This window comes from Lentzea aerocolonigenes (assembly GCF_000955955.1).
In the GTDB taxonomy this organism is placed as follows: Bacteria; Actinomycetota; Actinomycetes; order Mycobacteriales; family Pseudonocardiaceae; genus Lentzea; species Lentzea aerocolonigenes_A.
The window spans coordinates 112,725-169,294 of sequence record NZ_JYJG01000003.1; the positions used below are offsets into that span (position 1 = coordinate 112,725).

Annotated in this window: 58 protein-coding genes and 1 pseudogene (2 of these 59 cut by a window edge); 37 read left to right on the top strand and 22 right to left on the bottom strand. The window is 68.6% G+C overall.

Annotated elements, in window-relative coordinates:
- Window positions 1-433, bottom strand: partial view of an amino acid ABC transporter ATP-binding protein gene (locus UK23_RS00985; protein WP_196777569.1) — the 5' portion only. The gene continues 296 nt to the left of window position 1, outside the view; only the first 433 of its 729 coding nucleotides appear in the window; the start codon lies at window positions 431-433; its stop codon lies off the left edge, out of view.
- A 159-nt stretch (window positions 434-592) separates the two neighbouring features.
- Here UK23_RS00985 and UK23_RS00990 point away from each other — a divergent pair, with 159 nt between their 5' ends.
- Window positions 593-1,270, top strand: coding sequence for a response regulator transcription factor (locus tag UK23_RS00990; RefSeq protein WP_045309391.1), 678 nt, complete (start codon window positions 593-595; stop codon window positions 1,268-1,270).
- Between the two features lie 31 nt (window positions 1,271-1,301).
- A complete protein-coding gene (locus UK23_RS00995; protein WP_045309392.1) occupies window positions 1,302-2,687 on the top strand; it encodes a sensor histidine kinase in 1,386 nt (461 codons plus the stop codon).
- Window positions 2,688-2,715: 28 nt separating this feature from the next.
- Here the strand turns inward: UK23_RS00995 and UK23_RS01000 are convergent, their stop codons facing one another.
- Entirely contained in the window at window positions 2,716-3,633 is a 918-nt protein-coding gene (locus UK23_RS01000) for a TAXI family TRAP transporter solute-binding subunit (protein ID WP_231114328.1), read from the bottom strand.
- Window positions 3,634-3,690: 57 nt separating this feature from the next.
- Here UK23_RS01000 and miaB point away from each other — a divergent pair, with 57 nt between their 5' ends.
- From miaB to UK23_RS01015, 3 genes are read left to right on the top strand one after another with little or no spacing between them, the layout of a single operon-like run.
- Entirely contained in the window at window positions 3,691-5,157 is a 1,467-nt protein-coding gene (gene miaB, locus UK23_RS01005; RefSeq protein ID WP_269112238.1) for a tRNA (N6-isopentenyl adenosine(37)-C2)-methylthiotransferase MiaB, read from the top strand.
- Window positions 5,154-5,621, top strand: coding sequence for a hypothetical protein (locus tag UK23_RS01010; protein WP_045309394.1), 468 nt, complete (start codon window positions 5,154-5,156; stop codon window positions 5,619-5,621). Before miaB ends, UK23_RS01010 begins: the two co-directional genes overlap by 4 nt.
- 54 nt (window positions 5,622-5,675) lie before the next feature.
- Window positions 5,676-6,326 (top strand): RICIN domain-containing protein, encoded by a 651-nt coding sequence (locus UK23_RS01015; protein ID WP_045309395.1) that lies wholly within the window; start codon window positions 5,676-5,678, stop codon window positions 6,324-6,326.
- Between the two features lie 45 nt (window positions 6,327-6,371).
- Here the strand turns inward: UK23_RS01015 and UK23_RS01020 are convergent, their stop codons facing one another.
- Window positions 6,372-7,748 carry a DUF349 domain-containing protein gene (locus UK23_RS01020; protein WP_045309396.1) on the bottom strand — a complete coding sequence of 459 codons (1,377 nt, stop codon included), beginning with the start codon at window positions 7,746-7,748 and terminating at the stop codon, window positions 6,372-6,374.
- Window positions 7,749-8,317: 569 nt separating this feature from the next.
- Between UK23_RS01020 and UK23_RS54765 the strand changes: the two genes are divergently transcribed.
- From UK23_RS54765 to dapF, 3 genes are read left to right on the top strand one after another with little or no spacing between them, the layout of a single operon-like run.
- Window positions 8,318-8,599: a hypothetical protein gene (locus UK23_RS54765; protein WP_330769773.1), complete on the top strand. Its 282-nt coding sequence runs from the start codon at window positions 8,318-8,320 to the stop codon at window positions 8,597-8,599.
- A complete protein-coding gene (gene miaA / locus UK23_RS01030; protein ID WP_196777563.1) occupies window positions 8,596-9,504 on the top strand; it encodes a tRNA (adenosine(37)-N6)-dimethylallyltransferase MiaA in 909 nt (302 codons plus the stop codon). Before UK23_RS54765 ends, miaA begins: the two co-directional genes overlap by 4 nt.
- Window positions 9,492-10,286 (top strand): diaminopimelate epimerase, encoded by a 795-nt coding sequence (gene dapF, locus UK23_RS01035; protein ID WP_045309398.1) that lies wholly within the window; start codon window positions 9,492-9,494, stop codon window positions 10,284-10,286. Before miaA ends, dapF begins: the two co-directional genes overlap by 13 nt.
- Before the next feature lie 24 nt (window positions 10,287-10,310).
- Here the strand turns inward: dapF and UK23_RS01040 are convergent, their stop codons facing one another.
- Both UK23_RS01040 and UK23_RS01045 read right to left on the bottom strand, forming a co-directional pair.
- The gene (locus UK23_RS01040; RefSeq protein ID WP_045309399.1) at window positions 10,311-11,201 is read right to left on the bottom strand and encodes an SMP-30/gluconolactonase/LRE family protein; all 891 of its coding nucleotides are present in this window, start codon (window positions 11,199-11,201) and stop codon (window positions 10,311-10,313) included.
- The gene (locus UK23_RS01045; RefSeq protein WP_045309400.1) at window positions 11,194-12,435 is read right to left on the bottom strand and encodes an MFS transporter; all 1,242 of its coding nucleotides are present in this window, start codon (window positions 12,433-12,435) and stop codon (window positions 11,194-11,196) included. The genes UK23_RS01040 and UK23_RS01045 overlap by 8 nt, the downstream gene beginning before the upstream one ends.
- A gap of 55 nt (window positions 12,436-12,490) precedes the next feature.
- Here UK23_RS01045 and UK23_RS01050 point away from each other — a divergent pair, with 55 nt between their 5' ends.
- From UK23_RS01050 to UK23_RS01060, 3 genes are read left to right on the top strand one after another with little or no spacing between them, the layout of a single operon-like run.
- Window positions 12,491-12,991: an ArsR/SmtB family transcription factor gene (locus tag UK23_RS01050; protein WP_045309401.1), complete on the top strand. Its 501-nt coding sequence runs from the start codon at window positions 12,491-12,493 to the stop codon at window positions 12,989-12,991.
- A 25-nt stretch (window positions 12,992-13,016) separates the two neighbouring features.
- Window positions 13,017-14,477 (top strand): GTPase HflX, encoded by a 1,461-nt coding sequence (gene hflX, locus UK23_RS01055; protein ID WP_045309402.1) that lies wholly within the window; start codon window positions 13,017-13,019, stop codon window positions 14,475-14,477.
- A gap of 35 nt (window positions 14,478-14,512) precedes the next feature.
- Window positions 14,513-15,427: a hypothetical protein gene (locus tag UK23_RS01060; protein WP_330769784.1), complete on the top strand. Its 915-nt coding sequence runs from the start codon at window positions 14,513-14,515 to the stop codon at window positions 15,425-15,427.
- A 231-nt stretch (window positions 15,428-15,658) separates the two neighbouring features.
- On the opposite strand, the gene UK23_RS01065 is transcribed toward UK23_RS01060, so the two are convergent.
- Window positions 15,659-16,795, bottom strand: a complete 1,137-nt coding sequence (locus tag UK23_RS01065; RefSeq protein WP_231114329.1) for a cytochrome P450 — start codon at window positions 16,793-16,795, stop codon at window positions 15,659-15,661.
- A 109-nt stretch (window positions 16,796-16,904) separates the two neighbouring features.
- Between UK23_RS01065 and UK23_RS51160 the strand changes: the two genes are divergently transcribed.
- On the top strand, window positions 16,905-17,645 hold the full coding sequence (locus tag UK23_RS51160; protein ID WP_045309405.1) for a GbsR/MarR family transcriptional regulator: 741 nt from the start codon (window positions 16,905-16,907) through the stop codon (window positions 17,643-17,645).
- Here UK23_RS51160 and lexA read toward each other — a convergent pair.
- The gene (gene lexA / locus UK23_RS01075) at window positions 17,629-18,306 is read right to left on the bottom strand and encodes a transcriptional repressor LexA (protein WP_045309474.1); all 678 of its coding nucleotides are present in this window, start codon (window positions 18,304-18,306) and stop codon (window positions 17,629-17,631) included. The genes UK23_RS51160 and lexA overlap by 17 nt on opposite strands.
- A 235-nt stretch (window positions 18,307-18,541) precedes the next feature.
- On the opposite strand from lexA, the gene UK23_RS01080 reads away from it, so the two are divergent.
- From UK23_RS01080 to UK23_RS01090, 3 genes are all read left to right on the top strand, one after another.
- Entirely contained in the window at window positions 18,542-18,814 is a 273-nt protein-coding gene (locus UK23_RS01080; RefSeq protein WP_156212630.1) for a hypothetical protein, read from the top strand.
- Window positions 18,815-18,939: 125 nt separating this feature from the next.
- A complete protein-coding gene (locus UK23_RS01085; protein ID WP_045309407.1) occupies window positions 18,940-20,295 on the top strand; it encodes a hypothetical protein in 1,356 nt (451 codons plus the stop codon).
- 23 nt (window positions 20,296-20,318) lie between these two features.
- Window positions 20,319-20,732 carry a hypothetical protein gene (locus UK23_RS01090; RefSeq protein WP_045309408.1) on the top strand — a complete coding sequence of 138 codons (414 nt, stop codon included), beginning with the start codon at window positions 20,319-20,321 and terminating at the stop codon, window positions 20,730-20,732.
- Between the two features lie 35 nt (window positions 20,733-20,767).
- On the opposite strand, the gene UK23_RS01095 is transcribed toward UK23_RS01090, so the two are convergent.
- Both UK23_RS01095 and UK23_RS01100 read right to left on the bottom strand, forming a co-directional pair.
- On the bottom strand, window positions 20,768-23,812 hold the full coding sequence (locus tag UK23_RS01095) for an AfsR/SARP family transcriptional regulator (protein WP_231114330.1): 3,045 nt from the start codon (window positions 23,810-23,812) through the stop codon (window positions 20,768-20,770).
- Complete coding sequence (locus tag UK23_RS01100; protein ID WP_156212631.1) at window positions 23,785-24,204, bottom strand: hypothetical protein; 420 nt, start codon at window positions 24,202-24,204, stop codon at window positions 23,785-23,787. Before UK23_RS01100 ends, UK23_RS01095 begins: the two co-directional genes overlap by 28 nt.
- A 308-nt stretch (window positions 24,205-24,512) precedes the next feature.
- On the opposite strand from UK23_RS01100, the gene nrdR reads away from it, so the two are divergent.
- From nrdR to UK23_RS52450, 3 genes are all read left to right on the top strand, one after another.
- A complete protein-coding gene (gene nrdR / locus UK23_RS01105; RefSeq protein WP_030464916.1) occupies window positions 24,513-24,983 on the top strand; it encodes a transcriptional regulator NrdR in 471 nt (156 codons plus the stop codon).
- Between the two features lie 64 nt (window positions 24,984-25,047).
- Entirely contained in the window at window positions 25,048-27,870 is a 2,823-nt protein-coding gene (locus tag UK23_RS01110) for a vitamin B12-dependent ribonucleotide reductase (protein WP_045309409.1), read from the top strand.
- A gap of 65 nt (window positions 27,871-27,935) precedes the next feature.
- Window positions 27,936-28,403 carry a hypothetical protein gene (locus tag UK23_RS52450; RefSeq protein WP_045309410.1) on the top strand — a complete coding sequence of 156 codons (468 nt, stop codon included), beginning with the start codon at window positions 27,936-27,938 and terminating at the stop codon, window positions 28,401-28,403.
- Here UK23_RS52450 and UK23_RS01120 read toward each other — a convergent pair.
- The gene (locus UK23_RS01120) at window positions 28,381-28,863 is read right to left on the bottom strand and encodes an HNH endonuclease (protein ID WP_045309411.1); all 483 of its coding nucleotides are present in this window, start codon (window positions 28,861-28,863) and stop codon (window positions 28,381-28,383) included. The two genes, UK23_RS52450 and UK23_RS01120, sit on opposite strands and share 23 nt — an antisense overlap.
- An 81-nt stretch (window positions 28,864-28,944) precedes the next feature.
- Here UK23_RS01120 and UK23_RS01125 point away from each other — a divergent pair, with 81 nt between their 5' ends.
- Window positions 28,945-29,496 (top strand): hypothetical protein, encoded by a 552-nt coding sequence (locus UK23_RS01125; protein ID WP_045309412.1) that lies wholly within the window; start codon window positions 28,945-28,947, stop codon window positions 29,494-29,496.
- Here UK23_RS01125 and UK23_RS01130 read toward each other — a convergent pair.
- On the bottom strand, window positions 29,471-30,271 hold the full coding sequence (locus UK23_RS01130; protein WP_045309413.1) for a LysR family transcriptional regulator: 801 nt from the start codon (window positions 30,269-30,271) through the stop codon (window positions 29,471-29,473). The two genes, UK23_RS01125 and UK23_RS01130, sit on opposite strands and share 26 nt — an antisense overlap.
- 70 nt (window positions 30,272-30,341) lie before the next feature.
- Here UK23_RS01130 and UK23_RS01135 point away from each other — a divergent pair, with 70 nt between their 5' ends.
- From UK23_RS01135 to UK23_RS01160, 6 genes are read left to right on the top strand one after another with little or no spacing between them, the layout of a single operon-like run.
- Window positions 30,342-31,013, top strand: coding sequence for an SDR family oxidoreductase (locus UK23_RS01135; RefSeq protein ID WP_045309414.1), 672 nt, complete (start codon window positions 30,342-30,344; stop codon window positions 31,011-31,013).
- Window positions 31,014-31,052: 39 nt separating this feature from the next.
- Window positions 31,053-31,931, top strand: a complete 879-nt coding sequence (locus UK23_RS01140) for an ADP-ribosylglycohydrolase family protein (RefSeq protein WP_196777564.1) — start codon at window positions 31,053-31,055, stop codon at window positions 31,929-31,931.
- Between the two features lie 52 nt (window positions 31,932-31,983).
- The gene (locus UK23_RS01145) at window positions 31,984-32,811 is read left to right on the top strand and encodes an alpha/beta fold hydrolase (RefSeq protein WP_231114331.1); all 828 of its coding nucleotides are present in this window, start codon (window positions 31,984-31,986) and stop codon (window positions 32,809-32,811) included.
- Between the two features lie 51 nt (window positions 32,812-32,862).
- Complete coding sequence (locus UK23_RS01150; protein ID WP_045309417.1) at window positions 32,863-35,349, top strand: PEP/pyruvate-binding domain-containing protein; 2,487 nt, start codon at window positions 32,863-32,865, stop codon at window positions 35,347-35,349.
- A complete protein-coding gene (locus UK23_RS01155) occupies window positions 35,349-36,185 on the top strand; it encodes a bifunctional 5,10-methylenetetrahydrofolate dehydrogenase/5,10-methenyltetrahydrofolate cyclohydrolase (RefSeq protein ID WP_045309418.1) in 837 nt (278 codons plus the stop codon). The genes UK23_RS01150 and UK23_RS01155 overlap by 1 nt, the downstream gene beginning before the upstream one ends.
- Before the next feature lie 10 nt (window positions 36,186-36,195).
- Window positions 36,196-36,855: an EcsC family protein gene (locus tag UK23_RS01160; RefSeq protein WP_045309419.1), complete on the top strand. Its 660-nt coding sequence runs from the start codon at window positions 36,196-36,198 to the stop codon at window positions 36,853-36,855.
- Here UK23_RS01160 and UK23_RS01165 read toward each other — a convergent pair.
- Entirely contained in the window at window positions 36,852-37,610 is a 759-nt protein-coding gene (locus UK23_RS01165; RefSeq protein WP_045309420.1) for a DUF4239 domain-containing protein, read from the bottom strand. The genes UK23_RS01160 and UK23_RS01165 overlap by 4 nt on opposite strands.
- A gap of 315 nt (window positions 37,611-37,925) precedes the next feature.
- Between UK23_RS01165 and UK23_RS01170 the strand changes: the two genes are divergently transcribed.
- The 4 genes from UK23_RS01170 (at window position 37,926) to UK23_RS01180 (ending at window position 40,775) form a co-directional block, all read left to right on the top strand.
- Entirely contained in the window at window positions 37,926-38,882 is a 957-nt protein-coding gene (locus UK23_RS01170) for a DUF6923 family protein (protein ID WP_052684271.1), read from the top strand.
- Between the two features lie 183 nt (window positions 38,883-39,065).
- Window positions 39,066-39,227 carry a hypothetical protein gene (locus UK23_RS51165; protein WP_156212633.1) on the top strand — a complete coding sequence of 54 codons (162 nt, stop codon included), beginning with the start codon at window positions 39,066-39,068 and terminating at the stop codon, window positions 39,225-39,227.
- Window positions 39,228-39,365: 138 nt separating this feature from the next.
- Window positions 39,366-39,794, top strand: coding sequence for a CBS domain-containing protein (locus UK23_RS01175; protein ID WP_045309421.1), 429 nt, complete (start codon window positions 39,366-39,368; stop codon window positions 39,792-39,794).
- Between the two features lie 27 nt (window positions 39,795-39,821).
- Entirely contained in the window at window positions 39,822-40,775 is a 954-nt protein-coding gene (locus UK23_RS01180; protein WP_231114332.1) for an MBL fold metallo-hydrolase, read from the top strand.
- Window positions 40,776-40,880: 105 nt separating this feature from the next.
- On the opposite strand, the gene UK23_RS48135 is transcribed toward UK23_RS01180, so the two are convergent.
- Entirely contained in the window at window positions 40,881-41,417 is a 537-nt protein-coding gene (locus UK23_RS48135; RefSeq protein ID WP_052684272.1) for an SRPBCC domain-containing protein, read from the bottom strand.
- Window positions 41,410-41,757 carry an ArsR/SmtB family transcription factor gene (locus tag UK23_RS01190; RefSeq protein ID WP_052684273.1) on the bottom strand — a complete coding sequence of 116 codons (348 nt, stop codon included), beginning with the start codon at window positions 41,755-41,757 and terminating at the stop codon, window positions 41,410-41,412. Before UK23_RS01190 ends, UK23_RS48135 begins: the two co-directional genes overlap by 8 nt.
- A 162-nt stretch (window positions 41,758-41,919) precedes the next feature.
- On the opposite strand from UK23_RS01190, the gene UK23_RS01195 reads away from it, so the two are divergent.
- Genes UK23_RS01195 through UK23_RS01205 form a run of 3 tightly spaced genes read left to right on the top strand, consistent with a single transcriptional unit; the run spans window position 41,920 to window position 44,298 of the window.
- Complete coding sequence (locus UK23_RS01195; RefSeq protein WP_156212636.1) at window positions 41,920-42,690, top strand: Tat pathway signal sequence domain protein; 771 nt, start codon at window positions 41,920-41,922, stop codon at window positions 42,688-42,690.
- Window positions 42,690-43,655: a DUF3500 domain-containing protein gene (locus tag UK23_RS01200; RefSeq protein ID WP_045309423.1), complete on the top strand. Its 966-nt coding sequence runs from the start codon at window positions 42,690-42,692 to the stop codon at window positions 43,653-43,655. The genes UK23_RS01195 and UK23_RS01200 overlap by 1 nt, the downstream gene beginning before the upstream one ends.
- Window positions 43,633-44,298, top strand: coding sequence for an endonuclease V (locus UK23_RS01205; protein ID WP_196777573.1), 666 nt, complete (start codon window positions 43,633-43,635; stop codon window positions 44,296-44,298). The genes UK23_RS01200 and UK23_RS01205 overlap by 23 nt, the downstream gene beginning before the upstream one ends.
- Here UK23_RS01205 and lspA read toward each other — a convergent pair.
- From lspA to UK23_RS54905, 5 genes and pseudogenes are all read right to left on the bottom strand, one after another.
- Window positions 44,270-44,755 (bottom strand): signal peptidase II, encoded by a 486-nt coding sequence (gene lspA / locus UK23_RS01210; protein WP_045309424.1) that lies wholly within the window; start codon window positions 44,753-44,755, stop codon window positions 44,270-44,272. The two genes, UK23_RS01205 and lspA, sit on opposite strands and share 29 nt — an antisense overlap.
- A gap of 76 nt (window positions 44,756-44,831) precedes the next feature.
- Window positions 44,832-45,317 carry a YybH family protein gene (locus UK23_RS01215; protein WP_045309425.1) on the bottom strand — a complete coding sequence of 162 codons (486 nt, stop codon included), beginning with the start codon at window positions 45,315-45,317 and terminating at the stop codon, window positions 44,832-44,834.
- Between the two features lie 204 nt (window positions 45,318-45,521).
- Complete coding sequence (locus UK23_RS01220) at window positions 45,522-46,817, bottom strand: 6-phospho-beta-glucosidase (RefSeq protein ID WP_045309426.1); 1,296 nt, start codon at window positions 46,815-46,817, stop codon at window positions 45,522-45,524.
- Entirely contained in the window at window positions 46,814-47,056 is a 243-nt protein-coding gene (locus UK23_RS52455) for a hypothetical protein (protein ID WP_052684274.1), read from the bottom strand. Before UK23_RS52455 ends, UK23_RS01220 begins: the two co-directional genes overlap by 4 nt.
- Before the next feature lie 130 nt (window positions 47,057-47,186).
- A pseudogene (locus tag UK23_RS54905) lies at window positions 47,187-47,561 on the bottom strand (DeoR family transcriptional regulator); the annotation flags it as partial.
- Window positions 47,562-47,849: 288 nt separating this feature from the next.
- Here UK23_RS54905 and UK23_RS52465 point away from each other — a divergent pair.
- The 3 genes from UK23_RS52465 (at window position 47,850) to UK23_RS01235 (ending at window position 50,389) form a co-directional block, all read left to right on the top strand.
- Entirely contained in the window at window positions 47,850-48,083 is a 234-nt protein-coding gene (locus tag UK23_RS52465; RefSeq protein WP_196777566.1) for a carbohydrate ABC transporter permease, read from the top strand.
- 46 nt (window positions 48,084-48,129) lie between these two features.
- Window positions 48,130-48,285: a hypothetical protein gene (locus UK23_RS52470; protein ID WP_196777567.1), complete on the top strand. Its 156-nt coding sequence runs from the start codon at window positions 48,130-48,132 to the stop codon at window positions 48,283-48,285.
- 79 nt (window positions 48,286-48,364) lie between these two features.
- Window positions 48,365-50,389: an ATP-binding domain-containing protein gene (locus UK23_RS01235; RefSeq protein WP_330769774.1), complete on the top strand. Its 2,025-nt coding sequence runs from the start codon at window positions 48,365-48,367 to the stop codon at window positions 50,387-50,389.
- Here the strand turns inward: UK23_RS01235 and cutA are convergent.
- Both cutA and add read right to left on the bottom strand, forming a co-directional pair.
- The gene (gene cutA / locus UK23_RS01240; protein WP_045309428.1) at window positions 50,372-50,686 is read right to left on the bottom strand and encodes a divalent-cation tolerance protein CutA; all 315 of its coding nucleotides are present in this window, start codon (window positions 50,684-50,686) and stop codon (window positions 50,372-50,374) included. The genes UK23_RS01235 and cutA overlap by 18 nt on opposite strands.
- Entirely contained in the window at window positions 50,683-51,684 is a 1,002-nt protein-coding gene (gene add / locus UK23_RS01245) for an adenosine deaminase (RefSeq protein WP_045309429.1), read from the bottom strand. Before add ends, cutA begins: the two co-directional genes overlap by 4 nt.
- Window positions 51,685-51,791: 107 nt before the next feature.
- On the opposite strand from add, the gene UK23_RS01250 reads away from it, so the two are divergent.
- Together UK23_RS01250 and UK23_RS01255 are read left to right on the top strand one after the other, a co-directional pair.
- On the top strand, window positions 51,792-53,591 hold the full coding sequence (locus UK23_RS01250; protein WP_045309430.1) for a Xaa-Pro dipeptidyl-peptidase: 1,800 nt from the start codon (window positions 51,792-51,794) through the stop codon (window positions 53,589-53,591).
- A gap of 177 nt (window positions 53,592-53,768) precedes the next feature.
- The gene (locus UK23_RS01255) at window positions 53,769-54,812 is read left to right on the top strand and encodes a DUF4192 domain-containing protein (protein WP_052684277.1); all 1,044 of its coding nucleotides are present in this window, start codon (window positions 53,769-53,771) and stop codon (window positions 54,810-54,812) included.
- Here the strand turns inward: UK23_RS01255 and UK23_RS01260 are convergent.
- Window positions 54,782-56,570, bottom strand: the 3' portion of a protein-coding gene (locus tag UK23_RS01260; RefSeq protein WP_045309431.1) for a S9 family peptidase. It continues 215 nt past the right edge of the window; 1,789 of the gene's 2,004 nt are visible here — the last part of the coding sequence; its start codon lies beyond the right edge, outside the window; it ends in the stop codon at window positions 54,782-54,784. The two genes, UK23_RS01255 and UK23_RS01260, sit on opposite strands and share 31 nt — an antisense overlap.

Below are 56,570 nucleotides of genomic sequence, written 5' to 3' on the forward strand. Positions count from 1 at the left end.
CACGCTGCTGCTGCCCACCCGAGAGCTGAGCCGGGAACTTCTCCGCCTGGTTGGCGATCCCGACGCGCTCCAGCAGTTCCATCGCGGTCTTGCGCGCTTCGGCCGCCGGCGTCCTGCGCACCTTCACCGGAGCTAGCATCACGTTCTCGACGATGGTTTTGTGCGCGAAAAGGTTGAAGGACTGGAACACCATGCCGACATCGGCGCGAAGGCGGGCCAGTTCCTTTCCTTCGGCGGGAAGAGGCTGACCGTCGACCTCGATGAGACCGGAATCAATCGGCTCGAGGCGGTTGATGGTCCGGCACAGGGTCGACTTACCGGAACCGGACGGCCCCAGCACGACCACGACCTGCCCCTTCGGCACCTCCAGCTGCACGTTCTTGAGCACGTGGAGCGGGCCGAAGAACTTGTCCACACCCGCCACGCGAATCATCGGCGGGGTAGAGGCGGCAGTCATCCAGTCCTCCATTTGGGGTCGTCTGCGTTGGCGGAAACCTAGGTGTCCGCCACCACACCAGTCCAGGACATTGAGCAAGACTTAGGGTCTCAACTCTGTCACAGGCAGACATCGGTTGCCCGGGAGGTAGCGAAAGTGCGCGTGCTGCTCGTCGAGGACGACGACAGGGTCGCCGAGGCCTTGGTCCCCGCCCTGACCAGGCGGGGTTTCCACGTGGATCGGCAGGCCACGGGCCGAGGCACTCTCGACCGCCTCACCGGCGTCGACGTGGTGCTGCTCGACCTCGGCCTGCCCGACATGGACGGGGTGACGCTGTGCCGCGCCATCCGCGCGGCCTCGGACGTCGCGATCATCGTCGTGTCGGCGCGAGGGGAGATCGACGACCGGATCCTCGGGCTGCACGCCGGGGCGGACGACTACCTGGTCAAGCCGTATGACGTGGGAGAACTGGTCGCGCGGGTGCACGCGGTCCGGCGTCGCCGCGGCGCTGATCCCGTCGGTGTCGGGTCGGTGTCGACGGAGGTGTTCGAGACCGGCGACGTGCGCGTCGACCTGGGCCGCCACGAAGTCACCGTGGCGGGTGAAGCCGTCGCCCTTTCGCGCAAGGAGTTCCAGGTCCTCGCGCTGGTGATGGCGGCGGGCGGGGCGGTGTGCACGCGGGAGCGGATCCTCGCCGAGGTGTGGGGGCGGACGTGGTCCGGCGCCAACCGGACGCTGGACGTGCACGTGGCGACTTTGCGCACGAAGCTCGGGCGGCCCGCGCTGCTGGAGACCGTGCGCGGGGTCGGGTACCGGTTGGGACAGGCATCTTGAATCTTCACCTGATCGTGTTGGGTGACGGGTCGTGAGGTCTCGTCTGCTGGGTGTCGTGCTCGCCCTGATCGTGCTGGTGCTCCTCGGGCTCGGCCTGCCGCTGGGGCGTGGCGTGGCGGCCGCGGAGCAGCAGGAGATGTTCCTGGACCGGCTCACCGACACGAGCCGGTTCGCGTCTTTGGCACAGCGGCCGCTGATCGACGAGAAGCCGGGGCTGATCCGGTCCGAGCTGGAGCGGTACACCGAGCTCTACGACATCGGCGTGGCCGTGGTGGCCCGCGACGCGCCGACGGTGCCGCTCGTCGCCACGCGCAACGACCTCGCGCTCGGGGACAGCGCCGTCCAGGACCTGGTGAGCAAGGCCCTGGCCGGACGGCTGCCGGTCGCGCCGCCGTTGTTCATGCCGTGGAGTGACACGAAGCTCGTGCTCGCCGAACCCGTGCTGGTGGACGGCGAGGTGCGCGGTGCGGTGATCACGTTCTCGCCGACGTCCAAGACCCGGTTCGAGGTGCTGGCGTGGTGGGGGCTGCTGCTGGCGGCGTCGCTGCTCGTGCTGGCTCTGGCGGTGCTGCTGGCGTTGCCGGTGGTGCGCTGGACGTTGCGTCCGGTGCAGGCGCTGGACGACGCGACCGGGAAGCTCCTCGCGGCGGTGGTGTCGGGGAGACCGGTGCCGCCGGTGGGGGCGGAGAGCGGGCCGCCGGAACTGCGGCAGCTCTCGCGTTCTTTCGACCAGATGGCCGCGAACGTGAGTGATGTGCTTGCCGCGCAACGGGCCTTCGTCGCCGACGCGTCGCACCAGCTGCGCAACCCGTTGACCGCGCTGAAGCTCCGGCTGTCCAATCTGGAGGGTCACGTCGACGCCGAGGCCGAGGTGCACCAGGTCGAGGCGTTGAGCGAGACGGACCGGCTGAACCGGATCCTGGACGAGCTGTTGTCGATGGCCCGCGCGGAGTCCAGTTCGGTCGACCCGGTGCCGGTGGACGTCGACAAGTCCGTGGCCGCGCGGCTGTCGGCGTGGAACGCGGCCGCGGCGGCGAAGGAGGTCCACCTCGTGCTCGACGGTCAGCGCGTCGGCATGGCGCTCGCGCCGCCGCGTGGCGTCGAGACGATTCTCGACGCGCTGCTGGACAACGCGTTGAAGTTCACCGCTGAGGGCACGTTGATCGTCGTCGACGTCCGCAGGGCCGGCGGCGTCGTCACGCTGTCCGTCGCGGACCACGGGCCGGGGTTGCAGCCCGACGAGCTCGAACGCGCGACGGACCGGTTCTGGCGCAGCCCGGCACACCAGAACGTGCCCGGCTCGGGTCTCGGCCTCTCGATCGTGCGGCTCGTGGTCGAACGCGTCGACGGCGTCGTCCGGCTCGAATCGCCGGAGGACGGCGGCCTCAAGGTCGTGATCGAGCTGCCTGCCGTCTGATGTTCACCGGCGTCTGATATCCAATATATTAGACCTTGCTGTCCCGGTAGTAGCGCATCGCGCCGTTGTGCAGCGGCACCGGCGACGTCTCGATCGCCGACCGCTGCTCGATCGTTCTGGCCGCCGAGTGCGCCTTCACCAGGTCGGGCTGTGCCTCGAACAGCTGCCGCACGAGCGCCTCGGCGACGTCGTCGGACATGGAGTCGGTGACGAGCAGGAAGTTGCGCACGGTGAGCGTGATGACCGGCCCGGACTGCAGGTTGTAGGTCGACGCGGGCAGGGTTGCCGCCCCGTACACGGGATACTGCTGACGGAACGGGATCAGATCGTCCTTCAGGTCGAGCATCCGCACCCCGAGCGACTTGGTGAGGCCGGTGATGGCCGGTGATGGCAGGCCGCCCGACCAGAAGAACGCGTCGAGCCTGCCCTCGGTCATCCACCTGGCCGACTCCTCCAGGCCGAGGTTCAGCGTCGTCTGCGGCGTGATCTGGAACGACTTCAGCACCCGGTTCGCGATGATCTCGACACCGGACTCCGGCGCGCCGACGGACACGCGCAGCCCGGAGAGCTGGCCGAGCTTGGTCACCGGCAGGTCGTTGCGCACGATGACCTGCAGGTAGTCGTCGTGCATGCGGGCCAGCGCGCGCAGCTTGGACGAGCCCTCGACCTCCTCCAGCGCGTCGGCCTGCGAGAAGCCGACCTGGGCCTGGTCGTGCACCAGCCGCGTGACGTTGTCCTTCGACCCGGCCGTCACCACGACCTGGGGGCGCGCGATGCCGAGGCGCCCGCTCCAGATGTCCGCGAGCCCGTTGCCGAGCCGGTAGTAGACGCCGCCCTCACTGCCGGTCGCCATGGTGATCTTGATGTCCTCGACCGTGCTGCCGCAGCCCGTCAGGACCGTTGCGGCGGTCAACAGGCTCACGGCGGCATGCACTCGTCCCAGCACCTGCGCATCGTGCCACGGCGGCGTTCTACGCTTGCACCCGACGAAAGGTTGGTTGCAGTGACCCGCAGTTACCAGATCCGCACGTTCGGTTGCCAGATGAACGTGCACGACTCCGAGCGGCTCGCCGGTCTACTGGAGGACGCTGGCTACGAGCGGGCCGCCGAGGACGCGCAGGCCGACGTCGTCGTGTTCAACACCTGCGCGGTCCGCGAGAACGCCGACAACAAGCTCTACGGCACGCTCGGCCACCTCGCGCCGCAGAAGACCGCGAACCCCGGCATGCAGATCGCCGTCGGCGGCTGTCTCGCGCAGAAGGACCGCGGCGAGATCGTGCGGCGCGCCCCGTGGGTCGACGTCGTGTTCGGCACGCACAACATCGGCTCGCTGCCGGTGCTGCTCGAACGCGCGCGCCACAACGAGGAGGCGCAGGTCGAGATCCTCGAGGCGCTGGAGACGTTCCCGTCGTCGCTGCCGGCCACCCGCGACTCCGCCTACTCGGGCTGGGTGTCGATCTCGGTGGGCTGCAACAACACCTGCACGTTCTGCATCGTGCCGTCGTTGCGCGGCAAGGAGAAGGACCGCCGCCCCGGCGACGTGCTCGCCGAGGTGCAGACACTGGTCGACGAGGGCGTGCTCGAAGTGACGCTGCTCGGCCAGAACGTCAACTCGTACGGCGTCGAGTTCGGCGACAGGCTGGCGTTCGGCAAGCTGCTGCGCGCGTGCGGCGGCATCGACGGCCTGGAGCGCGTGCGCTTCACCTCGCCGCACCCCAAGGACTTCACCGACGACGTCATCGCCGCCATGGCCGAGACGCCGAACGTGTGCCACCAGCTGCACATGCCGCTGCAGTCCGGTTCGGACCGCCTGCTCAAGGAGATGCGCCGCTCGTACCGCACGGAGAAGTACCTGGGGATCATCGACAAGGTCCGCGCCGCCATGCCGGACGCCGCGATCACCACGGACATCATCGTCGGCTTCCCCGGTGAGACCGAGGAGGACTTCCAGGGCACGCTCGACGTGGTGCGGCAGGCGAGGTTCTCGTCCGCGTTCACGTTCCAGTACTCGAAGCGCCCCGGCACGCCGGCCGCGGATCTGCCCGACCAGCTGCCCAAGGCCGTCGTGCAGGAACGCTTCGACCGGCTCGTGGCGCTGCAGAACGAGATGACGCACCAGCTGAACATCGAGCAGGTCGGCCGCACCGTCGAGGTCCTGGTCGCGACCGGCGAGGGCAAGCGCGACGCCGAGACCCACCGCATGAGCGGCCGCGCCCGGGACGGACGCCTGGTGCACTTCACGCCCGGCGAGACGGCCCCGCGTCCCGGCGACGTCGTCGAGACGGTCGTGACGTACGCGGCCCCGCACTACCTCGTGGCGGACGGCGAACCGCTGACCTGGCGCCGCACCAAGGCCGGTGACCGCTCCGAGGCGGGCATCAAGCCCAAGACCGCGGGCGTCGGCCTCGGCCTGCCGTCGTTCGGTGCTCCCGCGCCGCTGCCCGCCGTGTCCGGGTGCGCCGCCCAGTGAGCGAAGAGGAGTACCTGCGCAAGGAGATCGACGCGGTGGAACAGCAGGCGGCCAGGCGCATCGACCCCGGTACCGGCGCGCTGACGATCTCGATCGCGGTGCTGGCGTTGCTGGTGTCGCTGGTGCTGCCGTGGGTCGGCGAGACCACGGGCCTGAGCGTCGTGCTCGGCGAGTCGACGAGCTTCGTGCCGCGGCTGTTCTCGTACTTCGCGTTCGGCGTCGGGGTGATCGGTTCCGGCATCGCGCTCGCGGTGCGCCGCTGGGGCATGGCGTGGGTGTGCACGCTGGGGTTGTTCGCGGGCTCGGTGACGGGCGTGCTGTCGATCTGGTCGCAGCAGACGACCACGAGCAACAAGACGATCGGGCCCGGTCCCGGCGTCGGGTTGATCATCGCCGTGATCGCGGTGATCGTGCTGCTGGTGAAGTGGGTGAGGATCGCGGCGTCCCGGCCTCCCCAGCTGTAATGAAACATCGCACCTTCCCGATTGCTTTGTCGTCAAACGGGAAGGTGCACTGGGATGACGGACGCCACGAACACCACGGGCGACGTCACGGGCGCCGCCTTCCAGATCGGCTCCGTCGGCCGCGACTTCACGATCAACTACGGGCCGCCGAAACGCTCGTCGGCGCTCCAGATCGCCGCGGTGGTCGTCGCCGTCGTGGTCGCGAACCTGGGCGGCGACGGGAAATCCCCGGACGCGGCCGCTCCGCCGACGGTCGCGACGCGTCAGCAGCAGCCGACGAGGCCGGCGAACGACGGGCCGGGCTACCTGGTGCCGTCCGACCAGGCCCAGAAGGCGATCGACTTCTACGACAACGAGTTCCACGACGCGGTGATGTGGGACCGCCACCCGCCGGACACGAACGCCAGCCACCAGCCGCACTGGGTGCGCGAGTTCTCCGGTCCCGGCGTCTTCCGCCTCCGCAACGTGCCGGCCGACCGCTGCCTGGAACCGGTGCGGGAGGGGCGGGGCGACCACGTGGTCGCGAACGTCTGCTCGGGCGCGGAGTCCCAGCTGTGGCGCACGTGGAACACCGCCCAGTTCGCCAGCGTGCCGTCCGGTGGCTGCCTGGCCGCGCTGGACGGTTCCTACGACAACGGCACCTGGCTGCACGTCACCACCTGCACGGTCGGCAGGCCCGACCAGCAGTGGAGCGTCGTCCGTTGAAAAAGCCCCCTCTCCGCGTGGGAGAGGGGGCTTCGGTCGTTCGAACTAGCGGGTCGCCAGCGCCTGCTCGGCGGCGGCGAGCCACTCACGCCACTGCGCGGCCTGAGCCTCGGCCTGCTCGGTGCGGCGCTTGTCGCCCGCGGCACGAGCCTTCGCGGCCTGGGCCTCGAACTGCTCCACGCGCTCGCGGAACTGCGCCACACGGGCCTCGGCCTCGGGGTCGGAGCGACGCCACTGCGCGTCGACCGCGCCGCGGACCCGCTCCTCGATCGTGCGCAGCTTGCCCTCGAGCTCGCGGATGCGCTCGCGCGGCACCTTGCCGATCGCGTCCCAGCGCTCCTGGATCTTGTAGAGGGCGTTGCGCGCAGCCTCGAGATCGGCCGACGGGTCGATGCCCTCGGCCTCGGCGAGCAGCTCCTCCTTCAGCTTCGCGTTCGCCGAGAACTCGGCGTCGCGCTCGCTGAAAGCCTCGGAACGCTTCTGGAAGAACGCGTCCTGCGCGGCCCGGAACCGCTGCCACAGCGCGTCGTCGGCCTCCTTGGGCGCACGCCCGGCGGCCTTCCACTCAACCATCAGCTCCTTGTAACGACCGGCCGTGGGGCCCCAGTCGTCGGAGTCGATGAGCTTCTCGGCCTCTTCGACGAGAGCCTGCTTGGAGGACTTCGCCACCGAGCGCTGGCGGTCGAGGTCGGCGAAGTGCGAGCCGCGACGGCGGTTGAACGCGTCACGGGCCTTCGAGAACCGGCGCCACAGCTGCTCGTCGGTCTTGCGGTCGACGCCGCGAATGGTCTTCCACTCGTCGAGGATCTGACGCAGCCGGTCGCCCGCGACCTTCCACTGCGTCGACTCGTTCGCGATCGACTCGGCCTCGTCGACGAGCGCCTGCTTGCGCGCCACGGACTGGGCTCGGGCGGCCTCCTTGGCCTCCTTGGCCTTCTCCATGCCGGCCTCGGCCTGCACCAGCACGTGCTCGACGCGGGCGGCCAGCGCCTTCAGGTCGCCGACGACGGCGGCCTCGGCGAGCTGCTCCTTGACGTGCTTCGCGCTGGTCATCGCGTGCTTCGGGTCGCCGGCGCCGGACTGCAGCCGCGTCACGAGCAGCTCGACCTCGGTGCGCAGGTCGTCGAAGCGCCGCGCGAAGTGCGCGAGGCCCTCGACCGGCTCACCGGCCTGCCACGACCCGACGGCGCGCTCGCCGTCCTCGGTCTTCACGTACACGGTGCCGTCGGCGTCCACGCGCCCCCAGCGGTCAGGGTGGTCCGACGCCACGGGGACGGCCGGAGGCTTCGCCTGCGGTGCGGTCTCCTTCGGCGTTTCCTCGACTCCACCCTCGGCTGCGTCCACGGTCGCGACCTCAGGTGCGACCTCCACCGCGGGGGTGGGCTCGGTCACGGCCTCCGGTGTGCTGTCCTGCTCCGACATCGCCGGTTCCTCCCATCTGACGCCCGTGCCTGCCACGGGCGCCCCGCCACTGGCGGGGCCGATGCAATACGGGCGCTGGAGGGTCTCCCGTCCCCAGTTCCCCGCGCGCATTCAAACAGGTCAGAGCTCGACTCGGTACTGGGAGTCCACGATAGGTAGCCTGGTCCGTCGTGATCACCCGTGCCGCAGTGGTACCGCACCCGCCTCTTCTGGTGCCAGAACTGGTCGCGGGAGCCGCCGCCGAAACCGAGTCCGTGCGCGCCGCAACCGTTGCCGCAGCAGGGAAACTGCCCGGTCCGTGGGTTGCCGTCGCGGTGGACGACAGCGGCCCTTCGACGGTGGTGCCACCACTGTCGGGAACTTTTCTCGGATATGGGGTCGATGTACCTGTGTCACTCGGCGGTGACCTGGTTCCGGACCCCCGAATTCCGTTGCCTGTGCTAATCACCGCGTGGCTGCGGGAACAGTGCGCAGTCGAAGTGTCACGCGTTGAACTCGTACCGCGTGATCTGCCGACATCCGAATGTGTCTCGTTTGGACAACGACTTGCGGGCGAAACCGCCGGGCTCTTGATCCTGGGCGACGGCTCCACTCGTCACGGGCCTCGCTCGCCCGGCTCCGACGACGAGCGTTCGGGACCTTTCGACGAGCACGTTCATTCACTTCTGGCCGCCGCGGACGTGGACGGCCTGCTTTCTCTCGACGTCGAGCTCGCGTCGGAGCTGGGTGCGCAGGGCCGGGCGGCGTGGCAGATCCTCGCCGGGGTGCCCGGACCGTGGCGTTGCTCCTCTGCCGAGTTCTTCGCACCGTTCGGCGTGGGCTACCACGTCGCTGTCTGGGAGCGCCCGTGATCACCCCTATCGCAGTCGTCGGACCCACCGCGACCGGCAAGTCCGACCTGGCCGTCGCTCTGGCGGAACGGTTCGGGGGAGAGGTCGTCAACGCCGACGCCATGCAGCTCTACCGTGGCATGGACATCGGCACGGCGAAGATGACGCTCGCCGAGCGTCGTGGCATCCCCCACCACCTGCTCGACGTCCTCTCCGTCACCGAGACCGCGTCCGTCGCGGCCTACCAGCGGGAGACGCGCGCGGTGATCGAGGACCTGCTCGCCGCCGGACGTCCGCCTGTCCTCGTCGGCGGTTCCGGTCTGTACGTGCAGGCGGTGCTCGACGACCTGAAGTTCCCCGGCACGGACGACGCCGTGCGGGAGCGTTTCGAGGCCGAGCTGGCCTCTCTCGGTCCGGAGGCGTTGCACCAGCGGTTGCAGACCCTGGACCCGGCCGCCGCGATCGCGATCCTGCCTTCGAACGGGCGCCGGATCGTGCGCGCTCTGGAGGTCATCGAGCTGACGGGGCAGCCGTTCTCCGCGAACCTCCCCAAGCCCGGACCCGCCCGCTACGACACCGTCCAGATCGGCGTCGACCGCGAGGTGTCCGAACTGGACTCGCGCGTCGACCTGCGGGTGGACGCGATGTTCGCCGCCGGTTTGGAGGATGAAGTGCGTGCCCTGGTCCGGCTCGGTCTGCGCGACGGCAAGACGGCGTCCCGGGCGCTGGGGTACCAGCAGGTGCTGTCCGCAATGGACGGAGCCTGCACGATCGACTTCGCCGCCGAGGAGACCAAACGGGCCACCCGCCGGTTCGTGCGGCGGCAGCGCTCGTGGTTCCGGCGTGACCAGCGCATCACCTGGTTGGACGGTGCGCGGCCCGATTTGGTCGAAGCCGCCGGTAACCTGGTCCCGTGGAGTTCGTGAAGGGGCACGGCACGGAGAACGACTTCGTCATCCTGCCCGACCTCGATGACCAGCTGGACCTGACTCCGGCGCGCGTCCAGGCGCTGTGCGACCGGCAGCGCGGCCTGGGCGCCGACGGCGTGCTGCGCGTCGTCCGTGTCGAGGGCAAGTGGTTCATGGACTACCGCAACGCCGACGGCTCCATCGCCGAGATGTGCGGCAACGGCCTGCGCGTCTTCGCCCGCTACCTCGTCGACGCGGGCCACCAGCCGCAGGGCGAGTTCGTGGTGGGCACGCGTGCGGGCGACCGGACCGTGGTGACCCACCCGGACGGCTCGGTCACGAACGACATGGGCCCCGCCCGGGTCACCGGCACGTCCATCGCGGCGGTCGACGGCCAGGGCATCGGCGGCTTCGCGGTCGACGTCGGCAACCCGCACCTCGCGTGCGTCACCGAGACCCCGGTCGAGAGCTTCGACCTCACCGTGCCGCCCGGAATCGACCCGGTGATCTTCCCGCACGGCGTCAACGTCGAACTGATCAACACCATCGGCGACAACGCGCTCCGCATGCGCGTCTACGAGCGCGGCGTCGGCGAGACCCGCTCGTGCGGCACCGGCACCGTCGCGTCCGTGGCCTCCTGGCTCGCGGGCCAGGGCAAGACCACGGGTTCGGCGACGGTCGACGTCCTCGGCGGCCAGGTCTTCGTCACCATCGAACCGACGACGTCGACGCTCACCGGACCTGCCGTGCTCGTCGCGCGTGGCGAGCTCGACAAGTCCTGGTGGGACGCCCTCGCTTAGACCTTCCAGCTGATATATCGGATATCAGTTCAGGTCGTAGACCTCGACCTTCCCGAGCCGGGCTTCCTTCACGACGTCGGGATGCGAGTCCGGAGCCGTCAGGCAGACGAGTTTGTCGTCGACGACGGCGACGGCGAAGCACGTCTGCGTCGTCTCCACCCGGTGCGTGATCTTGCCGCCCTCGGTCACCCGGAACACCGCCGGCTGCAACGCCGGCGCCACCCACACGCCGTCGCCGTCTCCGGCGATCCCGTCCGGCGCGATGCCGAACTCCTTCACGTCGGCCCACAACCTGCGGTTTTGCAACGATCCGTTTCGGTCGACGGAAAACGAAGTGAGTTTGAATGCAATGGTCTCGGCGATGACCAATATATTGCCGCTCTCGGACTCGCCCGTCGGGTCGGGCAGGAGCGCCATGCCGTTCGGGAACTTGAGGTCCTCCGCGACGACGCTGACGGCGCCGTCGGGCTGGACGAGGGCGAGCGCGGCGCCCGGCGGGTCGAAGTCGGGTTCGAGCAGTCTCGGGATACCGACTTCGGTGATCAGGCCGTGCAGGTCGAAGCCGAAGTTGCCGACGTACGCGCGGCCCTCGCCGTCGACGAGCATGTCGTTGGCGTGATAAGTCGCGATATCCGATATATCAGCGTGGAGGATCAGGTCCGTTCCCTCGAGGCGGCGGACGGTGTGGTCGAGCATCGACACGACGAGCAGGCGTCCGTCGGGCAGCCACCCGAGACCGGACGGCTGGCCGTCGAAGGCGACGACGAGCTCGTCCTCACCGGTCGTGAGATCGAGTGCGTGCACCTCGCCCGCGTAGAAGTCGGAGTAGTAGAGGCGGCCGTCGGGGCCGCGTCGCGGTCCCTCGCCGAAGTGAAGACCGTCCCGCAGTACCCGTGCTTGTTGCGCCTCAGCCATGGGCCTCGACGCTAGCTCCGGCCGGAAGGTCACGCATCGTCCGCAACGGTGAGAACAACACCCAGAACATTCCGAGGATCGAGCCGGCCAGCGAGACCCACAGCGTCGGCACGATGCCGATCCACGTGCCGAGCCCGCCGCCCAGCAGCGCGCCCAGCGGCGTCGACCCCCACACCACCCAGCGGATCGAGGCGTTCATCCGGCCCAGCAGGTGGTCCGGGCAGATCGCCTGCCGGTAGCTCACCTGGCCGACGTTGTAGACGACGATCCCGAACACCGCCACCGCCGAGCCGGCCATCGGCAGCACCAGGCCCCACCCGTCCGACACGAACGGCAGCGTCAGGGTGAACGGCCAGGTCAGCATCGGGATGAGCCAGATCATCCTGGCCTGCCCGACTAGCACGCCGATCCGGTACGCGAACGCCGCGCCGAGCACACCGCCGACGCCGCCCGCGCTGAGCAGCAGACCCGCCGTCCCCTCGCTGAGGCCCACGACGTTCAGCAGGAAGAGGATCATCACGGCGCTCTGGATGCCGTGGAAGAAGTTCGACGTGCCGGTGCAGGCCACGATCATGCGCAGAGTGGTGTTGCCGAAGACGAACCGCAGTCCCTCGCCGATCTCGCGGCGCAGATGCGGGTCGGGGTGGCGTTCCGGCGCGGGTTCGACCTTCTTGATCCGGAGCAGGAAGAACGCCGAGCTCAGATAGCCCACGCCGGTCGCCAGGACGCCGTTGGCCGCGCCGAGGAACTGGGCCGCGTAGCCGCCGATCGCGGGTCCGGACACCTCCGCGACCGACAGGCTGGCCTGCAGCTTCGAGTTGCCCTCGACGAGCTGTCCGCGTCCGACGAGCGACGGCAGGTACGACTGGTAGGCGACGTCGAAGAACACCGTGCACACGCCCACCGCGAGGCTCACCGCGATCAGCTGCGGCAGCGTGAGCAGGTCCAGCCACCACGCGACGGGCACGCTCAGCAGCAGGGCGGCGCGCGAGACGTCCATCGCGATCATCAGCGGTTTGCGGCGCATCCGGTCGACCCACACGCCCGCGGGCAGGCCGATCAGCAGGAACGCCATCATGCTCGCCGCGGCCAGCAGACCCATCTCGAACGGTGTCGCGTTCAGCACACCCGCCGCGAGCAGCGGGATCACCGTCATGCCGACGTTCGCGCCGAACTGGCTGATGGTGTCGCCCATCCAGAGCCTGCGGAAGTCGGGGTGCCCCCAAAGCGCCATGCCGGGAAGTCTGCGCTGAGTGATTGGAAACTGTCAATCACTTAGACTTGAGCGCGTGGCACTCTCCCGCAAGCGACGACCCGCGACGAGCGAGGAAGCCGCGGCTCTCAGCTCTGACCTGCGGCTGCGGATGATCCGCATGACGTTCGACCGGCCGCTGACCAACAAGGAGCTGGCGCAGCGGCTCGGCAAGGATCCGGCGACGACGCTGCACCACGTCCGCAAGCTCGTCGCCGCCGGGTTCCTCGAGGCCATGCCTGCGCGGGCCGGCAACCGGGGGGCGAAAGAGATCCCCTATCGGTCGACAGGGCTGTCCTGGCAGCTCGACAACAGCGAAAATGCGGTCGCCGTCGGCGAGGCGATGCTGCACGCTTTTCTCGGCGAGGTTGCCGACATCGGGCTCAGGGACGTGGATCAGAGCCGCCTGGTCGTCACCGTCGACCCCGAGGAACTAAAGCAGCGGCTCGCGTCGTTGATGGATGAGCTGGCCGCGCAACCGGTCAAGCCGGATGTTCCCCGTGTGGCGATCTACCTCGCGGTGTATCCGGGGGACTGACGGTCCATGGGACGATGAAGGGCAAATGACGGAAAACATCCAGAGCACAGAGTTCGACCCGGAGTTCGACTCCTCTTGGGAAGAGGAGGACTTCTCCACAGGTGACTTCGAACGCGCCGAGCGCGCCGCGTTGCGCCGTGTCGCAGGGTTGTCCACCGAGCTCGAGGACATCACCGAGGTCGAGTACCGGCAGCTTCGCCTGGAGCGGGTCGTGCTCGTCGGGGTGTGGACCGAGGGCACGGCCGCGGACTCCGACGCCTCGATGGCCGAGCTGGCGCGCCTCGCCGAGACCGCCGGTTCCGAGGTGCTCGAAGGCGTGGTGCAGCGGCGCGACAAGCCCGACGCGGCGACGTACATCGGCTCCGGCAAGGTCTCCGAGCTGCGCGACGTGGTGCAGGCGACCGGCGCGGACACGGTGATCTGCGACGGTGAGCTCTCGCCGGGCCAGCTGCGTCAGCTGGAGGAACGGCTGAAGGTCAAGGTCATCGACCGGACCGCGCTCATCCTGGACATCTTCGCGCAGCACGCGCGGTCCAAGGAGGGCAAGGCCCAGGTCGAGCTGGCCCAGCTGCAGTACCTGATGCCGCGCCTGCGCGGCTGGGGTGAGACGTTGTCGAGGCAGGCCGGTGGTCGTGCCGGTGGCGGCAACGGCGGTGTGGGTCTGCGCGGTCCCGGTGAGACCAAGATCGAGACCGACCGGCGCCGGATCCGCGACCGCATCTCGAAGCTCCGCCGTGAGCTCGCCGCGATCAAGGTGATCCGCGAGACCAAGCGCAGCCGCCGCGTCGCGAACGAGATTCCGAGCGTCGCCATCGCGGGTTACACGAACGCGGGCAAGTCCTCGCTGCTCAACGCGCTGACCGACGCCGGTGTCCTGGTGGAGGACGCACTGTTCGCCACCCTCGACCCGACGACGCGCCGCGCGCTGACGCCGGAGGGCCTGCCGTACACGCTGACGGACACGGTCGGCTTCGTCCGGCACCTGCCGCACCAGCTGGTCGAGGCGTTCCGGTCGACGCTGGAGGAGGTCGGCCAGGCCGACCTGCTCGTACACGTGGTCGACGGCTCCGACGCCATGCCGGAGTCGCAGGTCAAGGCCGTGCGCGAGGTGCTGGCCGAGATCAACGAGGAGTCCGGCACGCCGATGCCGCGCGAGCTGCTCGTCGTGAACAAGATCGACGCGGTGGGCGACCTGGGCCTGGCCCGGCTGCGGCACCTGTTCCCGGACGCGTCGTTCGTGTCGGCGCACTCGGGGCTCGGCATCGAGGAGCTGAAGGTCCGCATCGCGGAGCTGATGCCACGTCCCGAGGTCGTGGTCGAGGCTCTCGTCCCGTACGCGCGCGGCGAGGTCGTCGCCCGCGTGCACCGCGACGGCGAAGTGCTGTCCGAGAAGCACACGGAGTCGGGCACGCTGCTGTCCGCCCGCGTGCGCCCGGACCTCGCGGGCCTGCTCGAGGAGTTCGCGACGAACGGAACGCCTGCTTGATCCCGCCTCCACCGGTGGACGTGTGCCCGGTGAGCATGCAAGAGCTCTCCGGGCTCACGTCCGACGGAAACCAGTTCTTCGCCGTCAGCGACAGCGACAACGGCACGCTGCGCATCCAGGTCATGGGCCGTGACTGCGCCGTGAAGCGCACCATCACCGCGCCCGTCGACCCGTTCGACGTCGAAGACCTGGCGATGACGCCGGACGGCACCCTCTGGGCCTCCGACACCGGCGACAACGGCAAGTCCCGCTCCACGGTCGCCCTGCACAAGGTCTCGCCCTCGGGCGCCGTGGAGCGGTTCCGCGTCACGTACCCGGACGGCAAGCACGACGCCGAAGCCTTGTTGATCGACAAGTCCGGTATCCCGTACATCGTCACCAAAGAACCCCTCGGCTCCGCACTGGTATATCGCCCGGCGGCCCCGCTCCAAACCGATATATCAGTCCCGTTGGAGCAGGTCGCGCGCGTGTCGCTGTCGACGACCGACACCCCGGGCGGCCCCTTGGAAGGCACCCTCGACTCGCGCCTGGTGACGGGCGCCGCTTCTACTCTCGACGGCTCGGTGATCGCCCTGCGCACCTACACCGACGCCTACCTCTATCCGGTGCCCGGCGGCGATCTGGTGAAGGCCCTGTCCGGCGATCCGGTCCGCATCCCGCTGCCGGACGAACCCCAGGGCGAGGCCATCGCCTTCGACCCGGACGGCACCCTGCTCTCCGCCTCGGAAGGCGCCGGCACCCCGATCCGCTCGGTAGCGGGCGCCGCCGCCCTGGCTCGGCCACCCGCGCCGGCGACCACAACGCCTCCACCGCCGGCAGCCGACCAGCCTCAGGCCTCACCGCAGTCGCCGTCCAACTCCTGGCAGAACTGGCCCCTGGCCCTGACCTTCGGCGGCATCGTTCTCGTCGCCGCCCTGGTCATCGGACTCCGCCTGCGCCGCCGAGCCTGACCGCCGCTCAGCCCGTCGTCGGTCGTCCCGCGGCGCTCAACCCGCAGCCCGCACTCGTGACGACAGGCCGGCACTCGCCGACCAGCAAGTCCACGATCTAGGCTTCGCTGAACGCCTCACCCCTGCTGACCTGCCGCTTAGCAATGACTCTTTGGACTTCGTCGTCAAAAGACTCATTGCTAAGGCGGCTAGGAGCAGTGGAGTGCGGCACCGATATATTGGATATCGGGGTCAGTCCCAGGCGACGGGCAGGCGTTCCAGGCCGCCGATCACCAGGCTCGCGCGGTGGGAGAGTTCGTCCTCGGGGACGGCGAGGCGCAGCTTCGGGAAGCGGGTGAAGAGGGCGGGGAAGGCGATCTTCAGCTCGATCCGGGCGAGGTGCTGGCCGATGCACTGGTGGATGCCGTGCCCGAACGCCAGGTGCCCGGTCGCACCGCGGGCGAGGTCGAGGACGTCCGGATCGGCGTAGCGGGCCGGGTCGTGATTGGCGGAGCGCAGTTCGACGAACACGGTGTCGCCCGCGCGCACGAGGGTGCCCTCGATCTCGGCGTCCTCCAGAGCGGTGCGGGCCGTCGCCGGCGTCAGACTGATATGTCGCAGCAGCTCCTCGACGGCGGCGTCGGGATCGGCGAGCAGCGCGCCCACCTGCGCCGGCGAGCGCATGAGCTCCAGCGCGCCGAGCGACAGCATGTTCGTCGTCGTGTCGAGGCCGCCGCCGAGCAGCGCCATGCCCATCGCGGCCATCTCGTCGTCGGTGAGAGGGTCGCCAGTGAGAGAGTTGTCAGGGTCGGCCTCGCCGTTGACCAGGCCGCTGAGCACGTCGTCGGTCGGGTGCGCACGCTTCAGAGCCACCATCTCCAGCATGAACTGCTGCATGCGCCCGAACGCGGCGAACATCGCCTCGGCCTCACCGGCCTCCGCGCCGCTGGCACCGGTGAGCAGCACGGCGTCCTGCTGGAACTCCGTGCGGCGCTCGAAAGGGACGCCGAGCAGCTCGCAGATCATCAGTCCCGGCACCGGCACCGCGAAGTGCTCGACCAGGTCCGCGGGCGAGCCCTGGGCCTCCAGCGAGTCCAGGTGCGAGGCGGTGATCGTCTCGAGTCGTTCGGCGAGCACCCGCATCCGCCGGACGGTGAACTGGCCGGTGAGCTTGCTCCGGTAGCGGGTGTGGTCCGGCGGGTCGTGGTCGGTGAACGCGCCGGGCGGTGACGGCGGCGCGTCGCCGGGGCTGCCCGGACCGAACGGGTTGTGCATCTTGTCCGGCCGGATGCTGAAGCGGCTGTCGGCGAGCACGGCACGCACCGTGGCGTGGTCGTGCGCTCGCCAGCCTGCGTGCCCGTCCGGGTACGTCATCGGGCTGAGTGGCATTGCCTCCCCCTTGCAACGAGGTCTTTCCCCTGCCTGCAAGCTAAAAACGTTTGCGGACGAAGTCAAAAGACTCATTGCAATGGCCTGCGAGGGAAGGCACCATGGGGTTGTGCCTGGTAAGCGGCTAGATGAAGAAGAACGGCAGCTCATCGCCCAGTTCCTCTGGGACGGGCTGGGGTACTCCGAAATCGGGAGGCGGTTGCAAAGGCCCGCCTCGACGATCCAGCGGGAGGTGGCCCGCAACGGGGGCCACAACAACTACCGGCCGGGGGCGGCGCACCGGGCGGCGGCCGAGCGGGCGATGCGCCGGATGCCCGCGGTCGACGATCTCGACATCGACGACGAGGCTTACTCGTTCGACCGCAGCCCCGGAAAGGTGAAGGAATTTCACCTAACGCTGGTCGGTGTCTTCGTCCAGACCGGGCTCACCCGGACGGCGGCGCGGATCCTCGCCGAGATCTTCATGTGCGACAAGGGCAGCCTGTCGGCGACCGAGCTGGTGCTGAGGCTGTCGGTCAGTCCGGGCACGGTGTCGCGGTCGACGAAATACTTGGAGGAGCTGCACCTGCTGCGCAGCGAGCGCGACGGCAAGCGGATGCGCTACTTCCTGGACGACGACCTCTGGTACCAGGCGTGGCTGGCCAGCGCCGAGCGCAACGCCATGTGGGCGCACACCGCACTGAACGGGTCCGAGATCTTCGGACTCGACACACCAGTGGGTGCGCGCCTCAAGGACATGGGCCAGTTCTTCGCGTTCGTCGTCACGGACATGGAGTCCACGAGGAAGAAGTGGCTCGAGTTCTTCGAGAAGAAGAAACGAGCCCGGGGAGAAGTTACGGGAGACGCCTGAGCACGGTGACGACCTTGCCGAGGATGGTGGCCTCGTCGCCGTTGATCGGCTGGTAGGCCGGGTTGTGCGGCATCAGCCACACGTGGCCGTCCTTGCGCTTGAACGTCTTGACGGTCGCCTCGCCGTCGATCATGGCGGCGACGATCTCGCCCTGGTCGGCGGTCGGCTGCTTGCGGATGACGACCCAGTCGCCGTCCGTGATGGCGGCGTCGATCATCGAGTCGCCGACCACGCGCAGCAGGAACAGCTCACCCTCGCCGACGATCTCGCGCGGCAGCGGGAACACGTCCTCGATCGACTCCTCCGCCAGGATCGGCCCACCGGCCGCGATCCGGCCGACCATCGGCACGTACGCGGGGGTCGGCTTCGACATCGGGTCGAGACCGGGGTCGATCTCGGGCGGCAGCATGCCGACTGCGCGCGGGCGGTTCGCGTCGCGGCGCAGGAAGCCCTTCCGCTCCAGCGCGCGCAGCTGGTACGCGACCGACGAGGTCGACGTCAGGCCCACGGCCTCGCCGATCTCGCGCACGCTCGGCGGATAGCCGAAACGGTCGACCCAGTCGCGAATCACGTCGAGTACCTTGCGCTGACGCAAAGTCAGGCCCGCGTTGCCCGCGATCTCACTTACCTCTGCTGTCACAAGAGCGGGGTCCGGGTCGATCGTCTTGCCTGCCACGGTCGCTGTCCTCCTCGCCGCCCCCAGTTCGAATGGGATTCCGGCACTCCGTCGATCTTCGTGGTCGACGGTAGTCGTGTTTGCTGCACAGATCAAACACCTGTTCGAGGTATTTGGGCGCGTGTTGTGGCGTCCGGCGGGTCGGTCTGGTAGAAATTCGCACGGACGTTCGATCGAACCCCTGTTCGATCATGGTGGTTGACCTGCGATGGAGGTCGTCATGGCGGTAATCGTCGAGAAGCGGTTGCGCGTTGTTGAAGACGCGGACGTCGCAGCGGGGCGTCCACTCCGTTCGGGTCCCCGTGTCATGCCGAGGCGCCCGGCGACCAGGCCGTACCCGGTCGCGGTGCCCGCGTCGCGCGAGTCGAGCTCGTGCGAGGTCCGGCCGAAGCGCGAGTCGATGCTCGAACTCGTCGCGGTCGGCGTGCTGAGCGCCCTCACCGTCATCGCGCTCGGTGTGCTCTACCTCCAGCAGGCCGGCGTCACCCCGTAAGACCGAAGCGAAACCGAAGCCTCACGGAAGTGGCCCTGTCCACCATGCGGTGCGACAGACGAGACCACCTTCGGAGGCACCATGGCGAGACAGGCCTACCACCCCGGTGACCAGCTGACGTCGCGGTGAGACGCGCGATCGTCGGCCTGGTGCTCGCGGTGAGCGCCACCAGCGCTGTTCCCGCGCACGCCGCTCCCGTCACCGGCGACCAGCCCGCGACCGGCACCGCGGTCGCCGTCATCACGCATGATCCCCGTGAGGACGAGGCGTCACTTCCGGACTCCACGCGTGCCGCGCTCGACATCGCGATGGACCGCGCACTGGCGAATCCGGCCGAGCTCTCCGTGCCCTACGCGGAGTTCGACACCGTCGTCGCGCCGGTGAAGACGACGGCGGCCCAGCCGGCCGTCGACGTCGCGAGCGGGCCCATGACCGTCGCGGCGAGCCCTCTGGGGTTGGGCTCGGACGACGGCAGCATCCCGGACGACGGAGTCACCGAAAAGCCTGCTGCACAAGCGAACGCGTTCTCCGCGCACCAAGCCGGACCCACGATGATGGTGCGCCCGCACGTGCCCAAGGTGCGGTACGGCCTCGCCGACCTCGACCAGGTGCAGCAGGAGGTGCTGCAGACCGCCCTGCCAGGCGGTGACGAGCTGCGCACCGCGTACGTCGACGCGCCGAACAACCGCGTGCTGGTGAAGGCGTCGGAAGTGACGCAGGAACTGCGGGAGGCGCTGGCCGCGCGGTACGGAGCGGACCGGGTCGCGCTCTACCTGGTGCCCGGCCTGGCCGAGCCGGTGCTCAAGGACAACCGGCAGGACGACTCCAGCCCGTACTACGGCGGCGCCTACTTCGACTACTGCAGCACGGCTTTCGGCTGGGTGCACGAAGGCAAGTCGTACATGTTGACCGCGGGCCACTGCACGTCGCTGAACAAGCCCGCGAGCAACCACAACGGCACGATGGGCACGGTCACCGCCGACAACTGGAACAACAACACCGGCTCCGTGAAGTGGAACGGCCAGAGCTACTACTCGGGCGACGTTTCCACGATCAAGATGTCCTCCGGCAAAGCGTCGAGTCATCGCGTTTATCGCGGTGGCCCGAATTCCGGCCAGTCCCGCGCGGTCACCGACAAGTGGCGCAACCGTTCCGGCAACGGCGACCGCTACTGCGTCAGCGGTCAGAAGACCGGCGAGATGTGCGGCTGGAAGGTCATTTCCACGTACGTCACCGTCCGCTACAGCGGTAACAGATTGCTGCGCAACGCCACCGAAGGCCACCGCGACGGCGTGTGCACCAGAGGCGGTGACTCCGGCGCGCCGATCTACACGATCCGCGGCGACGGCGGCGTCGCGGCCAAGGGCGTGCTCAGCGGCGGCAGCTCCAACACCAGCGGCAGCTGCTGGGACTACTTCACCGACACCTCGCTCGCGGAGAAGGCACTCGCCGGAGTGCTCCGCGTGCAAGCTCCCCGATAGAAAACACCGAGAGGGCAACCAAAATGAGGATTGGACGAATCGTCGCGGCCGCCGCGATCGCCGTGGGCACCGTGCTGTCGATGGCGCCGGTCGCCAGCGCCGCGGCCTCCCGGGACGTCGACGTCTACACCGACGACCCGGACCCCAAGGGCGGCATGGCCTGGTTCAAGGCCTACGGCGAGCACTTCGGGATCTGCGACCGCGACTACGACGACCTCGGCGTGCGCGGCCGTCTCACGTACACGTACAACGGGATCACGCACGAGTACAAGCTGTGGCACCACTCGGGCCACCACCAGGACCCGCGGCTGAACTGCAACACCTACCCGGACGACATCAACATCCCCGAGGGCACCAAGGTGTACCTGCAGGTGTGTCTGCAGAAGGAGAAGGGCGCGACTCTCAAGTACTGCGACACCGACACGGGCGTGGCCTGACAGCTCGGTCGTGAGCGGGTGCGGGCGGACCCCGCTCACGACCTCGCGGTGAGGCCCTGCAGGGTGCGCGTCGCGCGTGCGGCCCCGGTGACATGTCCGGTGTCGCGGCAGATGCGCAGGGCCTCCCGCACCGCGTGTCCGGCCTGCGTGTCCTGATCGGAGGCGGACTCCACGGCGGCGACGGCGAGCAGTGCCTCCGCCTCCAGGAGCCGGAATCCGCCCGCTCGCGCCACGTCGAGGGCGGCGGTCGCGTGCGGCCGCGCCGCCGCCGGATCGGTCGCGGCGAGGACGCAGGCGAGCGCGGCGGACGCCTCCGCCTCCAGTCCGCGCAGGCCGGACCGCGTCGCGATCTCCAACGCCCGCACCAGATGCTCGGTCCCAGCCGTCGCGCGGCCCAGCCCGATCAACGCGACGGTCTCGGCCTGCTGGTCACCGTCCTGACGGGCGCATCCGAGCGCAGAGGCGGCGGTCCGGCGGGCCGTGTCGTGGTCGTCGCGGGCCAGGTGCACGGCGCACAACCCGCTCAGTGCGGTCGCCTCGCCGAAGCGGGATCCCTGCTCGCGGAACGACTCCAGCGCGAGCAGCAGCGTGTGCTCGGCGTCCTCGACGTCGCCGAGCGCCAGCAGCACCGACCCCAGGTCCGCCAGGTTGGCGGCCTCCCAGAAAGCGAGAGAATGGTCGCGACACAACCGGACGGAATCGTCGAGGCACTTCCTGGCCTCGTCAAGCCTGCCGAGCTGCCGGTAGTGACAGCTCAATGAGTTCAGCGCGTGACTCTCGCCCGACGGGTTGCCCAGCTCGCGGAACAGCTCGATCGCACGACTGCTGTGCTCGACCGCCTCGGCGAGCCTGCCCGTCCAGTCCAGCATCGACCCGAGGTTCGACACGGCCGTCGCCTCGCACTCGCGCCAGCCGCACGTGCGGCTGGCCCGCGCCGCCTCCTCGGTGTGCGCGACGCCGTCGGTGTGCCGTCCCTCGCGGAAGGCCGCGCCTCCCATCGTCAGGCGCAGCAACGCTTCCGCCGCGTGCGCTCCGTGCCGGCGGGCCGCGGGCAGCAGCACCGACGCGAGCTCCAGCCACTCCGCGCGCCGGCCGTGGTCGTGGAAGAACCGCCGGACCGCGTCGGCCAGGTACCAGACCTGCGGGCGCGGGCCCGTCACCGCGGCGCGGCGCAACGCCGCGACCAGGTTGGGCGCCTCCACGTCCAGCCACGCCACGGCTTCCGCGCTCGAAGCGAACCGCACCGGGCTCCCGGCGGGTTCGTCGTCACGAGGAAGTGACACCACGCGCTTGCCCAGCAGCGCCACGGCCGCGTCCGCAGCCGCGAGGTAGCCGGCGAACAGTCGTTCCCACGCCGGCGTGGTCTCCCCGCTGTCCGAGCGTTCCTCGGCGTAGCGGCGGACCAGGTCGTGGAACCGGTAGCGGCCCGGCGCATGCGCCTCGACCAGGTTCGCGGCACTCAGACCGCGCAGCAACCGGGTCGCGACACCGGCGTCGGCATCGAGCAACGCCGCCGCGTCGTGCGGCGTGAAATCCGGTCCCGGCACGACGCCGAGCAGCCGGAAGAGCCGCTGCTGGTCCGCCGGAAGTGCTTGGTAGGACACGGAGAACGCCGTGGCGACCGCGCTCTGCTCCGCGCCGTCGAAGGCGAGCAGCGGGTCGGCGCGCAGCTCCGCGACCGCTGACGCGATGCTCGCGCCCACGCCTGCCGCGGCGATCCGCAACGCCAGCGGGTGATGCCCGCACACCTCTGCCAGGTCGGCCGCGGCGGCGGGTTCAGCGGCAACGCGGTCCTCGCCGAGCGCCGAGACGAGCAGTGCGTGCGAGTCGTGTTCGGGGAGTTGGGCGAGGGTGATCGTGCGGGCGCCGGTGCGGGCGACCAGATCGCCCAGCCGGTGCCTGCTCGTCACCAGCACGCGGCCGGACGACGGCAGCAACGGCAGCACCTGGGCGGCGTCGCGCGCGTTGTCCAGTACCACCAAAGCTTTCCGGTCCGCGAGCAGCGACCGGAAGAGTCCACTTTGGTCGTCCGATTCGGACGGTGTGGCGCCGAGCGCGCGCAGCAGCTGCGCCAGTGCGGCGGTCGGGCTGAGCGGTTCGTCGTCGGCGTCGAACCCGCGCAGGTTCACGTACAGCTGTCCGTCGGGGTACCGGTCACGGGCGGCGTGCGCCCACCGCACGGCGAGCGCGGTCTTCCCGACGCCGGCGGTACCGGTGATCAGCCACACGCCGTCCTCGCCGTCCTCCAGCGCGGCCAGCTCGGCGGCGCGACCCGCGAAACCCCGTGCCACCAGGGGAAGTTCGGCAGGCCGCACCTCGGTGAACGCCGGGGCGCAGACCTGGTCCTCGCCGCGCAGGACGCGCAGATGCGCCTCGCGCAACGCCTGTCCCGGCTCGATGCCGAGCTCGGACACCAGTAGTTCGTGACCCTGGGAGTACACCTCCAGCGCCTCTGCGGTCCGTCCGCACCGGTGCAGCGCGAGCATCAACGCCGCACGCGGCCGTTCGCGGAACGGGTGCTCGTCGACGAGCTTTCGCAGGTCTCCGAGCGCTTCCGCGTGGTGGCCGCCGGCGACCTGGAGCTCGTGCAGCTCCTCGGCGATCGCGAGTCGTCGTTCGGTCAGCGCCGGGCGTTCCAGCTCGGCCAGTTCGTCGCTGACGCCGTCGAGCGGCGTGCCCGTCCACAACGCGAGCGCGTCGCGCAGCCGTGCGATCGCGGCCTCGCCGGTCAGCGTCCGGGCCTGAGCGACGGCGTCGTCGAACAGGTCGAGGTCGCGTTCACCCGGCGCGACCTCGATCGAGTAGCCGGACGCGCCGCGCGTGATCACGTCGGCGCCGATCAGTTTGCGCAGGTCGGACACGTGCACCTGCAGCCGCCCGCGGGCGCTGCGCGGCGCCTGCTCACCCCAGGTCAGGTCGATCAGCCGGTCCTCCGGCACGACCCGGCCGGGGCTGAGCAGCAGCGCCGCCAGCACCGTCGCCTGTTTCGGTCCGGCCGGGCGCACCGGCCCGGCCGGACCGAGGACCGTGACCGGTCCGAGCAGCCGATACCTCAGCGGAGGTCCTTCTCGGCCGTGCACTTCGTGCCGCTGCGGTCGGCGAACCGCACCTCGAACCAGGCGCGCCCCGAGCTCGGCACCTTCGTGCCGTTGACGGCGACCTCGCCGCTCTCGTCCGACTTCAGGCCGGACGTCGACCGCGTGAGCACCGTGGTCTGCGTGGTTCCCACGCGGTGGTGGACCTTCACGTGCATCGCGCCGGTGTCGGCGATGTACGGACCGGCCGCGCCCCGGCCTCTCCTCAGCCGGTACTCCGCGCCGAGGTCGTACCACAGCGTGAACTTGCCGCTGAAGTCTCCGTCGGTGCACGTGGCGGTCACGCCCACCGTGGCGGCCTGTGCCGCAGGTGCCACCACGCCGCTCGCGGCCACCAGCAGAGCCAGCAGTGCGGCCCTCTTCACCCCAGCCCCCAAGATGATCTCCCTCTGATCGTTGCGCCACCCGAGTGACACGTCACAGGAATATCACGCGAGCGCCGCCCCGTAGGTTGCGCGACGGTCACGTGCCGACGCCGCTGCGTAGTAGCCCCAGTTCATCCAGGATTCCTCCATCCGAGTGTCGCCCGACACGCCGTGTCGAGTTGCAACCTCTTGCGTTGCGATCTAGGTTCTACCCCTACATCTAGTGGTTACATGGTTGTAAGTAGTCCACAGGTTGTGGGTAACCCCGCCCCCTGTGTGACTGCTGTGACCAGTGCTGCGCCGGGGAGGGGTGAACAGACGTGCGGTGTCCGTTCTGCCGTCATTCGGACTCACGGGTGGTGGACTCCCGGGAGGTCGACGAGGGCCAGGTGATCCGTCGTCGTCGCTCCTGCAACAGCTGCAGCCGAAGGTTCACCACGGTCGAAGAAGCGGTTCTCGCCGTGGTCAAGCGCTCCGGGGTGACGGAGCCTTTCAGCCGCGACAAGGTGGTCGTCGGCGTGCGCAGGGCGTGCCAGGGCCGCCCGGTCGACGAGGACGCGTTCCAGCAGCTCGCCCAGCGAGTGGAAGAGTCGATCCGGTCGACGGGATGTGCGGAAATCGCCAGTCACGAGGTGGGCCTCGCCATTCTCGGCCCCCTGCGTGAGCTCGACGAGGTCGCTTATCTGCGCTTCGCGAGCGTCTACAGGTCCTTCTCGTCCGTCGAGGACTTCGAGAAGGAAATTCTTGATCTTCGCACTGCCAGAGCCGAGGAAGCACCGGCCGAGCAGTGATCCACGCGCTCCACAGCGCGTGCCCACATCAACTTTCTAAGCACCAGCACGAGGGAGATCCACCGTGACCGAGACCGTCGGCGGCTCAGCCAAGAAGACAGCCGCACGGGCGGCTGCGAAGCCTGCCGCGCTGAAGGTCCAGCGCGTCTACACCACCGAAGGCCGCCACCCCTATGACGAGGTCACGTGGGAGCGCCGCGACGTCGTCATGACGAACTGGCGTGACGGCTCGGTGAACTTCGAGCAGCGCGGTGTCGAGTTCCCCGCTTCCTGGTCGGTGAACGCCACCAACATCGTCACCAGCAAGTACTTCCGCGGTGCCGTCGGCAGCGAGGTGCGCGAGCAGTCGCTGCGCCAGCTGATCGACCGCGTCGTGAAGAAGTACGTCGGCGCGGGCAAGGAGCACGGCTACTTCGCGAACGACGCGGACGCCGAGATCTTCGAGCACGAGCTCACCTACATGCTTCTGCACCAGGTGTTCAGCTTCAACTCGCCGGTGTGGTTCAACGTCGGCACCAGCTCGCCGCAGCAGGTCAGCGCGTGCTTCATCCTCGCGGTCGACGACACGATGGAGTCGATCCTGAACTGGTACCGCGAGGAGGGCCTGATCTTCAAGGGCGGCTCCGGTGCCGGCCTGAACCTCTCGCGCATCCGTTCGTCGAAGGAGCTGCTGTCCTCCGGCGGCACCGCGTCCGGCCCGGTGTCGTTCATGCGCGGCGCCGACGCGTCCGCGGGCACCATCAAGTCCGGTGGCGCCACCCGCCGCGCGGCCAAGATGGTCGTCCTCGACGTCGACCACCCGGACGTCGTCGAGTTCATCGAGACCAAGGCGCGCGAAGAGGACAAGATCCGCGCGCTGCGGGACGCCGGGTTCGACATGGACCTCGGCGGCGCGGACATCGTGTCGGTGCAGTACCAGAACGCGAACAACTCGATCCGCGTGTCGGACGAGTTCATGCACGCCTACGAGAACGGCGGCGACTTCGGTCTGCGCGGCCGGCAGACCGGCGAGGTCATCGAGCGCGTCGACGCCAAGGAGCTGTTCGGCAAGCTCGCCAAGGCCGCGTGGGAGTGCGCCGACCCCGGCATCCAGTACGACGACACGATCAACGACTGGCACACCTGCCCCGAGTCCGGCCGCATCACCGCGTCCAACCCGTGCTCGGAGTACATGCACCTGGACAACTCCAGCTGCAACCTCGCGTCGCTGAACCTGATGAAGTTCCTGGGTGACGACGGCAAGTTCGACGCCGTCACGTTCGCCAAGGCCGTCGAGCTGATCATCACCGCGATGGACATCTCGATCTGCTTCGCGGACTTCCCGACCGAGCCGATCGCGGACACCACCCGCAAGTTCCGCCAGCTCGGCATCGGCTACGCCAACCTCGGCGCGCTGCTGATGGCGACCGGCCACGCGTACGACTCCGAGGGTGGCCGCGCGCTCGCGGCGACCATCACGTCGTTGATGACGGGTGTGTCCTACCGCCGTTCCGCGGAGCTCGCGGGCATCGTCGGCGCGTACGACGGCTACAAGCGCAACGAGACCGCGCACCAGCGCGTCATGCGCAAGCACGCCGCCGCCAACGACCTGATCCGCACGTACCACGCGAACGACTCGTCGGTGCACAAGGTCGCGACCGAGGCGTGGCAGCAGGCGCTGGAGATCGGCGCGAAGAACGGCTGGCGCAACGCCCAGGCGTCCGTGCTGGCCCCGACCGGCACCATCGGCCTGATGATGGACTGCGACACCACCGGTATCGAGCCGGACCTGGCCCTGGTCAAGTTCAAGAAGCTCGTCGGCGGCGGCTCGATGCAGATCGTCAACCAGACGGTGCCGCGCGCGCTGAAGGCGTTGGGCTACCAGGACGAGCAGATCGAGGCGATCGTCGAGTTCATCGGCGAGCACGGCCACGTCGTGGACGCGCCGGGCCTGCGTCGTGAGCACTACGAGGTCTTCGACTGCGCGATGGGCGAGCGTTCCATCGCGCCCATGGGCCACGTGCGGATGATGGCGGCCACGCAGCCGTTCCTGTCCGGCGCGATCTCCAAGACGGTCAACATGCCGGAGACGGCGACCGTCGAGGAGGTCGAGGAGATCTACTACCAGGGCTGGAAGCTCGGCCTGAAGGCGCTCGCGATCTACCGCGACAACTGCAAGGTCGGCCAGCCGCTGTCGGCGGGCAAGGGTGCGAACAAGGGCACCGAGGCCAAGACCGAGACCGTCGTCGAGTACCGCCCGGTCCGCAAGCGCCTGCCGAAGAAGCGCCCGTCGCAGACCGTGTCGTTCACGGTCGGTGGCGCCGAGGGCTACCTGCACGCCGGTTCGTACCCGGACAACGGCCTGGGCGAGATCTTCGTCAAGCTGGGCAAGCAGGGTTCGACGCTGGCCGGCGTGATGGACGCGTTCTCGATGTCCATCTCGGTGGGTCTGCAGTACGGCATCCCGCTCGAGTTCTACGTCTCGAAGTTCCAGAACCTGCGCTTCGAGCCGGCGGGCATGACCGACGACCCGGACGTGCGGATCGCGACCTCGGTGCTCGACTACCTGTTCCGCCGCTTGGCTCTGGACTACCTGTCCTACGACAAGCGCGCGCAGCTCGGCATCTTCACGGCCGACGAGCGTTCGGCGCAGGTGGCCAACGACTACGGTGCCGCGCCGACGACGTCCGAAGTGGACATCGAGGGTCTGCGCGGTTCGGTGGAGGCGGTTCCGGCTCAGGTCGAGGCCGCTGCTCCGAAGCAGGTCGGCAGCTCGACGGAGCTGCTGGAGCTGCACCTGGGCAAGGCCGCTGACGCGCCGCTGTGCATGACGTGCGGCACGAAGATGCGTCCGGCCGGGTCCTGCTACCTGTGCGAGGGCTGCGGCAGCACGTCCGGCTGCAGCTGAGCCGAGGTGATGTGACCGGGTGGGCGGCTCCTCGGGGCCGCCCACCCGTCGTTCAGGGGGAAGCGATGGGTTTCGTGTTCGTGGGCTGGCGGGTGGCGACGACCGAGCCCGGTCTGGTGTCGATGAGCGACTGCGTGGTGGACCTGGCCGAGGAGACGTTCTTCAACGACCGCGCGCAGGCCGAGCGGGTGCGCGCGCAGGCGCCCGGCACTCACGTGTTCGCGGTGGGGTTTCACCTCGTCGACGCCCCTGCGTGGCGATTCGCGGAACCGATGCCCGCGGGTGACGTGCTCGGGTGCGAGCTCGTCGGCGAGGACCCGGACGGAGAGTTCTGGCACACGTGGAGGTGCCTCGGCGGCCTGGTGGAGGACGTCCGCGACGCCACGGGTGTCGTGCCCGGACCGCACGGGTTGATCCAGGACGGGGAGCAGGCGCGGCGCGCGGCGCGATGGCTCACCGCGTCAGGGCTCGGGGACCCGAAGGTCTTCAACTGGATGGCGGCGCTGCTGGTCAGGCCGCGTCCGGAAGCGTGATCCCGTGGCGTTGAGCCAGCTTCTTCTCGACCTCCGCGATCATGCACGCGATCGTGGACGGGTTGAGGCCCTCGCCGAAGCGGTCCACGGTCTTCGCGAACTCGTCGGCGGCCAGCTCACGGCATTCGGTCGTCAGGTCGCCGGCGTCCGTGAAGCACGAGAGCGGCTTGCGGCCGAACATGACCTCGAACTCCTCCCAGCCGCGGATCGTCCAGTACGTGTCGGTGGACTCGGTGCGTGTGGCCCGCAGCCACCGCCACAGGTACTGCGGATCCTGGTGGTTCGGCGCCTCGTTGTGGCACCGGCCGCACAGCAGCACGAGGTTGTCCGCCGAGTCGCCGCCGCCCAGTGACGCCGGCACGATGTGGCACTGCTCCAGCCCCGATTTGTAGCCGCAGCGCCAGCATCGTTCGGGGGCCTCACCCCAGTGCTCGGCGATCTGCTCGTTGCTGACGATCATGCGACCTCCCAGATGTTGACCTCCCTGTCGGTGACGAAGGCGATTGCGTTTCACCTCCGCGCAACTGATAGAACAACGGGAATGCGCTCGTTCGACGACTTACGCGGTTACCTGCTCGGCCAGCTGAACGCCGCCGTGCGCCGCCCCGGCATGTACGGGGGCGAGCCGGTGATCCTGACGCTGCTGGACGCGCTGGCGTTCGCCGACGACCGCACCGACCGCTGGCAGACGGAGCTCGACGCCCTCGTTGCGCGCGGGGCTGCCAACGCGGCGATGGTGAGCGGCGCGGTGCACGAGGTGCTCGGTCATCGCAGCGAGGACGTCATGGCGTCGGTGTACGCGGATCTCGCGCACCGGCAGGGGTGGCTGTCGCTCGACGCGGACAGCCGGATTCCCGGTGTGCTGGGCGAACGGGACTGCCTGCTCGACGACGTGATCGAGGAGTACGGCGAGCCGCCGTTGTGGCTGGGCGGCACGAACCCCAAGTACTCGAAGACGCTCGGCTATCCGGACCGGTCGGGATCGCTCGTGTTCTTCCACTTCATGCCGGAGCTGCGGCTGATGGCGACGCGGCGCGGTGACGGCGGGTTCCGCGACAGCTTCGTGTTCACACCTGCCGGGCAATCTCGGTAACTATTTCTGCGAATTCGGCGATCAACGGCGTGTGCCGGTGAGAGGCCCACGCCAGCGCCACCTCGTTCGGCGCGATGTCCTCGATCGGCACGTGCACCAGGTCGTCGCGCGAGTAGAACACCGCGGTCGACAACGGCAGGACGGCCACCCCTCCGTGCATCGCGACGTGCTCCAGCTTCTCCTCGACGGACCGGAACCCCGGCGGGTCGGTGTGCTGCACGCGCCGCTCGCCGGACAGGTCCGCGTCGAGCACGCTCTCCTTGCCCGCCAACCGATGCGTCGCCGGCACCACGGCCACGCGCGGCTCGCTGAACAGCGGCATGATCGAAAGCCCAGCGGCAGGCACCGGCAGCCGCACATAGCCGACGTCCACGCGCCCGTCGTGGATCACCTCGACCTGGTCCTCCCACGTCGTGCGCAACACCTCGACCCGCAGACCCGGATGCCGCGACGTCAGGACGCGCACCGCCGGCGTCACGATCAGGCCCGGCATGAACCCGACCGTGAACGTGTCCGCCACGCCCACCCGGCGCAGCAACGCCGACGCCTGCGCGAGCAACGGCCGTGCGTCGGCCAGCAGTTGCGTGCCTGCCGGCGTCAACGACGTGCCCTTCGACGAGCGGTCGAACAGCTGCACCTTCAGCTCCGCCTCGAACGCGCGGATCTGCCGTGACAGCACGGGTTGCGCGATGTGCAGCGCCTCGGCCGCGCGGCCGAAGCTCAGGTGCTCCGCGACCGCCACGAAGTACCGCAGCTTCCGCAGGTCCAGGTCCATACCTCCAGGGTATGACAGACGACCGAGCAGGTCTTGGACCGCGTGCCCACCGCGGGCGCAGGCTGGAGCCATGAAATCCACACTGGACGGACAGAGGGTCGCGATCCTCGGCGGCTCCTCGGGAATCGGCCTGGCCACGGCGAGAGCAGCACTGGAGGCGGGTGCCGAGGTCACGATCGTCTCGCGCAAACCGCAGCAAGGCTTCGCCCACCACGCGGCCGATCTGAACGATCCCGCCGCCATCACCGCGGCCTTCGACGCCATCGGCGAGATCGACCACCTCGTCTACACGGCGGGGGAGCCGCTCGAGCTGATGACGCTCGAGGACTTCGACCGCGACCGCGCGAGGACCTTCTTCGGCCTCAGGTACTTCAGCGTGCTCGACGCCGTCAAAGCCGCGCGGGTCACCACGTCGATCACGCTCACCACGGGCATCGCGAAGGACAGGCCTGGACCGGGCTGGGCGGTCGCGGCGAGCGTCTGCGGCGCGGTCGAGGCGCTCACCAAGGCACTCGCGATCGAGCTGGCACCGTTGCGGGTCAACGCGGTCAGCCCCGGCGTGGTGCGCAGCCCGTTGTGGGGACCGGACGCCGAGCAGCTCTACACGGATGTCGGCAAGACGCTGCCGTTGCAGCGGGTCGGCGAAGTCGAGGAGATCGCGCACGCGTTCCTGTACCTGATGACGCAGCCGTGGGCGACCGGCACGATCCTCACGGTCGACGGCGGCACCGTGCTCGCCTGAAATCCGTTGCGAGGCCAGGTAAAATCGCAGGTGATGCGCATGGTTCTGCACACTCGTGCGCGCCTGGACCTCGCATACGCCTCGCTCGACGGGCTCTCCGTCGGCGACGCTCTGGGCGCACAGTTCTTCATGGTCGGCCGCTCGCTGTCCGACCTCGTGGCCGGCAAGCCGCCACGAGGGCCCTGGGAGTGGACCGACGACACCGAAATGGCCTGCAATCTGGTCGCCGAGCTGCGTGATCACGGTGACCTCGAACAGAACCGGCTCGCGGCGACGTTCGCCGATCGCTGCGAGCCCTATCGCGGGTACGGCGCGGGCGCTTTCACCATCCTGCGCAAGATCCGTCAGGGCACGCCGTGGAAAGAGGCGGCCAGTAGCGCGTTCGACGGTCAGGGTTCGTGCGGGAACGGCGCCGCCATGCGGATCGCCCCGCTCGGCGCGTACTTCGCCGACGACCCGAAAACCCTGACGGTGAAAGCGATCCAGGCCAGCGAGGTGACCCACCAGCACCCGGAGGGCATCGCGGGCGGAGTGGCCGTGGCACACGCCGCGGCCATCGCGACGCACGCCCGTCTGACAGGCACCGAACCGGACCTGCTCGCCGGCGTGCTCGACCACCTCGAAGGCAACTCCTTCGTGCGCAAGGGAATCGAGAAGGCACGCGGGATCGCCACCGCCGAGGAAGCCGCGTACCTCCTCGGCAACGGCTCCCGCGTCACAGCGCAGGACACCGTCCCGTTCACGCTCTGGGTCGCCGCCCACCACCTCGGTGACTACCGCAAGGCCATCACGACCTGCGTACAAGCCGGGGGAGACGTCGACACCACGGCCGCGATCGTGGGCGGCATCGTCGCCACACCTCCACCGGAGTGGGTCGCGGAACGCGAGGAGCTGCCGGACTGGGCGAGCCGCCAGTGATCTAACTGTACAGCGAGCCGTTTACGCATTAGCCTAATGTGTCATGACGGCTATGAAGCATGTGACAAGGCATCGGTTCGCGGACGTCGACGGCCTCCAGGTCTTCTACCGGGAGGCCGGTGACCCGAATGCGCCCAAACTGCTGCTCCTGCACGGCTTCCCGTCCGCCTCGCACCAGTACGCGCGGCTCATCGAGGAGCTCAAGGGCGACTTCCACATCGTCGCGCCGGACAACCCCGGCTCCGGCCACAGCGACGCCCCGGAGCGGCCTCACACGTTCGACTTCCTCGCCGACGTCATCGAGAAGTTCCTGGACACCATCGGTTTCAGGGGCTTCTCGATGTACGTCTTCGACTTCGGCGCCCCGGTCGGCTTCCGCATCGCGACACGCCACCCCGAGTGGATCAAGGGCCTGATCGTCCAGAACGGCAACGCCTACGAGGACGGACTGTCGGACCTGGCCAAGGGCTTCGTCGCCAACCGCGACCCGCAGGCCGCCCGCGACCTGCTCGCCCTGGAGTACACGAAGTTCGGCTACCTCGAAGGCGCCCGTGAACCCGAGACGATCTCGCCCGACACGTGGACCCTCGACCAGCACTACCTGGACCTGCGCCCGCAGCCTCAGATCGACCTGTTCCTCGACTATCACACCAACGTTGCCAAGTACCCGGAATGGCAGGCCTACCTGCGCGAACACCAGCCGCCGACGCTGATCGCGTGGGGCCGCGGCGACCCGTTCTTCATCGAGCCCGGTGCCAAGGCGTACCTGCGCGACGTGCCTGACGCGCGGTTGCACCTGCTCGACACCGGTCACTTCGCGCTGGAGGAGGACCTGGCCGAGATCGCCGCGCTGATCAGGGGCTTTACCCCGACGGTGTGATTTATTCATCGCGTGTTGAGTTTTTGACCGGACGCTCGTAGCCTCGGCGTCATGGACGACTACTGCGTGGATTTCGGGGTCATCGACGGCACGATGCTCGCCGTCGTGGGGGGCAAGGCTGCGAACCTCGGTGAGCTCACGAGGGCGGGCCTGCCGGTGCCGCAGGGCTTCTGCGTCACCACGGACGCCTACCGCGCCGTCGCGGAGGCCGACGAACTGGCGAGCACGACCCCGGAGAACGCCCGCAGGATGCTCGTGGAAACCCCTGTGCCGCAGGCGATCCGGGACGAGATCGCCGCCGAGTACCGCAAGCTGGGCGACAACGTCCCGGTCGCGGTGAGGTCCAGCGCCACGGCCGAGGACCTGCCGTTCGCGAGCTTCGCGGGCCAGCAGGACACGTTCCTGAACGTCGTCGGTGAGGACGCGGTGGTCGACGCCGTGCGCCGCTGCTGGGCCTCGCTGTGGACCGACCGCGCCGTGAGCTACCGCGAGACGAACGGCATCGACCACACCACCACGTACCTCGCCGTTGTGGTGCAACGAATGGTGCAGTCCGCGGTGTCCGGCGTGATGTTCACGGCGAACCCGGTCACCGGCACGCGCGACCAGATCGTCATCGACGCGAGCCCCGGTCTCGGCGAGGCCGTCGTCTCCGGCGCCGTGAACCCGGACCACTTCGTCGTCGACGGCCGTGAGATCGTCGAGAAGCGGCTGGGGGACAAGAAGTTCCTCATCCGGTCACTGCCCGGCGGCGGCACCGAGCACGTGGAGGTCGGCGAGAACGAGGACCAGTGCCTCACCGACGGCCAGATCCACGCGCTCGCCGTCCTCGGCCGCAAGGTGCAGCAGCACTACGGCTCGCCGCAGGACACCGAGTGGGCGATCGACGCCGACGGGGAGCTCCACCTCACCCAGGCGCGGCCGATCACGACGCTGTTCCCGTTGCCGGACAACCCCGACGGCAACGCTCACGTCTACTTCTGCTTCAGCCTCGCGCAGGGCCTCGAGCGCCCGATCACGCCGATGGGCCGCGCGGCGTTCCGCGAGATCGCCAAGTCCGCCTTCGAGATCGTGATCGGAGACCCGAAGAGCCAGTCCTATGTGGAGAACGGCGAGCGCATCTTCTTCGACGTCACCAAGGTTCTGCAGAGCAAGGTCGGCCGCGAGTTCGTCACGCGACTGCTCGGCGTGATGGAGGCGCGTTCGTCCGAGGTGCTGCGCGGCCTGTTCGACGACCCGCGGTTCGCGATCAAGAACTCCTCGCCGACGCCTGCCCTCAAGCGCGTGCTGCGGCTGGCGCGCCGGTTCCACGTGCCAGTGGTCGTGTGGAAGGCACTGGCGAACCCGGAGAAGGCAGTGCGCAACGCGTTGCTGATGGAACGCGACATCCTGACGAACTCCGCGAACCTCTCGATCGAACAGGCGCTGCAGCAGTGCGTCATTCCTGTGCTGCCCCGCCTCGCGCCCACCGCGCTGGTCGGCTTCGCGATGCTCGGCCTGGTCGGCAAGGTCGTGAAGACGAAGCCGGGCGAGCTGCAGACGGTCCTGCGCGGCCTGCCGAACAACGTCACCACCGAGATGGACATGGCGATGTGGGATCTCGCGCAGGAGATCCGGCGCGATCCCGTTGCGCTGCAGCAGTTCCAGAACGGTGAACGCCCCGCGGCGCTGGACCGCTTCCTCGCGAAGTGGGGGCACAGGGCCGTCGCGGAGATCGACCTCGGCCTGCCCCGGTGGTCCGACGACCCGGCGCACGTCATCGGCGTCGTGCGGAACTACCTGCGCCTGGACGACGACAAGGCCGCACCGGACGCGGTCTTCGCGCGCGGCGCCGCCGAAGCCGAGGCGATGATCGAAACGCTGGCGCGACGTGCGTGGGGCCGCGGCTGGTTCGTGCGCTTCGCGTTGCGCCGCACCAGGTTGCTCGCCGGCCTGCGCGAGTACCCGAAGTACCTGATCATCACCCTGTTCGGCGCGCTGCGGAAGCGGATCGCGGACCTCGGTGCCTCGCTGGCGGACCAGGGCAGGCTGGCCGCGGCCGACGACGTGTACTTCCTCAACTTCGAGGAAATGCGCTCCGCGGAAGGAGATCTGCGGCCGATCGTGGCGCAGCGGCGTGAGGTCTACGACCGGGAGATGCGGCGCCGGCACATCCCGCGCGTCCTGCTCTCGGACGGCACCGAGCCGGAAGCCGTGCACCACGGCGCACCGGCCGAGGGCGACCTCGTCGGCACCCCGGCGTCGGCGGGCACGATCACCGGCATCGCGCGCGTCGTGATGGACCCGGTCGGCGCGCACCTCGAACCCGGCGAGATCCTCGTGGCGCCGTCGACGGATCCTGGCTGGACGCCGCTGTTCCTGACGGCGGGTGGCCTCGTGATGGAGATGGGCGGCTCGAACTCGCACGGCGCCGTCGTGGCCCGCGAGTACGGAATCCCCGCGGTGGTGGGGGTTCGGGAGGCTGTGACGCGGATCAAGACCGGTGAGCGGATCACCGTGGACGGCAGCACGGGAGCGGTCACTACACTCGAGAACTGATGACGAACCTGATGCGGGGAACCGAGCTCGCGCGCGACATCGTGCTGCGGGCGTCCGAGAAGGCCGCCGGTTACACCGAACGCACGGGCCGTAAACCCTGTCTGGCCACGGTGATCGTCGGTGACGACCCGGCCTCGGTGACATATGTGCGGATGAAGCAGAACCGGAGCCACAAGGCGGGACTCGAGTCCCGCCACGTGGCACTCCCGGAGGAGACGACGACCGGCGAGCTCGTGGCGAAGATCCGCGAGCTGTCGGACGACCCCGAGGTGCACGGCATCCTGTTGCAGCACCCGGTGCCCCGCCACATCGACGAGCGCGCGGCGTTCGAGGCGATCGCGCCGCACAAGGACGTCGACGGCGTCACGATGCACTCGTTCGCCGGAATGTCCTTCGGCCACAGCGAGTTCGTCTCCTGCACGCCCGGCGGCATCATCCGCCTGCTCGACGCGTACGACGTGGAGATCACGGGCAAGCACGCCGTCGTCATCGGCCGCAGCCCGATCCTCGGCAAGCCCGCCGCGATGCTGCTCCTGGCCAGGGACGCCACCGTCACGATCTGCCACTCGAAGACCGCCGGACTGCCGGAAATCGTGCGCACGGCGGACATCGTGGTCGCCGCGGTGGGCAAGCCCAAGTTCGTCCAGGGCGACTGGATCAAGCCCGGTGCGGTCGTCGTCGACGCCGGTTACAACGAGGGCAACGTCGGCGACGTCGACTTCGACGCGGTGACGGACGCGTTGATCACGCCCGTGCCCGGCGGAGTCGGTCCCACCACGATCGCGGTTCTGCTGGAACAGACCGTTGACGCCGCGTGGCGCGAACTGGACGCGTAATCTCGGGGTTGTGGCCGACGAATCCAAGGGTGAGCTGAGCAAGGTCCAGCAGGGCATCGCCGACTACCTGCTGCGTGCCGGCGTGGACGGGTTCGGCCCGTTCAAGAGCGCACGCGAGGCCGCGTCCGACGCGCTCGTCAAGAAGGGCGACGAGACCGACGCGATCAAGCACCTCATCCGCACGCACGTCGCACTGGCGGGCGCGCAGGGCTTCATCACGAACCTCGGCGGCCTGATCACGTTGCCGATCTCGCTGCCGTCCAACGTCGCGGCCGCCTACGTGATCCAGACGCACCTGATCGCGTCCATCGCGTCGTTGCGCGGCCACGACGTCGACAGCGAAGAGGTGCAGACGGCCATCCTGCTGTGCCTGCTCGGCAACGCGGGAACCGAGCTGTTCAAAAAGGTCGGCATCAAGCAGTTCACCAAGAAGGCCGCCTCCGCACTCATTACAAAATTCGGTACAAAGAAACTCGGCACCCTCGCGGCCAAGAGTGTTCCGGTGCTGGGCGGCGTCATCGGTGGTGGCGTCGACGCCGCCTCTACCAGAGCGGTCGGCGCATTCGCAAATCGCTACTTCACCCGCACGGACGTATTGCCGAAGGTTATCGACGGCGAGGTGCTGTCCGTGGAGATCGAAGAAGCGGACGGAATGACCGATTCGCGCTAGCTCAGCCGGTCCAGTGCCGAGCTGAACGCGTCCGGCGGGATGGCCACACCGCCGCTGAACGGGTTCTGCAGCTGGTAGATCGCGAACAACAGCAGCACCAGCGTCGAGCTCAGCGTGATCGTGATCAGCAGCTGCGAGATCAGGTTCGGGCCGCCGAACAGGTACGGGAACAGCAGCGACAGCGCGGTGCCGATCAGCAGCGCGAGCCACACGACCGGGTTGACCCCGTTGCCAGCGGCGTCCAGCCGTTCCTGCCGGGCCTGGTAGACCTCCCACAGCTGGTTCGCCGCCTCGGTCTTGCGGTCCTGCTGCCAGTCGCCGTCCGGTGCCGACGTCGAGATCGTGTCCCTGAGCTGGTTCAACGTCGCCCAGCCCTTGTTGTCGACGTTCTCGCCCTCGCGCATGTGCGGCCACTCGTCGTCGACGACGGTCGACACGTAGTCGCGGATCAGCTGCTCCACCTTGTCCTTCGCGGGTGCGGGCAGCGAGTCCGACGACCAGTCGACGGCGACGAGCGCGTTGGCCTCCCTCTGCACCTGTTCCTCGGCGTTGTTGGACGCGTCGAACAGGGAGATGAGGATGAAGGCGGCCAGGACCGCGTGCAGGCCGGCGACGATGCTGAACACCGAGCCGCCGGCGCCGAGGTTCTTCTCGCCGACCTCCTCCGAGCCGAACCGACGTGTGATGACGACGATGATGGCCGACAGAACGGCCGCACCGAGAACCCAGAGCAGGCCGGTGACGTAAATGCTCAATTCGGCTCCTTTCTGGTGTGGGATTAGACCACGGTCTACTGTGGCCGGTACAGCACGGTCTGATGAACGAGTAATGGTCAGGTGGGAATGCGCGGCAACGCCAGAGATACCCGGTTGTCGTATTGGACTGCTCCATTCCGGTGGTGGCAGGATTTGCTTGCCCTGAGCACCATCTCGTCTCTTCTGGTGCTTTCCGCGCCGTTCACCAGCGCCGTTGCCCATGCTGCACCGCCGAACTGTGACGCGTTTCAAGTTCGTTCATCCAATCGAGGCGCACTGTCGACGTTCACGAAACTCGACGTGTCATCCGGTGGGGTGACGGAGATAGCTCGGCTGGACTACGCGGTGAACGCGCTGGGGTACTCGGCGGCGTTGGGCCGTTTGGTTGGACTTACCTCCAAGGGCCACGCCTGGTGGAAGAACCCGTCGCACGTCGTGCTGATCGACCAGAAGGGTGTGGTCAGCGACCTCGGACCCGTTGACGCGCAGTGGTTCCGCACCGACGACGTGACCGCGGGCGCGGTCGTCGGCACCACCTTCTACGTGCGTGACAACGCGAGTCTGCGTGCGATCGACATCGACCCGGCGAGCCCCACGTACCTCAAGATCGTGCGCTCGGTCGTGCTGGACTGGCCTGCTCTGGCTTTGGACGACTTCACGGCTGGTGCGGCCGGAAAGCTGACCGGGGTGTCGGCAGCGGGCTGGGGGCCGGGCGAGGTCGTGTCGTTCGACCCGGTCTCCGGCCGGGTGCTGGGCAGGAAGGAGATCAAGGACCTGCCGGGCAGGTCGACGTACGGCGCCGTGGTGATCGACTCCGCGGGCACGATCTTCGCCACCAACAACGGTTACCGGGGCCGCAGCCGTGTCTACCGGATCACCGATGTGGCCGTTGAGCTGTCGGCGGGTCCGGAGATGGGCATGATCGACGGCGCGGGTTGCCTGCCGAACCCGATGCCGCCGCGGGTCGAACCACCCGCGCCGCGCCCCGAGGTGCCCGCGCCACCCCCCGCCCCCAAGCCTCCCGCGCCCCCGGCACCTGCTCCCGTCCCGGTCGTTCCGCCGCCGCCTGCTCCGGTCGTGACGACGGCACCGCCTACCGTTGCGCCACAACCGATTCCGGCGCGGGCGGCGCGGCAGAAGCCGGAGCCGCGCAGGGACCTGTCGCTGAAGGTCGAGTCGACGCCGCTGACGAAGTCCCGCAAGTGGGTGATGGTCACGATCATCCTGGTGATGCTGGGTGCCGGCGCGGCCGCTGCCCGAGCGCGCGGATAAATCGGTTGGCGTGATCCGGCGGCGTCGCTACCGTTGCGGCATGTTCATCATCTGATGGAGCCCCGCAGCGGTCTCGACGCTGCCCTCTCGCGACTTTCGCGCATCTTGGTGACCCTTCCGCGGGTCCTTCTCGCACGGTCTTCGCCGTGTCCTTGCACGCCCTCTTCGTGAGGAGGCTTTCGCATGCCTGCCACCACTCCGCCCGACCCGTCCAACCGCGCTGCGCGCCGTGCGCAGAAGCGGGGCAAGACCGACCAGAACGCGCACTTCCAGCTGCCGCAGCAGCGGGTGCCGATGGTCCAGCCGCGCCAGTTCGCGACCCGTCGCCGTGGAGGATCCGCGTAGCCGACGCCGAACCGGGCGCGACACCGCAGGGGACGCACTTCGTGCGTCCCCTGCTCTCTTCGTGCGTTTGATCTCCCGTTCTGTCCGGATCCGATCTAGCCTGAGGTGCTACCGGACCGACAGGATCGGAGGCGCCTGGTGAGGATCGCTGACGTTTTGCGCACCAAGGGATCGGCGGTTGCGACGATCGCCCCGGATGCTTCGGTGTCCGAACTGCTCAGAGCGCTGGCCGAACACAACGTCGGCGCGATCGTGGTCGTCGGCGCCGGTGGCGTCGCCGGGATCGTGTCCGAGCGCGACGTCGTGCGCCGTCTGCACGAAGCGGGCGCTGACCTGCTGTCTTCTCCTGTGTCGTCGATCATGACGGCCGACGTCTTCACCTGCTCGCCGTCGGACACGGTGGACAGCCTCACGGTCGTGATGACCGAGCGGCGCTTCCGCCACGTGCCCGTGCTGTCCGACGGGCAGCTGGTCGGCATCGTCAGCATCGGCGACGTGGTGAAGAGCCGGATCGGACAGCTGGAGCAATCGGCGGACCAACTCCAGGCCTACATCGCCCAGGGCTGACCGTGCCAGGTGACTACGCTTGATCGGGTGAATCCTTCTGCTGGCCAGCCCGAACTGGTTCCAGAAATGGTTGAGGTCGCCGCGGGCGTCCACGCCTACATCCAGCCCGACGGCTCCTGGATGATCAACAACACCGGCGTGGTCGTCGGCTCCGACGACACGCTGCTGCTCGTGGACACCACGTCCACCGAGGCGCGCAACCGCGCGTTGTTCGCCTCGGTGGCGTCGGTGTGCGCGCCAGAATCTGCTTTCGATCCTCGCTACGTGATCAACACCCACCACCACGGCGACCACACCTACGGCAACTGGCTCGTGCCGCCGTCGACCGTGATCGTCGGCCACGACGCGTGCCGCGAAGAGGTGCTCGCCGCGGGCCTGATCGCCGCCCAGGTGCTGACCGGCCCGGACTACGGCCACATCGAGGTGCGCCCGCCGTCCTTGACGTACACCTCGTCCCTGACGCTGCACCTGGGCTCGCGCGTCGTCGAACTCCACCACCCCGGCCCGGCCCACACCCGTGGCGACACCGTCGTGTGGCTCCCCGCCGAACGCGTTCTCTTCACCGGCGACCTGGTCTTCGCGGGCGGCCAGCCGTTCCTCGCCGAGGGCAGCATCAGCGGCTACCAGTCGGCCCTGGAGTTCCTCCGCTCGTTCGACGCTTCCGTCGTCGTGCCCGGTCACGGTCCGCTACTGCGCGGCGCCGAAATCAACCGCGTCCTGGGCGACCTGGCCGACTACACGACCTACCTCGCCGATCTTGCTGCCGCCGGCCACGCCGCCGGCAAGCCCCCGCTGGACGTCGTGAACGAGGCCGGCGAATCCCGCTTCTCCGCCTGGCAGGAATCCGAGCGCCTGGTCGGCAACCTCCACCGCGCGTACCACGAACTGGACGGCAAGCCCCTCTCCGAACGCCTCGAACTCCCGCGCGTCTGGATGGACATGATGGCCGTGCACGGCGGCCCCATCGCCTGCCACGCTTGACGGAAACCAATATATCGGTTTATCAACCACCCCTGACCTGCCGCTTAGCAATGACTCTTTGGACAACGTCGTCCAAAGAGTCATTGCTAAAGCAGGATTCGCGTTTCAGACGGCCTGGTCGACGCCGGGTGGTTCGGGGACGTTCTCGGTCTTGGTGCCAGACGGCATCGCCCACATGAAGGCGCGCATCATCGCGTACTGGAACTTCAGGCCGGCGCCGACGTCGCCGTTCTCGACCACCTGCTTGAGCGTCGTGAGGATGGTCCTCCAGGTCGTGTCGACCTTGTCGAGGCGCTTGACGTCCGCAGGCCAGCCCGAGTTACGCAGCGTGACGCGCGTGCCGCCGTCGATCTCTTCCAGCTCCCACGAGACGACGGTCCACGGGTCGTCGCGCATGGTGAGCCGTTGGGTGTGGGAGAGCAGCCGCGGCGGGTCGACCTCGATGACGCGACCGACGACGAAGACACGTTTGCCGTCGGTGGATCTGTAGTACAGCGGCGCGCCCGGCTCGAGCTTCGAGTCAAGGACGGCGTCCATCATGGCGCGCTGCTTGCCGTCGAGTTTGGTGATCTCCGCCCACACCTTCTCGATGGGCGCGGCGATCACGATGCTGTGCAGCAACTCGGTACCCGGTTCAGCCAACGTCCTCATCCTCCTGTCCGGCGCCCTCGACCGCGTGCTTCAGGCCGACCAGCGCCGCTGCCCAGTTCTCCTCGTAGTGCGCGACCCACCGCTGGTGGATCTGCTGGATGGGCACGGGATTCAGGTGGTTGACCCGTTTCCGGCCCCGCGGCTCCACGAGCACCAGATCGGCCTCGCGGAGCACACCGAGGTGCTGCATGACGACGTGCCGGCTCGTCTCGAGCGCCTCCACCAGTTCGCCCGTGGTCCTGGGTCCGGTGCGCAGGACGTCGAGGATCGCGCGCCGCAGCGGGTTCGCCAGGGCGCGCCAGACGGCGTCGTCATCATGTGGCATCTTCATTACGTAATGGTTTTAACACCTAAGCCGGCTACAAGTCGAGACGCGTTCGCCGGGTGGAAGATTGACTCCTGGGTCAGCCGATGATGTGATCACGCCCGCACCCGGAGTTGGTGCAGACCTTTTCCCTAAATCCGCCGCCATGGATGTTGGGGAGGAACGGGCGTGGAGATCTCTCGGCGTTCGGCGTTGATCGGTGGGGCGGCGGCGGTTCCGCTGCTCATGGCTGGTTCCGGGCTCGCGCAGGCGGCCACCTGGAAGCTCAGGTGGAGTCCGCAGGCGAACAAGGACGGGCTCGGCGCGTTCGAGGGCGTCGAGGACGACCGGGCCGGATCGCATCCAGGCGTGAAGCACATCTACGTGTCGGGCAACGACTACCGGTTCGACATGCACACCCGCGACCGGGACACGTCGACCGACCGGCAGCGCAACGAGGTTCGCGGCATGAAGGCCGGCGGCCAGAACCTCGAGATCGACAACGGCGAGACGTGGAAGTGGACCTACTCCATGTTCATCCCGAGCTCGTTGAAGTCGACGACCTCCTTCACCCACATCATGCAGACGAAGATGCCCGGCCTCGGCTCCTCGCCCGTGACGGTCATGTCGCTGCGCCGCACCGGTGGCGTGCAGAAGATCGAGTTCAAGATCACCGAGGGCAACGTGCTCGTCGGCAACGTCGACCTCGAACCGCTGCACAACAAGTGGATCGACACCGAGGTGGAGATCAAGGTCGGCAACGGCACCGGGCGCGTCCGCTGGGTCGTTCGCGAGGGCGGGCGGACCGTGCTCGACGCGACGAAGGACAACGTCGACACGTGGCTCGACGACCGGTTGCGGCCGAAATGGGGCATCTACCGCTCACTCGGCGACACCTCGGGCTCACTGCAGAACTGCTACCTGCTGCTCCGCAACCTCAAGGCCTATAAGTTCGAATGATGCTGCACGACGTCGCCGACGCCACGCGCCAATATATTAGTTTGCTCGTCGGTGACCAGCGCGAACACGGCCTTCGCGCGGTCACCGACGACGACCTCAGGCATCGCTGGGCGTATGCACCCGGTGCACGGGCGGGCCTGGTGCTGGGTGAGCTCGGCCGCGACCAGCGCAAGGCTGTGCACGGAATGCTGGCTACCGTCCTCAGTCCACACGCCTACGCCCAGGCCACAGCGGTGATGGCGCTGGAAGACGTGCTCGACCACCGCGAGGGCGGAAACCGCGACCGGCACAGCGGCGACTTCTGGACAGTGCTCTTCGGCACCCCCGGCGGCGACGAGCCGTGGGGCTGGCGCATCGAGGGGCACCACCTGTCGGTCAACGTCGTCGTCGCCGACGGCCGCGGCTCGGCGACCCCGTTCTTCCTCGGCGCGAACCCGGCCCGCGTCACGTACCGCGGCCACGTCGTCGGCCAGCCGTTGCGTCTCGAAGAGGAACTGGCCCGCGAGCTCCTCGACCGCATGGGCCCGACCGCCCGCCGCCTGGCCGTCGTGTCGGACACCGCGCCGCACGACATCCGCAGCGGTAACTCCCCGCGCGTCAGCCCGTCGGAACCGGTCGGCGTGACCCCGGCGCAGCTCGGCAAGCCGGCGGGGGAGCTGCTCGTCGACATCGTCCGCTTCTACCTCGACCGGCTCGCGTTCGAACTCGCCGACGACGAGTTCGCGCGCATCGACCCGGAACGCCTGCACTTCTCGTGGGAGGGGTCGCTGCGCCGCGGCGAGGGCCACTACTACCGGATCCAGGGCCCGGAACTTCTCATCGAGTACGACAACACAGCCAATGAGGCCAACCACGTCCACACCGTCTGGCGTCGTCATTCGGGTGACTTCGGCGACGACCTCCTCGCCGCCCACTACGACACGTCACGGCACACTGTCGCCCGTGGAGTGGCCCAGAACGGTTGAAGACGCCATCGCGCTGCAAGAACGCCTGCGCACCCAGGTGATCACCATCAGCGCCCCTGACCTGCGTGTAGACACCGTCGCGGGCCTGGACGTCGGCTACCGTAGCAATGACACAGTTGCGGGCGTCTGCGTTGTGTTCGATGCAAAGTCGCTGGTCATCCTCGACGAGGTGGTCGTCGAGGACACGACGGACTTCCCATATATTGCCGGGCTCTTCGCGTTCCGCGAGATGCCGGTGTTGCTGCGGGCGCTCGATCAGGTGACGGTCGCGCCGGACCTGCTGGTGGCGGACGGTCAGGGGCTGGCGCACCCGCGCAGGTTCGGTCTGGCGTGCCATCTCGGTGTGCACACGGGCATTCCGAGCATCGGGGTCGCCAAGAACGCGATGGGCGAGTTCGACCCGCCCGGCCGAGCTCGCGGGTCGATGAGCGATCTCGTGATGGACGGCCCCAGAGGTAGGGACGTCGTCGGCCGGGCGTTGCGGACGCAGGACGGCGTGAAGCCGGTGTTCGTGTCGGTCGGCCACAAGATCGACCTGGACCGGGCGTGCGCCGAGGTGCTGCGTCTCGCCCCGCGCTACCGGCTGCCCGAGACCACCCGACGCGCGGACACGCTCACGAAGCAGGCTGTTTCGTCGGGGTGAAGCTCAGCAGCACGAGCAGGATCGCGCCGCAGACCAGCGCGATGTCCGCGACGTTGCCGACGAACCAGCCGTTGTAGTCGATGAAGTCGACGACGTGTCCGCGCGCGAAACCCGGCGGCCGGAACAGCCGGTCGAGCAGGTGCGTCGTCGCGCCCCCCAGCATCATCGCGAGCGCGGCCGCCCGGAGCTTGGTCTGCGGCTGCAGGCCGTACCGCGCGAGGAGCACGACCGCGACGGCCGCGACGATGGTGAAGACCCACGTCGACCCCGCGCCGATCGAGAACGCGGCGCCGGGGTTGTAGAGGAGCCTGAGCTGCAGGAACTCCCCGAGCACGGGAATGGGCGCGCGGCCCGTCAGCGCGCTCTCGGCCCAGTACTTCGTGGCCTGGTCCAGCAGCAGCACGAACACGGCGATGCCCATCACGAGCGGCACGCGGCGAGAGGTGGTGGTGTCCATTTGCGGTCGAGCGTAGTTAAGGACGACGCCGCCCAGGATCAGACCCCAGAATCAGACCCCAGAATCAAACCCAGGTTCAGACTCTTGCGATGACCTGTGCGCTGAACGCCTCGACGTCGTTGACGTCGGCCGCGGCGAGGAACTCCTCCTCCAGCGTCGCTGACCGCTCGTCGGTGTCGTAGTCGGAGCAGATGCGCCAACGTCCGTCGGTGCGTCGCGCATACGTGTGGAAGCGGCCGTAGAACGTGCGCTCGTCACCGTCGGCGCGCCTCGACACGATCTGGAAGATGCCGCGCTCGCTCGCGAGGTCGTTCGCCGCGATCCGTTCGACGAACCGGAACGAGATGGTCACCGAGCTGCCGCGGTCCGCGAGGTCGGTGAACCACTTCTCGATCTGGCCGGAGTACTCGGCGAACCCGGACACCTGCGTGGCCGGCCCGCCGGCACGGATCAGTTCGGGCGCGTGCAGCTCCAGGAACGCCGCCGCGTCCAGCTTCGAGTAGGCGAGCCGGAACGGGTGCCAGATGTCGGCGTTGAGCTGCCGCAACAGGTCGGTGTCCACGCTGCCGAAGCTAGCGCGGACACCGACCGGGCATCACTCGGTCACTTCGAGGCGTTCCATTCTCACGGTGAGAATCTGGAACGGCCGCGTGAACCGCGCTCTTCCACCAAGGCACTCGTACTCCACCGCGACGGCATCGGAGGCGATGGACGCCAACGGCTTGTGGTCGGCCGTACCGGCAGCCGGTCCTCGACGAGCCGCGGGTCATCGTGCACGGAAAACTCCAGACAGGAACGGGTGCGTGTCGACGATCTTGCGAGCGACGCTGACGGAGTCAACGAGCGGATGCAGCGCCAACGCCTTCACCGCGTGCGCGCGCTCACCGCTGATGGCGGCCTGGATGGTGGCGCGCTCGACGACCTTGAGCGCCGTGACGAGTCCGACGCCCTCGTCGGGCACCTGGCTGACCGCGACGGGCCGCGCGCCGTTGGCGTCGACCAGGCTCGGAACTTCCACGATGGCGTCCGCGTCCAGGCATGACAACGTTGTCCTGTTCGGCACGTTGAGGATCAGCGTGGTGCGTTTGTCAGACGCGATGGCGTGCATGAGGTCGAGCGCGACCTGCTCGTAGCCGCCGCCGTCGAGGTCGTCGGTGTCACGTTCGTCGTCTCGGGTCTCGGCCATGTAGGTCTGCTCGCGTTCGAGGCGCGTCCGCTCCCAGCTCTCCAACGACGGCGCCGCGTAGAACTGCTTCTGCTGCTCCAGCAGGAACGCCCCGCGTGACGCGCCGGATCCCACCGCCTCGCGCGTGAAGTAGTAGTAGTGCAGGTACTCGTTCGGAATGGCGCCCAACGTCCGCAACCACTCCGCGCCGAAGAGCTTGCCCTCCTCGAACGACTCCAGCCGCTCGGTGTCGGCGAGCAGATCCGGCAGCACGTCGCGCCCGTGCACGTGGACGCCCCGCAACCAGCCGAGGTGGTTGAGCCCGGCGTAGTCGAGCCACGCGTCCTCGAGATCGGCACCGACGGCGCGGGCCACCCGGCGGCCGAGTCCGACGGGGGAGTCGCAGATGCCGATGACGCGGTTGCCGAGGTGTGCCGACATCGCCTCGGTGACCATGCCGGCGGGATTGGTGAAGTTGATGACCCACGCGTCCGGCGCGTGAACTGATATACGGCGTGCGATGTCGAGCGCGACAGGCACGGTACGCAGCCCGTATGCAACGCCGCCCGCGCCGACTGTCTCCTGTCCGAGCACGCCACACCCGGCCGCGACGCTTTCGTCGGCCGCGCGTCCGTCGAGCCCGCCAACGCGGATCGCGGAGAACACGAAGTCGGCGGCGCGAAGTGCTTCGTCCAGATCCGTCGACGTCGTCACCGATGGCGCATCCGATATATCAGTCGCCAGTTCCGCGAGGACGCCAGCGACTGCGGCGAGCCGGGCCGCGTCGAGGTCGTGCAAGACGACCTCGGTGACGCGGCCGGGCGATCGATCCGCGAGCAACGCACGGTATACAAGCGGTACACGAAAGCCGCCCCCGCCCAGGATGACCAGCTTCATGTTGTAACCACGTCCACTCCGACTCCGGCTTCCTGCAGTGCGAGCCGCGTCGCCGGGTCGGCCGACGCGGTGGTGACGACGACGTCGAGGTCGTCAGGGCCGCAGACACGGGCTACGCCGACGCCGGGGAACTTCCCGCCGTCCGCGACGAGCACGACCTGGTCCGCGGCCTTGATCATGGCGCGCTTGAGCGGTACCTCGACGAGCGTGGTGTCCATGACGGCGCCGTCGCCCCGCACGCCGCTCGTAGCTCGACGTCGGCGTCGTCGTGCAACTCGTCGAACACGGCGAGGTTGCTCGTGGTGACGGTGATCCGCTTGCGTGCAGGTGGTGGGCGAGCCGGTGCATCGTGGTGCCGATGTCGAGCAGCACGGTCTCGCCGTCCTCAACCATGGCAGCGGCCGCGCGTGCGACGGCGTCCTTGTGCCCGGCGCGTTCGGTGGCGACTTCGACGAACGGGTCATCGACGTCGTCGCTGCTGACCTCGCTGCTGATGTGACTGCTGATGTCACTGGGATCTAGCGTCATGGCGCCGCCGTACACGCGGATCAGCTTGCCGTCGGCGTCGAGCAGTTCGAGGTCGCGGCGGATCGTCGCCTGGCTGCCGCCGAGCGAGCGCACGTCGCTCGGCCCGTCTGCGTGCAGTGTGCGCAGGATCAGCTCGCGTCTGCTCTGGGGAAGGATCCCGGCCACCGTACCTCCCAAGTCGCGCAAGCTTGAGCAAACTATTGCCAACTCGCGCACATCTGGCGCGCTTGCGCATCTTCTCGATCATCAACTGGCGGCTCGTGCAGCGGGGGAGAAGGCGTGAAGCGTCACGTCGTGCTGGTGCTGGGTGGGCTGGTGTCCGTTGGTCCCGTTCTACTGGGTGGTCGTCATGGGCGACCAACGCGACGGAGAACATCCTCAAGTTCCCGCCCGCGCTGACGCCCGGCGGCGAGTTGCTCGTCAGCGTCGGCAGGGTGTTCGCCGAGATCGACTTTTTCGGCACGATGATCCCGCCGCAGCTCTCCGCCATCCGCATTCGTGGTGATGGCGCAGCTCGGATGGGTCGGGTCACTGAAAGCGCTGATCGTGCCCGCGGTGATCAACGCGTTCGGCGTCTTCTGGATGCGGCAGTACGTTTCGGGTGCGGTGCACCACGAATTGCTGGAGGCCTCGCGGCTCGACAGCTGCGGCCTCTTCCGGCAGTACTGGCAGGTCGGATTGCCATTGGTGCGGCCGGCGGTCGCGTTCCTCGGGATCTTCACGTTCATCAGCGCGTGAAACGACCACCTGTGGCCGCTCGTCGTCCTAGGCCGACCCGGGCGAGGTGACGCTGCAGGTCGCGTTGGGCCAGCTCAACCGCGCACACGACACCGACTACGGCATGCTGATGGCGGGAACGGTGCTCCCACTGCTGATCGTCTTCCTCATCGGCGCACGCAATTTCATCGCGGATCCCGCAAAGGGTGCCGTGCGCGGCTGAACTGTGATACAAAGAATAGCTTTGTATTTTCGGAATGAATTTTCCGGGAAGACAGAATTATTGTATCACAGGGGGCAAGGTGTTGGCGAGCGAACAGGCACGGATCACCTCTCTGTATGAAAAGCTCGACCAGGAACGGAACAAAGCGGCTGCGGACCTTGCGGCCGCGCTGCGGGACGGCACCACCCAGAGGCTGGATCGCGAAGCCGCCGTGAACGTGCTGACCAGTGAGGTCGGGAAGTACCGCGCGGCGGAGGAGGGGCTGGTCTTCGGTCGCATCGACTCCGCGAAAGGTGAATGCACCTACATCGGACGCGTCGGCTTGTTCGACGACGAGTTCGAACCGCTGCTGCTGGACTGGCGTGCGCCGGCGGCACGGCCGTTCTACACAGCGACCGCCGCGAACCCGGAAGGCCTGGTGCTGCGCCGCCACTTCCGCGTCCGCGACCGGGAACTGCGCGATTACCACGACGACGAACTGCTGTCCGACACGACGGCGCTGCTCGACGCCCTCAACGCGCCGCGGACCGCGACGATGCGGGACATCGTCTCGACCATCCAGGCCGAGCAGGACGAGATCATCCGCTACTCGGGTCCCGGCGTGCTGGTGATCGAGGGCGGTCCGGGCACCGGCAAGACCGCAGTGGCCCTGCACCGCGTGGCATACCTGTTGTATACGCGTCGTGAACGCCTGTCGCGGCACGGTGTGCTGATCGTCGGCCCGAACACCGGCTTTCTCAACTACGTCGGCGACGTCCTGCCGTCGCTGGGTGAGACCGACGTGGTGTTCGCGACGCCCGGCGAGCTTTATCCCGGTGTTGTTGCCGACGTCGAGGACACCTCGTCGTTGCAACGGCTGAAGGGCGATATATCAGTTCTGGACCTGCTGGCCGTCGCCGTCGCCGACCGGCAGGAGCTGCCCGACGAGCCCGTCGAGATCGAGCTGGAGGACGTTGTCGTCCCGCTCGACGCACACGTCGCCGCCGTCGCGCGCGAGAAGACGCGGTACTACGGACTGCCACACAACGTTGCCCGCAAGTACTTCTTCCTGGCGCTCGCCGAGGAGCTCGTCGCGCCGGCGTTGCGGCTGATCGGCGTCGACTGGCCGGAGATCGAGGAGGACGTGCGCCACGAGCTCCGGCACAGCGACGTGTTGCGCGACGTCGTCGACAGGTTGTGGCCGCGGCTCACCCCGGAGCAGCTGCTCGCCGACCTGTATCGGGGCCGGTGCTTCCGGATCGGCGTACCGGAGCTGTACCGGGAGGACGCCGAGGCGTGGACGGTGTCCGATGTGCCGTTGCTCGACGAGCTCGCCGAACTGCTCGGGTCCGACGGCGCCGCCGAGCGCGCCTTGAAGCGTGAGGAGGAGGAACAGCTCGAATACGCGCGCGGCGTGATGGACGTCCTCTCCATCGACGAACGTGCGGACGACGACGAGTACATCGTCACCGACTTCGTCAACGCCGACGTGCTGGCCGTGCGGCACGAAGTGCGCGACCACCGCTCACTTGCCGAACGAGCAGCCGACGACCGCACGTGGACCTACGGACATGTCGTCGTCGACGAGGCACAGGAGCTGTCCGCAATGGACTGGCGGGTGCTGCTGCGCCGGTGCCCCAACAGGTCCATGACCGTCGTGGGCGACTTGGCCCAGCGCCAGGCCGCGGGCGGCGTGCGCAGCTGGGGTTCGGTGTTCGAGCGGTTCACCTACCGCCGCTTGGAGGTCAACTACCGCACACCCGGCGAGATCATGGCCGTCGCGACTCCGGTCCTGAAGCTCGTCGACCCCGACGCGTCGGCACCGGTGTCGGTGCGCAAGAGCGGCGTTCGCCCGTGGGCCCGCCGCGTCACTGATATATCGGCGGCCGTGCGCGACGAACTCGACGCGCATGCCGGTGCACGCAACGGACGGACGATCGCGGTCATCGGCGGCGAGTGGATGTCCCCGCGCGCGTCGAAGGGGCTGGAGTTCGACGTCGTCATCGTCGTCGAACCGCAGCACATGTCGCCCAGCGAGCTGTACGTGGCGCTGACGAGGGCGACGCAACGGCTCGGCGTCCTGCACACCGAGCCGTTGCCGCGTCACCTACGAGGTCTCCTCTGAGACCCAAGCGAGGTAGTCGTCGTTGCCCCCGACCACGGGGGTGACGATGACCTCGGGCACGTCATAGGTGTGACGCGCCTTGATGTGCGCGACGACGTCGTCGGCGCGGATGGCGGACGTCTTCACGACGCACTGCCATTCCGCTTCGACGCACACCTCGCCGTCCCACCGGTAGACACTGCGAATCGGCACGATCTGCACGCACGCGCCGAGCCGCGCCTCGACGATGCCCTTGGCCAACGACTCCGCGGCCTCGGCTGAGTCGACGGTCGTCGTCACCACACACGCACCGGTCATAGCGCGTCGATCTCCTTCAGCAGCTGGTCCTTCAGTTCGGCCGGCGCGAACGATGCCCGCACTCCGGCCCGCGCGAGTCCGGCGAGCTCGTCGCGGCTGAAACCGAACCGCTCGTGGCACAGCAGGTACTCGCGGTCGAGGTCGGTGTGGAACATGCCGGGGTCGTCGGTGCTGATCGTCACCGGCACCCCGGCCTCCACGAGCCGTGGCAGGTGGTGCTCGTCGAACGACTTCACCGCGCCGGTGCGGATGTTCGACGTCGGGCACACCTCGACGGCGACGCCCTCGTCGGCGAGGTGTCGCAGCAGGTCCGGATCCTGCACGGAACTCACGCCGTGCCCGATCCGTTCGGCACGCAGATCGTGCAGCGCGGCCCAGATCTCGCTCGGCGGCGTCGTCTCACCGGCGTGCGGCACCATGTGCAGCCCGGCGTCGCGCGCCACCGCGAACGCCTCCCGGAACTTCGCCCGCGGCGAGTCCGACTCGAACCCTCCCAACCCGAACCCGACCAGCCCCTCCGGCCGGTGGTCGGCCGCGAACCGCGCACTCGTCATGCCCCAGTCGCGGTCCCAGATGCCGGGGATGTCGAAGATCCACTGCAGTGCCACGCCGTGCACCGCGAGTGCTTCCTCCCGGCCCGCCGCGAGCGCCTCGACGAGTTCGTCGGGCGCGATGCCGGCCCGCAGATGGCTCGTCGCGCTGATCGTGAGCTCTGCATATCGGATATTGGTTCGCGCGGCGTCACGGGCGTATCCGACGACGAGGGTGCGGACGTCCTCGCCGGTGGTGACCAGGTCGTTGACGACGCCGTACTGGTTGATGAAGTGCCGGAAGTTCCTGAACTCGTAGAACTTCCGCAACGCGGCCTCGTCGGTGGGCACCGGTCCGTCGGGGTGGTGACGGGCGAGTGCGAGGACGGTGTCGAGAGAGGCCGCGCCCACGAGGTGGACGTGCAGCTCGGCTTTCGGCAGCGCGTGGACGAAGTCGGAAATGTGCACGGCCCATGCTCTCAGGTCAAGGGCCGATCGACGGGTGACATGTCTTGCACTCAACGGGAAGGGTGCAGGGCGAATCCCTGTACCTGGCCTTGCATTGGGGGTGCCTCGTGAGGGGCGCACGAAGAGTCGCACTGCTGGCAGCGGTGCTTGTCCTGCCTTTCCTCCCGGCTACGGCCCAAGCCGTCGAGGGGCCCGTGTTCAAGGACGGCGAGGCGCAACCCGTCTTCGACCCGAAGGACGTGGTGAAGGAGAGCCTGTGGGTCCGGGCGCCGGTCGACAGCGACCGCGATGGCAAGGACGACGAGGTCTACACCGAGGTCGTCCGCCCGCGCGCCACCGAACGTGGCCTCAAGGTCCCGGTCGTCTACATGGTCAGCCCGTACTTCTCCGGCGGCAACGAGGTCGCGAACCACAACGTCGACGTCGAGCTGTACGTGCCTGACAAGCGCGATGGCCGTTTGCTGAAGGCCTCCTCCGACGAACGCGTCACCGCCGCCCTCGGTCCGAACCCGATCACGTCGGGTCGTTACGAGGCCTACTTCATCGCGCGCGGGTACGCCGTCGTCTACGCCGAATCTCTCGGCACCGGCAAGTCCACGGGCTGTCCGACGACGGGTGACGTCAACGAGACGATCGGCGCCCGTGTCGTCGTCGACTGGCTCAACGGCCGTGCGTCCGCTCGTACGGCAACCGGCGAGGCGATCAAGGCGACCTGGTCGACGGGCAAGACCGGCATGATGGGCGTGTCCTACAACGGAACGCTGCCCAACGCCGTCGCCTCCACGGGTGTGCGCGGTCTGGAAGCCATCGTGCCGATCGCCGCGATCTCCAGCTGGTACGACTACTACCGCGCTGATGGTGCTGTCGTCGCGCCCGGCACGTTCCAGGGCGAGGACGCCGACGTGCTCGCGGAGTACGTCTACACCCGCGCGGACCGGGAGATCTGCAAGCCGATCATCGCGGAGATCGCGAAGGACCAGGACCGCGTCACCGGTGACTACACCAGGTTCTGGGACAAGCGGAACTACATGAACGACGTCCGCAACGTCCGTGCGGCCGTTCTTGCCGTGCACGGGCTGAACGACACGAACGTCAAGATGACGCACGTCGAACAGTGGTACTCGGCGTTGAAGAAGGTCGGTGTGCCGCACAAGATCTGGCTGCACCAGTCCGGGCACACGGACCCGGACACGCTGCGTTCGGTGGAGTGGCGGCGCACGCTGAACCGCTGGTTCACGCAGTACCTGTGGGGTCACCGCAACGGCATCGACAAGGAGCCGAAGGCGACGATCCAGCGCGAGGACAAGACGTGGGTCGACGAGAAGGACTGGCCGGCACCCGGCACGTCCGGCGTGCGGCTGCGGTTGTCCCCGGGCGGATCTGCCAAGGGAGGCCTCGGGATCTGGCCCGGCCACGGCGTGGAGAAGCTGACCGACGACGCGACGAAGACGGCGGAGTCGTTGATCGATCAGGCGTCCTCGCCGAACCGGCTGTCGTACGCCACGCAGCCGGCGCAGAAGTCGTTGCGGCTGTCCGGGAAGTCGACCGCGCACTTGCGGATCGCCTTCGACCGGCCCGCGGCCAACGTGACGACGCTGCTCGTCGACCGGGCTCCTGACGGCAAGTCGTACGTCATCACGCGTGGCTCGACCGACCCGCAGAACCGTGAGCGGCCGGACAAGACGTCCCCGATCAAGCCGGGCAAGTTCTACGACGTCGACGTGCCCATCGTGCCGGACGACTACGTCCTGCAGGCCGGGCACCGGCTCGAGTTCGTGCTGATCTCCAGCGACTACGACTACACGCTGCGCCCGAAGCCGGGTGCCGGCCTGTCTCTGGACCTCGCCCGCACGTCGGTCGAGCTGCCCGTCGTCGGTGGCTGGCGCGCGGTGTTCCAGACGATCTGACGTGATGCCCGCGCTGCGGTCCTGTCCAGGGACCGCAGCGCGGCAACCTACCACCCACCCCCGACAAAACCCCGCTCCCGAGCGTTCCAAGATCTCAACCTGTCCACACCCGCTGACTTGTCCACAACTTCGCTCCACCCCCACTCGACGCCCCACCCCAACCACCACTGTGGGCCCATGCCCACAACCCTCCCGAAACCGATCCGAGTCCGCGGCGCCGGCGACCTCTACGCCGCGATCCCGCACCTGATGGGATTCCACCCGTCCGACTCTCTCGTCGTGCTGGTGCTGAAGGACAACGTGATCAGCATGACCATGCGCGTCGACCTGCCGCGCCCGCGACATAGAGGAATGCTTGCGGCACAACTGGAAGCGCCGCTGCTCGAACACGGCGCGACGGACGTGATCCTGGCCGTCGTGTGCCCGCCGTGCGAGCACATGCCCGAGCAACTGCCGCACGAACCGCTGGTCGCGGCGCTCAGGGACAAGCTGGGTGGGGTGGGCGTCGAGGTCGTCGAAGCCGTGTGGCTGCCGTCGTGCCAGAAGGACGCGAAGTGGCTCTGCTACCTCGACATCGACTGCCACGGAACACTTCCGGATCCAGGGCTGTCCGCCGTCGCCGCCGCGTCAGCGCACGAGGGCAACGTGACGTTCGAGTCGCGCGCGGCCATGGCCGCGATCGCCGCGCTGGACCCGCCCGAGGCACTGGAACGCCGCTCCGCGTTGCTCGACGAGCTGATGACGAGCTCTGGCGAACCCGATCCGGGCGCCGAGCTGCATCGGGTTCGTGACGCGATCGACGCGGTGGCGGATCGCAAGGGAGCGTTGGCGGACACGGAGATCGTCGCGCTGGCCAGAGCCCTGGCCGTACCCGAGGTGCGGGACGCGAGCATGGCGTTCGCCACCCACACGAGGTCGAGGATGGCCGAACGGCTCTGGCTCGAGCTCACCAGGTCGTGCCCCGCGCCGGAACGCGCGGAGCCCGCGTGCCTGCTCGCGTTCTACGCCTATCAGCGCGGTGACGGCGGGATCGCGTCCATCGCGCTCGACGCGGCCGAGGACGCCTGCCCCGGCCACTCCCTGACCAAACTGCTGCGTGGCGCCCTCAGCGCCGGGTTCCCGCCCGAGGAGATGCGGGCGTTGTCCATCAAGTACCTGGACGACGCCCGCAGGTTGCTCGCCGGCTGCGCTCAGAGCAGTTCCGGCCGCTCCCAGCCCTGATCGAGGACGTGCTCGGCCAGGAACGCCCACACCGTCTCGTACCAGACCTGAGAGTTGCCGGGGGTGAGGATCCAGTGGTTTTCGGTTGGGAAGTAAAGGTATTTCGCATTGACCCCGTGTCGGACGAGGTCGAAGTACAGCCGATGCCCCTCGCCGATGGGAACCCGGTAGTCCTTGTCCCCGTGGATGACGAGCATCGGGGTCTTGATGTCGGCGACCCGCAGGTGCGGGGAGTTGGCCTGGATTCGCTCCGGCTGGGTGAGGGGGTCGCCCATCTCCCGCATCCAGAAGTAGGAGCTGTCGGTGCCGCCGGAGAACGCGTCGAGGTGCCAGAGCGAAGCGTGCGTGACGATCGCGCGGAACCTGTCGGTCTGGGTGGCGATCCAGTTGGCCATGTAGCCGCCGAACGAGCCGCCCATGGCGGCGGTCCGGGAGGCGTCGATGTCGGCCCGCTCGACCGCGACGTCCGTGATGGCCATGAGGTCGGTGTAGGGCTCGGCGCCCCAGCGGCCCCAGCCGGCCTCGATGAACTCCGGTCCGTACCCGGTGGACAGGGCGGGATCGGGCAGCAGCACGGCGTAGCCGCGCGCGGCCATCAGCCACGGGTTCCAGCGCCACGTCCAGCCGTTCCAGCTCATGACGGGGCCGCCGTGAACCCACAGCACCAGCGGGGCGGGGGAGTCGGCGGAGGCGCCTTCGGGCAGCACGAGCCAGGAACGGACGGTCCGGCCGTCAGCGACGACCGTGGAGATCTCCGTGAGGGTGCCCGGCACCGAGGAGAGGGCACCGGGCGCGCGCAGCCGTTCTGGATCCTGGTCGGCTCCGGTGGCGGCGAACCGCACGGGCTGTGGCGGGTGGTCGACCGAGTTGCGCAGTGCGTACAGCGTCTTGCCGTCCGGGCTCACGACCACGTCGCTGTAGTAACCCGAGATCGTCAGCTTCGTGATCTCGCCGGTCGCGAGGTCCAGCCGCCACGTCGGCTGGTGCCCGAGGTGGCTCGCGGTGAAGAACACCGCGGACCCGTCCGGGCTCACCACCGGGTGGTCCGGCTCCTCCTGGAAGTCCGGCGCCAGTGGCGTGATCGAGCCGTCGGCCACGTCGGTGCGCACGAGGTCGCGCCGGTACGGGGAGTCCGTTGTGGACTCGCGGAACCGGATCGCGACCACGGCGGTGCCGTCGGGCGTGAAAGCGGCGTCGTGGAAGGAGAAACCGTCCTCGGAGGCGAGGACGCGCGACGAGCTGCCGTCGGTGGCCACGAGCCGCAGTTCGGTCCGGCGGCCGTAGGAGGCACTGACGTCGACGCCGTGGCCGTGGACGGCCCACTTCCCGTCCGGGCTGAGCGCGATGTCCTCGTCGCTCAGCCGGCTCTCGGCGTCCTCGCTGAGGGTGGTGACCTTCTCGCCGGCGACGCCCGCGAGAGGAGCCGCGAACAGGCGCGGGTAGCTCGGGCCGAGGTCGGAGTCCCAGTACCTGATCGGGTACGACTCGTGCAGGATCGCTGTCACACCGGCGTCCTCGCGGGCCTTGCGCTTGGCGTCGTCCTGGTCGCCGAACTCCGCGAAGCGGTACGCCGACGACGTGAACAGCAGCGTCTCGCCCGCGACGCGGACCTGACCGACTCCGCCTCCCGGCCGCAGGACCTCGGCGGCCTCACCACGGGCCGGAAGCCGCCACAGCGCCTTCTGCTCCCTGGTCTCGCCCGGTTTCGCGAGCGGGTCCGGGCGCGCCGAGAGGAACAGCAGCGACCCGTCCGGTGCG

Excerpts from the sequence above, each read along its gene's own strand:
- UK23_RS01040 (WP_045309399.1), bottom strand. The coding sequence starts at position 11,201 with ATGGCTGAGGCGCAACAAGCACGGGTACTGCGGGACGGTCTTCACTTC.
- lspA (WP_045309424.1), bottom strand. The coding sequence starts at position 44,755 with ATGGACACCACCACCTCTCGCCGCGTGCCGCTCGTGATGGGCATCGCC.
- UK23_RS01015 (WP_045309395.1), top strand. The coding sequence starts at position 5,676 with ATGACGGACGCCACGAACACCACGGGCGACGTCACGGGCGCCGCCTTC.
- UK23_RS01140 (WP_196777564.1), top strand. The coding sequence starts at position 31,053 with ATGGTTCTGCACACTCGTGCGCGCCTGGACCTCGCATACGCCTCGCTC.
- UK23_RS01220 (WP_045309426.1), bottom strand. The coding sequence starts at position 46,817 with ATGAAGCTGGTCATCCTGGGCGGGGGCGGCTTTCGTGTACCGCTTGTA.
- UK23_RS01060 (WP_330769784.1), top strand. The coding sequence starts at position 14,513 with ATGCAAGAGCTCTCCGGGCTCACGTCCGACGGAAACCAGTTCTTCGCC.
- UK23_RS01135 (WP_045309414.1), top strand. The coding sequence starts at position 30,342 with ATGAAATCCACACTGGACGGACAGAGGGTCGCGATCCTCGGCGGCTCC.
- UK23_RS01190 (WP_052684273.1), bottom strand. The coding sequence starts at position 41,757 with ATGAAGATGCCACATGATGACGACGCCGTCTGGCGCGCCCTGGCGAAC.
- cutA (WP_045309428.1), bottom strand. The coding sequence starts at position 50,686 with ATGACCGGTGCGTGTGTGGTGACGACGACCGTCGACTCAGCCGAGGCC.
- UK23_RS01065 (WP_231114329.1), bottom strand. The coding sequence starts at position 16,795 with ATGCCACTCAGCCCGATGACGTACCCGGACGGGCACGCAGGCTGGCGA.
- UK23_RS01255 (WP_052684277.1), top strand. The coding sequence starts at position 53,769 with ATGCCCACAACCCTCCCGAAACCGATCCGAGTCCGCGGCGCCGGCGAC.
- UK23_RS01120 (WP_045309411.1), bottom strand. The coding sequence starts at position 28,863 with ATGATCGTCAGCAACGAGCAGATCGCCGAGCACTGGGGTGAGGCCCCC.
- hflX (WP_045309402.1), top strand. The coding sequence starts at position 13,017 with ATGACGGAAAACATCCAGAGCACAGAGTTCGACCCGGAGTTCGACTCC.
- UK23_RS52465 (WP_196777566.1), top strand. The coding sequence starts at position 47,850 with ATGGCGCAGCTCGGATGGGTCGGGTCACTGAAAGCGCTGATCGTGCCC.
- UK23_RS01145 (WP_231114331.1), top strand. The coding sequence starts at position 31,984 with ATGAAGCATGTGACAAGGCATCGGTTCGCGGACGTCGACGGCCTCCAG.
- UK23_RS01020 (WP_045309396.1), bottom strand. The coding sequence starts at position 7,748 with ATGTCGGAGCAGGACAGCACACCGGAGGCCGTGACCGAGCCCACCCCC.
- UK23_RS01080 (WP_156212630.1), top strand. The coding sequence starts at position 18,542 with ATGGCGGTAATCGTCGAGAAGCGGTTGCGCGTTGTTGAAGACGCGGAC.
- UK23_RS01200 (WP_045309423.1), top strand. The coding sequence starts at position 42,690 with ATGCTGCACGACGTCGCCGACGCCACGCGCCAATATATTAGTTTGCTC.
- UK23_RS51165 (WP_156212633.1), top strand. The coding sequence starts at position 39,066 with ATGCCTGCCACCACTCCGCCCGACCCGTCCAACCGCGCTGCGCGCCGT.
- UK23_RS01150 (WP_045309417.1), top strand. The coding sequence starts at position 32,863 with ATGGACGACTACTGCGTGGATTTCGGGGTCATCGACGGCACGATGCTC.
- UK23_RS01045 (WP_045309400.1), bottom strand. The coding sequence starts at position 12,435 with ATGGCGCTTTGGGGGCACCCCGACTTCCGCAGGCTCTGGATGGGCGAC.
- UK23_RS01155 (WP_045309418.1), top strand. The coding sequence starts at position 35,349 with ATGACGAACCTGATGCGGGGAACCGAGCTCGCGCGCGACATCGTGCTG.
- UK23_RS01125 (WP_045309412.1), top strand. The coding sequence starts at position 28,945 with ATGCGCTCGTTCGACGACTTACGCGGTTACCTGCTCGGCCAGCTGAAC.
- UK23_RS01090 (WP_045309408.1), top strand. The coding sequence starts at position 20,319 with ATGAGGATTGGACGAATCGTCGCGGCCGCCGCGATCGCCGTGGGCACC.
- UK23_RS01130 (WP_045309413.1), bottom strand. The coding sequence starts at position 30,271 with ATGGACCTGGACCTGCGGAAGCTGCGGTACTTCGTGGCGGTCGCGGAG.
- UK23_RS52450 (WP_045309410.1), top strand. The coding sequence starts at position 27,936 with ATGGGTTTCGTGTTCGTGGGCTGGCGGGTGGCGACGACCGAGCCCGGT.